Source organism: Streptomyces sp. NPDC006235, from assembly GCF_040613735.1.
In the GTDB taxonomy this organism is placed as follows: Bacteria; Actinomycetota; Actinomycetes; order Streptomycetales; family Streptomycetaceae; genus Streptomyces.
The window spans coordinates 1-57,671 of sequence record NZ_JBEXSR010000026.1 but is presented as its reverse complement, the minus strand read 5'-3'; the positions used below and the strand labels follow the sequence as shown (position 1 = coordinate 57,671).

The following is a 57,671-nucleotide window of genomic DNA, read 5'->3' as shown; positions in this document are numbered from 1 at the left end:
CCACCACTGCACGCTGGCGCTCAACCCCAAGGAGGCGAACGACCCCCGCTGTGTGCCCGTCCTCGACGCACTGCCCCGGTATCTCGTCAAGGACAACGTCGTGGCCGTCGGGGAGATCGGCTACGACTCCATGACCCCCGCCGAGGACACCGCCCTCGCCGCCCAGCTCCAGCTCGCCGCCGACCACGGGCTGCCCGCCCTCGTGCACACCCCGCACCGCGACAAGCTCGCCGGTCTGCGCCGCACCCTCGACGTCGTCCGGGAGTCCGCGCTGTCCCCGGAACGCGTCCTGGTCGACCACCTCAACGAGACCACCGTCAAGGAGGCCAAGGACAGCGGCTGCTGGCTGGGCTTCTCCGTCTATCCCGACACCAAGATGGACGAGGAGCGGATGATCGCGATCCTGCGCGCCTACGGTACCGAGCAGGTCCTGGTCAACTCCGCCGCCGACTGGGGAAAGAGCGACCCTCTGAAGACCCGCAAGGTCGGCGACCTGATGCTGGCCGAGGGCTTCGGCGAGGACGACGTCGACCAGGTGCTGTGGCGCAACCCCGTCGCCTTCTACGGGATCAGCGGCCGCCTGACCCTCGACGTCACCGGCACGGAGGCCACCCACGAGGGCAACTCCATCCTCCGCGGCGTACCGAAGGAGCCGGAGGAGCCGGACCTCGGGCCGGGAGACGGCGGCGAGCCGGTCCGCGTCCCCGCCGCGGGGGCGTGAACCATGCGCTTCCGCCACCCCGACGGCTCCACCGTCCACCTCGCCTACTGCACCAACGTCCACCCCGCCGAGACCCTCGACGGCGTCCTCGCCCAGCTCCGCGACCACTGCGAACCCGTCCGCCGCCGCCTGGGCCGCGACCGGCTCGGCATCGGGCTGTGGCTCGCCAGGGACGCCGCCCGCGCCCTCGACACCGACCCGTCCGCACTGCGCGGCCTGCGCACCGAGCTCGACCGGCGCGGCCTGGAGGTCGTCACCCTCAACGGCTTCCCCTATGAGGGCTTCGGCGCCGAAGAGGTCAAGTACCGCGTCTACAAGCCGGACTGGGCCGACCCCGAACGCCTCGACCACACCACCGCCCTGGCCCGCGTCCTCGCCGGGCTCCTCCCCGACGACGTCCGCGACGGCACCATCTCCACCCTGCCCCTGGCCTGGCGCACCGCGTACGACGACGAGCGCGCACAGACCGCCCGCACCGCCCTGCGCACCCTCGCCGAACGCCTCGACGCCATCGAGGAACTGACCGGCCGCTCCATCCGCGTCGGGCTGGAACCGGAACCCGGCTGCGTCGTCGAGACCACCCACGACGCCATCGCCCCGCTCACCGCGATCGCCCACGACCGCATCGGCATCTGCGTCGACACCTGCCACCTCGCCACCTCCTTCGAAGACCCGCACACCGCCCTGGACGCCCTCACCGAGGCCCGCGTCCCCGTCGTCAAATCCCAGCTCTCCGCCGCCCTGCACGCCGAACACCCCCATCTGCCCGAGGTCCGCGAGGCCCTCGCCGCCTTCGCCGAACCCCGCTTCCTGCACCAGACCCGCACGGCCACCGCCGCCGGTCTGCGCGCCACCGACGACCTCGACGAGGCCGTCGCCGGCCACGCCCTGCCCGACGGCGCACCCTGGCGCGCCCACTTCCACGTCCCTCTGCACGCGGCCCCCGCCGCACCCCTCACCTCCACACTCCCGGTCCTGAAGACCGCGCTCACCCGGCTCGTCGGCGGCCCTGTCCCGCTCACCCGCCACCTGGAGGTCGAGACCTACACCTGGCAGGCCCTCCCACCCGAGCTGCGCCCCCGCAGCCGCAGTCAGCTCGCCGAGGGCATCGCCGCCGAACTCACCCTCGCCCGCGACCTGTTGACGGACCTCGGCCTGAAGGAGCTGCCATGAGCACCGGTGAGCACCCGGCCCCGGCCGCCGCGGACCGCCCCACACCGCTCCTCGTCCTCGACGTCGTCGGCCTCACCCCCCGTCTCCTCGACCACATGCCCCACCTCAAATCACTCGGCCGGTCAGGCTCCCGCGCCGCGCTGGGCACCGTCCTGCCCGCTGTCACCTGCGCCGCACAGTCCACGTTCCTCACCGGCACCATGCCCTCGGAGCACGGCATCGTCGGCAACGGCTGGTACTTCCGCGAACTCGGCGACGTCCTCCTGTGGCGCCAGCACAACGGCCTCGTGGCCGGTGACAAACTCTGGGACGCCGCCCGCCGCGCCCACCCCGGCTACACCGTCGCCAACATCTGCTGGTGGTACGCCATGGGCGCCGACACCGACATCACCGTCACCCCCCGTCCGGTCTACTACGCCGACGGCCGCAAGGAACCCGACTGCTACACCAGGCCGGCCGCGCTGCACGACGAACTCACCGACAAACTCGGTACGTTCCCCCTCTTCCACTTCTGGGGCCCCGGAGCGGACCTCGTCTCCAGCCGGTGGATCATCGACGCGACCCGCCACATCATCCGCACCCGGCACCCCGACCTGACGCTCTGCTACCTCCCTCACCTCGACTACGACCTGCAGCGCTTCGGCCCCGACGACCCGCGCTCCCTGAAGGCGGCCGCCGATCTGGACGCCGCCCTGGCACCGCTCCTGGACGACGCCCGCGCCGAGGGCCGCACGGTCGTCGCACTGTCCGAGTACGGCATCACCCGGGTGGACCGGCCCGTCGACATCAACCGCGCCCTGCGCCGCGCCGGCCTGCTGGAGGTGCACACGCAGGACGGCATGGAGTACCTCGACCCGATGGCGTCCCGTGCCTTCGCGGTCGCCGACCACCAGATCGCCCACGTCTATGTGCGCCGCCCCGAGGACCTCGACGCCACCCGGGCCGCCCTCGACGGCCTGCCCGGCCTCGAGCAACTCCTCGACGACGAGGGCAAGAAGGCCCACCACCTCGACCATCCGCGCGCCGGCGAACTCGTCGCCGTGGCGGAACCCGACGCCTGGTTCACGTACTACTACTGGCTCGACGACGCCCGCGCGCCCGACTTCGCGCAGCTCGTCGAGATCCACCGCAAACCCGGCTATGACCCGGTCGAGCTCTTCATGGATCCCCTCGACCCCTACGTCAAGGTCAAGGCGGCCACCGCGCTGGCGCGCAAGAAACTCGGCATGCGCTACCGCATGGCGGTCGTGCCCTTGGACCCTTCACCTATTCGCGGCAGCCACGGCCGCCTTCCGGCGAGCAACGACGACGGTCCGCTCCTCATCTGCTCCACCCCCCGCGCTGTCGGCGACCGCGTCGCGGCCACCGATGTGAAGTCACTGCTGCTCCGACTCGCCGGTCTCGACTGAGAGGTCGTAGCCCTCAGTCCCGACTGGTCACAAGTGAAGCACTCACCACTGACAACGCCCCGCGATCACGAGGAGTTCCACGCATGAGCCGCTTCTCCCAGCCCGACCCCGAGCTCACCCACCGCCTCAGCAGACGCGGCATGCTCGGCGTGGCCGCAGGCGCCACCGCCGCCGCCCTGCTCGGTGCCGCCGCCCCCGCGACCGCCGCCACCGGCAACACGTCGGGAGCCACCGGCACGGCCTCCGGCGCCAAGGGCCGCGGCCGTCCCGTCCTGCCGCCCGGCCGCCTCGGCATCCAGCTCTACAGCCTCCGCGACAAGGTCTCCACCCTCGGCTTCGGCCCCGTCTTCGCCGAACTGGAGAAGTACGGCTACGACGAAGTCGAGTTCGCCGGCTACACCCAGGGCTCGGCCGGCCCCATCACACTCGCCCAGCTCAAGCGGCTGGCCCGCAACCACGGCCTGAACCCCATCGGCAGCCACGTCGGCTACTACTCCAGCGACCCGAACGCCTACACCTTCGCCCAGAACCTCACCAAGGTCCTCGACGACGCCCAGGCCCTCGGCCTCAAGCACATCGGCACGGCCGCCGGCCCGTTCCGCTACGGCTCGACCGTCGACGCCTGGAAGCGCGCCGCCGAGGACTTCAACACCTACGGCGCCGCGGCGAAGGCCCGGGGCATGAAGTTCTACCAGCACAACCACTCCGAGGAGTTCAGCTTCGCCACGGACAACCCGAAGGTCCGCCTCTACGACGTCCTGCTCAAGGAGACCGACCCGGACCTCGTCTACCTGGAGATGGACATCTACTGGGCGTACGTCGGCCAGTTCCGCTTCTCCAAGCGGCCCGACGGCACGCCCGCCCCGTTCGAACCGCTCAACTACGTCCTCAGGCAGCCCGACCGCTACCCGCTCTTCCACGTGAAGGACGGCGAGAGCGACCCGTCGAACCCGTACGGCTACCGCATGACCGACGTCGGCGACGGCGACATCGACTATCAGCGGTTCATCTCCGCTGTGACCCGGCTGCGCGGCCACCGCATGGCCCACCACTGGCAGGCCGAGCACGACAACCCGGCCGAGTCCTTCACGTTCGCGCGGCGCTCCAGCGCGCACCTGCACTCGCTGCGGGAGAAGTGCTGACGCCGCAGGAACATGAGGAGGCCCCTCCCCCGGCCGGGGAGGGGCCTCCTCATGTGTGGGACGGGTCAACCGTCGATTTCGCGGAGGGGACGGTGTGCGGCGCCGGACGGTGCGTGCGGGCTGCTTGCCGGGGACGGCTCCGGGGGCATGTCAGGTCGTGTCCTCGCCGAGCGGTTGCGGGTTGGGAACGACGCGGCGCTTTTCCTTGTCGCGTCCCGGCGGGGTGAGGAACAGTGCCACGCAGCCGGCGAAGAGGGAGATGGAGCCGGCCAGGATGAACGCACCGGAGTGTCCCCAGGCGCCGACGACCACGGCACCCATGCCCGCTCCCAGGCCGGAGACGAGCTTGGCGCTGTAGACCATGCCGTAGTTGGACGCGTTGTTGTTCTCACCGAAGTAGTCGGCGGTCAGTGCGGCGAACATCGGGAAGATGGCTCCGCCGCCGAAGCCGGAGATCGAGGAGAAGACCAGGAACAGCGGCAGGTTCTCGGCGTTCGCCGACCAGAGGATGCCGTACTGCGACAGGCCCAGGATGACGCACACCACGAGCAGGCACCGCTTGCGGCCGTAGAGGTCGGAGAGCCAGCCGATGACACCGCGGCCGGTGCCGTTGACGATGGCCTTCAGGGACATGGCCGTGGCGACGATCCCGCCGGCGAATCCGGCCTCCTCGCCGATCTCCACCTGGAAGGCGATGCCGAAGATGTTCACACCGGACGTACAGGCGAGGCAGAACCACATCAGGGCCACCCGGCCGGTCTTCCACGCCTCCTTGGGGGAGTACTGGCGCACCGCCGGCGGGTTCATGCGCAGCGAGCGGGCCGCACGCGGGTCCTTCGGCGGGTTGAGCGGGTCGATGTCGGAGGGCCACCAGTTCTTCGGCGGGTCCTTGAAGAAGTAGCCGGAGCACGCCACGATCCCGGCCAGGAACACACCGACCGAGACCAGCACCCAGCGGAAGTTGGTGAGGTCCATGTAGCCGTTGAAGAGGAAGACGAAGGGCACCGAGCCGTAGGCGAAACCGCCGTTGACGAAGCCGGTCTTGCCGCCCTTGCGCTCCGGATACCACTTGCCGACCATGTTGACGCAGGTGGCGTACACCATGCCCGCGCCCATACCGCTGAACATGCTGAAGCCGATGTAGGCGAAGACGACGTGCGGTGCGAAGGCCAGTGACAGGTAGCCCAGCAGCGTGCCCGCCGCGCCGCACATCATCGCCCAGCGGGCCGGGAGTTTGCCGCTCTCCCGCAGCTTGCCCGCGGGGAAGGCCACCGCGGCCTGGAAGAAGACCCACACGGTCATCATCCAGAAGATGTGCATGCTGTCCCACGCGTGTGCCGTGTGCAGGGTCTCCTCCGCGGACGCGAACGCGTACTCGGCGGAGGAGATGCCCATCATGCCGATCCAGGGCAGGATCACCATCCACTTGCGCTTGCGCCCCATGATGTCGATGTCGGTCTCACCGAGGCGGTAGACGCGGCCGTTCGCGTCGGTGACCTCCCGGTAGGGAACCGTGGTGGGCAGATCGGTCGTTGTCATGTCGTGTCGCACCCCTTGCGTCGAAAGATCTGGCCAGCGCCCCCTGTCCCATGCCTTTCGTGCGCGTGCGGGTCCCGGGGCCGGCCGACGCGCACCGTCGGCCGGCCCCCCGCTGCCTCACCTCATGTACCGCCCCCCAGCAGCCCCGCCTCCCGCGCCCAGCGGTACTTCGCGCCGAGCACGGCCACCGGCTTCTCGGTCGTGTACGGGTACGCCACGACCCCGCGCTCGAAGAGGTACTGGCAGGCCTCCTCGACCTCCACGTCCCCGGCGAGCGACGCCACGACCGGCTTCTCGATCCCCCGTTCCCGGAACTCGGCCACCACGCGCGCGGTGAGCTCCGCGAAGACCATGGGAGGAGTGACGATGGTGTGCCAGTAGCCCAGGACGAGCGCGTGGACGCGCGGATCCTCCAGACCCAGCCGGATCGTCGCCTCGTACGTCGAGGGCGGCTCGCCCCCGGTGATGTCCACCGGGTTGCCCGCGGCCCCGAAGGGCGGGATGAACCTGCGGAACGCCTCGTCCAGGTCCGGCGGGATCTCCATCAGCGACAGGCCGTTGTCCGTGACCGCGTCCGAGAGCAGCACACCGCTGCCGCCGGCACCCGTGATGATCACGACGTTGTCGCCCTTGGGGGCTGGCAGCACCGGCAACGCGCGCGCGTACTCGAGCATGTCGTTCAGCCCCGGCGCCCGGATCACCCCGGCCTGCCGCAGGATGTCGTCGTACACGGCGTCGTCGCCCGCCAGCGCGCCGGTGTGGGAACCTGCCGCCTTCGCACCCGCCGCCGTACGCCCGGCCTTCAGCACGACCACCGGCTTCTTCGGGACGGTGGCCCGCGCGGCCTCCACGAAGGCGCGCCCGTCCTTGAGGTCCTCCAGGTGCATCGCGATGCACTCGGTGTGCGGATCCTCCCCGAACCAGGTCAGCAGGTCGTCCTCGTCCAGGTCCGACTTGTTGCCGAGCCCGACGATCGCCGACACGCCCGTCTTGGTGGTGCGGGCGAAGCCGAGGATGGCCATCCCGATGCCGCCGGACTGCGAGGTCAGCGCCACCCCGCCCTTGACGTCGTACGGCGTGCAGAACGTGGCGCACAGGTCGTGCCAGGTGGAGTAGTAGCCGTAGATGTTCGGCCCCAGCAGCCGCACTCCGTGCCGCTCGGCGATCGCCACGATTTCCGCCTGGAGTTCGTGTTCACCGGTCTCGGCGAACCCGGAGGGGATCAGTACGGCGTTCGGGATGCCCTTGCGTCCCACCTCCTCCAAGGCCGAGGCCACGAACTTGGCGGGGATCGCGAAGACCGCCACATCCACCTCACCGGGAACGTCCGTGACACTCTTGTACGCCTTGCGGCCCAGAATGTCATCGGCCTTGGGATTCACCGGATGGATGTCCCCGGCGAAACCACCGTCGACGAGATTGCGCATCACGGAATTGCCGATCTTGCCCTGCTCGTTCGAGGCACCGATGACGGCGACCGAACCCGGCTGCATCAGGCGGCGCATCGACGTGAGGATCTCGTCCCGCGTGTACGTGCGGCGCTGGGCGGGCTGCGACTCGGCGAGGATGATCCGGATGTCGGCCGCCACCGCCCCCTGAGCGGTGGCGATCACCGGATTGAGGTCGACCTCCGCGATCTCCGGGAAGTCCGCGACGAGTTCCGACACCCGGCGGATCTGCTCGGCGATGGCCCACCGGTCCACGCCCGCCTGACCGCGCACCCCGCGCAGGATCTCCGCCGACCGGATCGAGTCCAGCATCGACAGCGCCTCGTCCGCGTCCACCGGAGCGAGCCGGAAGGTGACGTCCTTCAGCACCTCGACCAGCACCCCGCCGAGCCCGAACGCGACCACCTTCCCGAACGTCGGGTCCGTGACCGCCCCGACGATGACCTCCTGCCCCTTGGGCAGCAGCTCCTGCACCTGCACACCCGAGATGCGCGCCTTCGGGTCGTACGCACGGGCGTTGTCGATGATGGTGTGGAACGCGGCCCGTACGTCCGCCGCGCCCTCGACCCCGACGATCACCCCGCCGGCGTCGGTCTTGTGCAGGATGTCCGGCGAGACGATCTTCATCACGACGGGCCCGACGAAGCGCGCCGCGAACGCCACGGCTTCGTCCACGTCGGTCGCCAGCTCCTCGCCGGGTACGGCGATCCCGTACGCGTCGGCGATCACCTTGCCCTCGGGCGCGGTCAGCGCGGTCCGCCCCTCGGCCCGTACGGAGTCCAGGACGCCCCGCACCCGCAGGACCCGGTCTTCGGCCATCACGTCAGATCACTCCGTTCGACTTGAGCAGGCGCACTTCCTCGTCGCCGAGGCCGAGTTCGCCGACGTAGACCTCTTCGTTGTGCTCGCCGAGGAGAGGTGAACTGGTCACCTCGACGGGGGAGTCGGAGAGCTTGAGCGGGCTGCCGACGGTGACGAACTCGCCGCGCTCGGGGTGCGGGACGGTGACGACCATCTCGTTGGCGGCCAGCGACCGGTCCTCGATGATCTCCTTGGTGGACAGGATCGGCCCGCACGGGATGTTGTGCGCGTTGAGCCGCTCCAGCACCTCCCACTTGGGCAGCGTCGAGGACCACTCCTCGATCAGCTGGAACATCTTGTTCAGCTTGGGGAGCCGCGCCTCGGGCGTCGCCCACTCGGGGTCGTCGGCCAGTTCCGGCCGGCCGATGAGTTCGCTCATCGGGCGCCAGCCCACGGGCTGCACGATGACGTACACGTAGTCGTTCGGGCCGCCCGGCGCGCACTTGACCGCCCAGCCGGGCTGGCCGCCGCCGGACGCGTTCCCGGACCTGGGAACCTCGTCGCCGAAGTCCTCGTTGGGATATTCAGCGAGCGGCCCGTGTGCCAGGCGTTGCTGGTCCCGCAGCTTCACCCGGCACAGGTTCAGTACAGCGTGCTGCATGGCCACGTTGACCCGCTGCCCGCGCCCGGTGCGCTCCCGTTGGTAGAGCGCGGCGAGGATGCCCGCCACGGCGTGCACGCCCGTCCCCGAGTCCCCGATCTGGGCCCCCGTCGCCAGCGGCGGCCCGTCCTCGAAACCGGTGGTCGACATCGACCCGCCCATGGCCTGCGCGACGACCTCGTACGCCTTGAAGTTGGTGTACGGGCCTTCGCCGAACCCCTTGATGGAGGCATAGACGATCCGTGGATTGATCTCCTGGATGCGGTCCCAGGTGAAGCCCATCCGGTCGACCGCGCCCGGGCCGAAGTTCTCGACCATGACGTCCGAGCGCCGGATCAGCTCGGTGAGGATCTCCTTGCCGCGTTCGGTCTTGGTGTTGAGGGTGATGCTCCGCTTGTTGCAGTTGAGCATCGTGAAGTAGAGGGAGTCGACGTCCGGCAGGTCCCGCAGCTGCTTGCGCGTGATGTCGCCGGTCGGCGCCTCCAGTTTGACGACGTCCGCGCCGAGCCAGGCGAGCAGCTGGGTCGCGGAGGGCCCGGACTGGACGTGGGTCATGTCCAGGACGCGGATGCCTTCGAGGGCCTTGGTGGACGGAGCAGTCATCGGGGGCACCTCACTTGTACATGGTCTGGTTCATGGTTCCGGGGGCGTACGCGTCGGGGTCGACCCAGACGTTGATCAGGGAGGGCTTGCCGGACTCGCGGGCGCGCCGGAGGGCCGGGCCGATGTCGGCAGGGTCGCGGACCTCCTCGCCGTAACCGCCCAGCATCTGGGCGAACTTGTCGTAGTGGACGTCGCCGAGGGTGTTGCCGACCCGCTCGCGGTCCTTGCCGTATTTGGCGGCCTGGCCGTAGCGGATCTGGTTCATGGAGGAGTTGTTGCCGACGATGCCGACGAAGGGGAGGTCGTAGCGGACGAGCGTTTCGAAGTCCCAGCCGGTGAGGGAGAACGCGCCGTCGCCGAAGAGGGCCACCACTTCCTTGTCGGGCCGCGCCTGCTTGGCGGCGAGCACGAAGGGGACGCCGACGCCGAGCGTGCCCAGGGGACCCGGGTCCATCCAGTGCCCGGGCGACTTGGGCTGGACGACCTGCCCGGAGAAGGTGACGATGTCGCCGCCGTCGCCGATGTAGATCGAGTCCTCGGTGAGGAAGTCGTTGATCTCGCTGACCAGCCGGTACGGGTGGATGGGCGAGGCATCCGACCTCAGGCTCGGCAGCCGCTTCTCCAGAGCGGTCTGCTCGGCCGCGCGCAGCTCGTCCAGCCACTCCTTGCGCCTGGACGCCCCGCCGTTGACGCGTCCGGAGGCCGCCTCGCTGACCGACTTCAGCACCAGCCCCGCGTCGCCCACGATGCCGAGGTCGATGTCGCGGTTCTTGCCGACCGTGCGGTAGTCGAGGTCGATCTGGACGACGGTCGCGTCCGGTGACAGCCGCTTGCCGTAGCCCATGCGGAAGTCGAAGGGCGTACCGACGATGACGATGACGTCGGCGTTGGAGAAGGCGTACCGGCGCGACAGCTGGAAGTGGTGCGGGTCGCCGGGCGGGAGGGTGCCACGGCCGGCGCCGTTCATGTACGCCGGGATGTTCAGCGTGCGCACCAGTTCGATGGCCGCCTCGGTGCCCCGGGTCGTCCACACCTGGCTGCCGAGCAGGATGGCCGGCTTCTCGGCGTGCACCAGCAGGTCGGCGAGCTTCTCGATCGCCTCCGGGTCGCCGGCCGAGCGGGTCGACGCGCGGTAGGCGCCGGCCTGGGGCACGCGTGCCTTGGCAGCCGGCACCTTGGCGTCCAGCACGTCGCGCGGGATCTCCAGGAAGGAGGGGCCCGGCGCGCCGTGGAAGCACTCCCGGAACGCCATGGAGACCATGTCGGCCGCGCGCGCCGTGTCGGGCACGGTCGCCGCGAACTTGGTGATGGGGTTCATCATGTCGACGTGCGGCAGGTCCTGGAGGGACCCCATCTTGTGCTGGGTGAGGGCGCCCTGGCCGCCGATCAGCAGCATCGGGGACTCCGCGCGGAAGGCGTTGGCGACACCGGTGACGGCGTCGGTCGTCCCCGGTCCCGCGGTGACCACCGCGCAGCCTGGCTTGCCGGTGATGCGCGCGTAACCGTCGGCGGCGTGGGCGGCGACCTGCTCGTGACGGACGTCGACGACCTCGATGCCCTCGTCGACGCAGCCGTCGTAGATGTCGATGATGTGGCCGCCGCACAGGGTGTAGATGCGCTCGACCCCCTCGGCCTTCAGAGCCTTGGCTACGAGATGACCACCGGAAATGACGTCCTGGGTGTCGTCGGGCATGGCGAAGTCCTGTCCCTTCCTAGGGGGTTGGAACGTCTCGCGGTACATTGCATACAGTCGACGAATACTGTATGAAACTTGTTATCCCGCATCCGATGGGGTGGTGTCCAGGGGGCGTGCAGCACTTTCAGACAGGAGCCCGGAATGGACCTGTACGAACATCAGGCAAGGGAACTCTTCGAAGAACACGGCATCTTGGTGCCGCGGGCCGAGGTGACGGACTCGCCCAAGGAGGCCCGTGAGATCGCACGCCGGCTCGGTGGCCGAGTCGTGGTGAAAGCCCAGGTGAAGACCGGTGGCCGGGGCAAGGCAGGAGGGGTGAAGCTCGCCGCGGACCCGGCCGCCGCCGAGCTCACCGCCCGTCAGATCCTCGGTATGGACATCAAGGGCCACCGGGTCGGCACGGTGATGCTGGCCCAGCCCGTGGACATCGAGACCGAGTTCTACGTGTCCTACGTACTCGACCGTGCGGCGGGCCGCTTCCTCGCGATCGCCTCGGCCGAAGGCGGCATGGAGATCGAGGAGGTCGCCGCCACCCGTCCCGACGCCGTGGCCCGCGTCCCCGTCGACCCCGCCGAAGGCGTCACCTCCGCTAAGGCGGGCGAGATCGTCGAGGCGGCCGGACTGCCGCCGCAGACCGTCGACGTCCTCGTACGGCTCTGGGAGGTCCTGGTCCGCGAGGACGCCCTCCTCGTCGAGGTGAATCCGCTCGTCCGCACCCGCCAGGGGCAGATCCTCGCCCTCGACGGCAAGGTCACCCTCGACGACAACGCCCGCTTCCGGCAGGCACGGTGGGGCGCGGACCACACGGCACACGGCGACCCGCTGGAGGCGGCGGCCGCCGCCAAGGGCCTCAACTACGTCAAGCTCGACGGCGAGGTCGGCATCATCGGCAACGGCGCCGGGCTCGTCATGTCGACACTGGACGTGGTAGCGGGCTGCGGCGCCCGGCCCGCCAACTTCCTCGACATCGGCGGCGGAGCGAGCGCCCGGGTCATGGCGGACGGACTGTCGGTCATCCTCTCCGACCCGGACGTGAAGTCCGTCTTCGTCAACGTCTTCGGAGGGATCACCGCGTGCGACGCGGTCGCCGACGGCATCGTCCAGGCGCTGGACACCGTCCGCCTCACCAAGCCGCTCGTCGTGCGCCTCGACGGCAACAACGCGCCCCGGGGCCGCGCCATTCTCGACGAGCACGCGCATCCGCTGGTCCAGCAGGTCACCACCATGGACGGCGCCGCCCGCCGTGCCGCCGAACTCGCCACCACAGCCTGAGGGGACGTCATGGCCATCTACCTCACCAAGGAGAGCAAGGTCCTCGTCCAGGGCATGACCGGCAGCGAGGGCATGAAGCACACCCGGCGCATGCTGGCGGCCGGCACGAACGTCGTCGGCGGCGTCAACCCGCGCAAGGCGGGCCGCACCGTCGACTTCGACGACCGGGCCGTTCCCGTCTTCGGCACCGTCGCCGACGGGATGCGCGCGACCGGGGCGGACGTCACCGTCGTCTTCGTGCCGCCGGCCTTCGCCAAGGCGGCCGTCCTCGAAGCCGCCGACGCCGGCATCGGCCTCGCGGTCGTCATCACCGAGGGCATCCCCGTCCACGACTCCGTCGCCTTCACCGCGTACGCGAGGGAGAAGGGCACACGGGTCGTCGGACCCAACTGCCCGGGCCTCATCACCCCCGGCCAGGCCAACGCGGGCATCATCCCGGCCGACATCACCAAACCGGGCCGCATCGGCCTGGTCTCCAAGTCGGGCACGCTGACGTATCAGCTGATGTACGAGCTCCGCGACATCGGCTTCTCGACCTGCGTCGGCATCGGCGGCGACCCGGTCGTCGGCACCACGCACATCGACTGCCTCGCCGCATTCCAGGACGACCCCGACACCGAACTCATCGTCCTCATCGGCGAGATCGGCGGTGACGCGGAGGAACGGGCGGCGGCCTACGTCCGCGAGCACGTCACCAAGCCGGTCGTCGGCTACATCGCCGGGTTCACCGCACCCGAGGGCAAGACCATGGGGCATGCGGGCGCCATCGTCTCCGGCTCCTCCGGCACGGCGCAGGCCAAGAAGGAGGCGCTGGAGGCGGCTGGGGTGAGCGTGGGCAGCACCCCGAGCGAGACCGCCAACCTCGTGCTCGCGCGCCTCGGAGAACAACGGCAGTGAGCCAGGTCCCGCCCCCGACCGTGCACCGAGAGCGGAGCAACCCGATGGCACCCACCCTCACCCTCAAATCCGGCACGACCTGGCCCGACGCGTGGCAGCGCTGCCTCGCCGCCGCGCCCGAGGCCTTCCGCGACGAGCGGGTCCTCAACCTCTGGAACGCCGCCTGGCAGGCGGACGGCCGGGTCCTGCCCGCCGTCAGCCCTGTCGACGGCAGCCCGATCGCGGGCCCGCCGCGCCTGGACGGGGCCACCGCCCGCCGGGCCGTGCGCGCCGCCCTCGACGAGCACCGAGCCTGGCGTCACGTCCCCCTGCCGGAGCGCCGGGCCCGCGTCGCCGCCACCCTCGACGCCCTCGCCGAACACCGCCGACTGCTCGCCCTCCTGCTCGTGTGGGAGATCGGCAAGCCCTGGCGGCTCGCCCTGGCCGACGTCGACCGCGCCATCGACGGGGTCCGCTGGTACCTCGACGGCATCGAGGAGATGGTCGCCGGCCGGGCACCGCTGGACGGGCCGGTGTCCAACATCGCCAGCTGGAACTACCCGATGAGCGTGCTCGTTCACGCAGTGCTGGTCCAGGCACTGGCAGGCAACGCGGTCATCGCCAAGACCCCGACCGACGGCGGTGTCGCCTGCCTGACCCTGGCCTGCGCCCTCGCCGCCCGCGAGGGGATCCCCGTGACCCTCGTCAGCGGCAGCGGAGCCGAGCTGTCCCAGGCGCTGGTGCGGGCGCCCGAGATCGGCTGCGTCTCCTTCGTCGGCGGCCGCGACACCGGCGCCGCGGTGGCCACGGCCGTCGCCGACCTCGGCAAACGACACGTACTCGAACAGGAGGGACTCAACACCTGGGGCATCTGGAACTACTCGGACTGGGACGCGCTCACGGCGGTCGTCCCCAAGCTCTTCGACTACGGCAAGCAGCGCTGCACGGCGTACCCGCGCTTCGTCGTCCAGCGGCACCTGTTCGACGCGTTCCTGGCGGCGTACCTCCCGGCCGTCCGCACGCTCAGGGTCGGGCACCCGCTCGCCGTGGAGCAGCCGGGCGACCCCTACCCGGAGCTGGACTTCGGGCCGGTCATCAACGCGGCCAAGGCGAAGGAACTCCAGGACCAGGTCGCCGAGGCGATCGAGCGCGGCGCGGTACCGCTGCACCGCGGCAGTCCGTCGGACGCCCGTTTCCTGCCCGGCCAGGACACCTCGGCCTACATCCAGCCGGTCACGCTCCTCAACCCGCCCCCGTCCTCTCCGCTGCACCACGCGGAGCCGTTCGGCCCGGTCGACACGATCGTCCTGGTCGACACGGAGGCGGAGCTGCTGGCCGCGATGAACGCCTCCAACGGCGCGCTGGTGGCCACGCTGTCCACGGACGACCGGGCGACCTACGAGCGGCTCGCCCCGCAGATCCGCGCGTTCAAGACCGGCCACGGCCGGCCCCGTTCCCGCGGCGACCGTGACGAGCTGTTCGGCGGGCTCGGCGCGTCCTGGCACGGCGCGTTCGTCGGCGGCGAGTTGCTGGTGCGCGCGGTGACACGGGGACCGGCAGGGGAGCGGCTGCCGGGCAACTTCCCGGAGTACCAGTTGCTGCCGTGAGGGCAGGCCGCCCGGGGGCCCAGTGCGACCGACGCCGCCCCCCCCCCGCGGACGCCCGCGCGGGGCTCCGGTGTCGGTCGCCGCGGGGTGGTGAAGCCGGCGCGTCTTTGAACCACCGGCGTTGAACGCCGTTGGGGCGTTGGGGCGTTGGGGCGTTGGGCCACCGGGCCACCGGGCCACCGGGCCACCGGGGCGCCGGGGCGCCGGGGCGCTGCGACGCTGGGGCGCCGGGCCGCAGGCCACCGGGCCGCCGGCCCGCCAAGGCGCCCGGCCGGCAGGTCGCCGGGCTAGCGGTCAGCCGATGCCCTGCCGGTCCGGGCGCAGGGCGAACGCGCGGTCCGCGGGGGCCGGCCCGGGCCGGCCCACCGTCTGTCGGAGCAGCTCGCGATGGCGGAGCAGCGGCTCCCGCCGCTCCGGCGGCACGAGCAGGAGCAGGTCGTCCAGCCCCGCCAGCATGCGCCGCGACACCTGCGGGCTCCCGATGGCGCACCCCCGTACCTCGGTGAATCCGAGATCCACCAGCTCGGTCCACCCCGGCACGGGCTGCACCAGCCGCACGGCCCCGCCCCGGTCCCGGTGCAGGGCGGCGTCGAGCGGCCGTCGGCTGAGCGCGGCCAGGAACTGGACGATCCGGTCCAGCGCCTGGACGGCGGTCGTCGGATCGTTGATCGCGGACGACAGGGCGCGCAGCGCGATGTCGGACAACTGGCGCAGTCCGAAGCCGAGATCCTGGTGGTAGGTCCGCTCCACCCCCACCGAGATCGCGTAACGCAGCGCCCGGCGCGGCGGGACCGGCCCGCCGTGGACCGCCAGGACGGGCATCCCCGGCACCACGAAGTCCCCGATCCGCGGGATCAGCCGCAACACGACCCCGTGTTTGCGCGCCACCCGCACCAGCCGCGTGATGTGCACGTCCCGCAGCACCCCCGCCCGGCCCTCGTGCGGGACCCACGCGGTCGCGGAACCGAGGCGGGCGGCCTCGTCCTGCCCGCCCGTCGGCACGGGCATCGAGGCGGCCACCCGGAAGGACTCCGTGGCGATCCGCGCGATCACATGGCTGATCCGCATCAGCCGCAGGGTGGTGTTCACGTACAGGACGAAGAGCAGCAGGCTCAGCGCGACCATGCAGAGGGTGAGGACCGACTGCACCAGCGGCACGGTCGTGACCGTACGCGGGTCGCCGGCACTGTCGAAGGAGGTCAGGACCAGCAGGGTCAGCACGAAGGTCGCCAGGAAGACGGCGAAGGTCGCCTTGGTGATCCGGCTCCGGACGAAGAGTCGCACCACGCGCGGGGTGAACTGCCCGCTCGCCATCTGCACGGCCACCAGCGAGATGCTGAAGACCACGCCGATGAAGGTCATCATCGCCGAGCCGACCGCGCTCACCACGGCCCTGGCGTCCTCCGCGAACCGCAGCAGCTCATTGAGCGTGTCGTAGTCGCGGTCGTCCTGGAGCGCTTCCACGATGGCCGCGTCCAGCGCCTCGGCCCCCACCCAGACCACGAAGACCCCCACCATCGCCGCGATGGGGGCGAACCAGAACGTGTCCCGCAGATGTTCCCGGAGCGGCGACAGCGCACGGGGGCGACGGCCCGGCGTGGAGCTCTGCGTAACCATCCAGTCACTCATGGTGTGACCCTAGGTGCATCGGGGCGCGAGGTCCCGGACCCCCGCCCTGGGGAAGGAAACGCAGGTGAAAGGCACTGCGAAACCTTGGTATGGTTGTCCATGTCGCCGCCGGGCAGAGCCCTGGCAAGGCGGCAGACACCTGGTCCGGGTGGCGGAATGGCAGACGCGCTAGCTTGAGGTGCTAGTGCCCTTTATCGGGCGTGGGGGTTCAAGTCCCCCCTCGGACACTCGCTTCGGCGTACGAGAGGTGCCGACCGGTTCTGGTCGGCACCTTTTCTGTGTCCGGCGACGCGGGCAGGGCGTCGCGGAACCGCGCCCTCAGACGCGGTAGCCCCGCAGTTTGCGGTACAGCGTCGCCCGCCCGATCCCCAGCGCCGCCGCCGCGCGTGCCTTGTTGCCGCCGTGCAGGCGCAGGGCCTCCAGGATCGCGGCGCGCTCGGCGTGCTCCATCGGGCTGAGGGGCCGCGCGGACGGGCCTTCCCGCACGGCGTCCGGCAGTTCCGCCCGGCGGACCGGCCCCGACATCCGGCGGTGCTCCGCGAGGGCCCGGACGACGTGGGCCAGCTCGGTGACGTTCCCGGGCCACGGGTAGCGCTCCAGCGCGCGCAGGGCGTCCAGCGTCCAGGTCAGCGGCGGCTGCCCGGCGGCCGGCCGTGGCGCCAGGGCGGGCAGCAGCTCCCGTATGTCCTCGGTGCGTTCCCGCAGCGGGGGCAGGGTCACCGAGCGGGCGGACAGTTTGTCCAGCAGACGCTGGAGGCAGGGGCCGGCCGGCGCGCCCGGCGTGTAGGTGACCAGGAGCCGGATGGCCGGGTGGGCGTCGAGCAGGGAGTTGACCGCGGCCACGCCGGGCTGGGCGAGGCGCTCGGCGTGCCGGAGCAGCAGGGGGCGATCGGCCGGCCACGTGGACAGGGCTCTTTCGAGCCCGGAGTCCAGCGCCGCGTCGGCGATCTCGACGACCGTCCGGGCCTCCGTGCCGAGCAGGTCCAGAGCCAGCGCGGACTTGCCGGTTCCGCGTTCACCGGTCAGCAGCAACGGCTCTGGCGAGCGGGCCAGTTCGACGGCACGGCTGACGGCGTGCCGCCAGGGCACCGACGAACCGGTGAGCGAGCAGGGCGGGTGCGGCCCGGCCGGCACAGATGCCGGCTGCGACGGCGCGGGACCGGCGAGCGGCTCCAGGACGGCGACGATCCCGACGACCACGCCGTCCAGCCGTACGGGGTCGACCCGTGCGACGCATCCAGAGCCGTCCGGCAGCTCGACCGGGCCCGTTTCCCCATCATCGGGCAGCTCGGCCGGACCCGTTCCCCCGGACCGCCCTGCCTCACCCCCGGCATCCGCGTGCCGCGCGCTCACCGCCGTCCGCTCCAGCGCTCCGAGCACCTCGGGCGTCAGCAACCGCTGCGCGGAGTCGCTGATCAGGCGGTGACGACCGTCCAGAACGACCACGGCACCATCCGGGCCGTCCGCGAACCGGCCCGGTTCGCCCACCGCCCGCACATACGCGTCCAACAGCACCCGCTCTGCCCGCCCCGCCCGCGCCCGCAGCTCCGTCTCCACCGCCGCGGCGGCGGCCTCGGCGAGTGCCGCGTGCGGGTGGGGCGAACGTGCGGTACCCAGCCGTGACGCGAGCGACGCGACGGTCAGCGTGCCGACGACCCGGCCGCCCTCCGGGGCGAGCAGCGGGACGCTCACGGCGGACACGTCCTGCCACCGGTCGAGGAAGTGCTCCGGCCCGTGCACCTCGGCCCGCCGCCGGGTGCGCAGTGCGGCAGCCGCACTGTTGTTGCCGACCTCCTGCTCCGACAGGACGGGCCACGGGTCGAGCCCGGGCACGCTCCCCGCGCTCCACAGCACGCGCAGCCGCTCGTCGGTCAGGAGGAGCAGGGACCGGTCCGTCTCCAGGGCCGGGGCGATCCGGTCGAGCACCGGCCGGGCGGCACCGAGCAGCGCCGAGTCCACCGGCCGGGGCGGGGCGACGGCCGGTTCCTTCAAGTCGTGGGGGACACCGAAGAACCGTGCCCGCCGCCATGCCGCGACGACCTCCTCCGGAACACCGCGGGGCAGCGGGCCGCCCGACAGGAACCGCTCGCGGGCGAGACGCAGCGAGGGGCGGGCGGTGGCTGCTGGGGAAGGCTGGGTCGTGGTCACGGCATGCAACACCGTAGCGGGTTCGGTTGAACGAGCAACAACGGGCAACAACGGGCAACAACGGGCCGCGCCGGGCAGCAGTAACCGCGGTGCCCGGCCGCCCCCTCGCGGACCCGCCGGGTGTCTCGTAATGAGACACCCGCTCCCGGCCGAACCGCCCCATGATCATGGACCGCCCCGTCCGCCTCCCCGACCTCGCAGGAGCGCCCGTGTCCACCACCGTCGAGACCGACGTCCTGATCGTGGGCAGCGGCCCCGCCGGTGCCTCCGCCGCGCTCGCCCTGAGCACCTACGGCGTGCCCAACACCGTGGTGACCCGCTACGCGAGCCTCGCCGACACGCCCCGCGCGCACATCACCAACCAGCGCACCATGGAGGTGCTGCGCGACCTCGGCGTGGAACAGGACGTCGTCGCGCAGGCCACCCCGCAGCACCTGATGGGCAACACGACGTTCTGCACCAGCCTGGCGGGCGAGGAACTGGGCCGGGTGCGCTCCTGGGGCAACGACCCGCTCGTGCAGGCGGAACACGAACTCGCCAGCCCCACCCGCATGTGCGACATGCCGCAGCACCTCATGGAGCCGGTCCTCGTGAACGCGGCCGTCGCCCGCGGCACCCGGCTCCGCTTCCAGAACGAGTACCTCTCCCACACCCAGGACGCCGACGGCGTCACCGCCACCGTCCGCGACCGGCTGCGCGGGGACACGTACGAGATCCGTGCCAAGTACCTGATCGGCGCCGACGGCGGACGGTCGAAGGTCGCTGAGGACGCAGGGCTGCCGATGGGCGGCCAGATGGGCGTCGCCGGCAGCATCAACATCGTCTTCGAGGCGGACCTGACGCGCTACACCGCCCACCGCCCGTCCACGCTCTACTGGGTCCTCGCGCCCGGCGCGACGGTCGGCGGCATCGGCGCGGGCCTGGTGCGCTGTGTCCGCCCCTGGACCGAGTGGCTGATCGTGTGGGGTTACGACGTCACCGCGGGCGCCCTGGACCTGACCACCGAGTACGCCGAATCCGTCGTGCGCACGCTCGTCGGCGACGACGACATCCCCGTGACGATCAGGTCGTCCTCCGCCTGGACCGTCAACGAGATGTACGCGGAGAACTACGCGAACGGCCGCGTCTTCTGCGCCGGCGACGCCGTGCACCGGCACCCCCCGTCCAACGGCCTCGGCTCCAACACCTCCATCCAGGACGCCTACAACCTGGCCTGGAAGCTCAAGCTCGTCCTCGACGGCGCCGCCCACCCCAGGCTGCTCGACAGCTACACCGCCGAGCGCGCGCCCATCGGCCGGCAGATCGTCACCCGCGCCAACCGCTCCATCCGCGAGACCGCCCCGATCTTCGAAGCCCTCGACGGGCTCTCCCCGCAGACCCCCGAGCAGCTGTGGGCCAACATCGCCGCGCGCAAGGACAGCACCGAGGCCGCCGCGAAACAGCGCGCCGAGCTGCGGGAGGCGATCGCCTTCAAGGCGTACGAGTTCAACGCGCACGGCGTCGACCTCAACCAGCGCTATCCCGCCGAAAGCTCAGCCGCGATCGTCCCGGACGGCACGCCCGACCCGGGCTTCGCCCGCGACCCCGAGCTGCACCACCAGCCCTCCTCCCGCCCCGGCGCCCGGCTCCCGCACGCCTGGATCACCTCCGGCTCCCGCACGCTCTCCACCCTCGACACGGTCGGCCGGGGCCGCTTCACCCTGCTGACCGGCATCGGGGGAGAGGACTGGGTGCGGGCCGCCTCGGCTCAGGACATCCCGGTCGCCACCGTGGTGATCGGCCCCGGGCAGGAGTACGAGGACCCGTACGGCGACTGGGCGCGCCTGAGCGAGATCTCCGACGCAGGCGCCCTGCTCGTGCGCCCCGACGGGTTCGTCGCCTTCCGGCACGCCTCCGCCGCACCGGACGCCGGCGAACTGCTCACGGACGCGGTGCGGACCATCCTCGGACACGCCTGAGCGAGCCATCACGGAGGCACCGCAGCGCGCAATCATGGAAGCAAGGGCAGCAGCGACCTTCGACGACGAGGAGCCGGGATGACCACCGACGCGACCGGGACCGGCGTCACCGAGCAGGCCGTCGCCAGCCTCCGGGGAACCGCCGACCCGCGGCTGCGCGAGCTGCTCACCGGCCTCGTCCGCCATCTGCACGACTTCGCGCGCGAGACCCGGCTGTCCCAGGAGGAGTGGGAGCGGGCGATCGCCTTTCTGACGGCGACCGGGCAGGCCTGTACCGACACCCGGCAGGAGTTCATCCTGCTGTCGGACGTGCTCGGGCTGTCCATGCTCGTGGAGACCGTCAACGGCCACCGCGCGCCCGGCGCCACCGAGTCGACCGTGCTCGGCCCCTTCCACATGACCGAGTCGCCCGTGCGCGCCCTCGGCGACGACATCGACCTCGTGGGCGGCGGGGAACCGTGCGTGGTCAGCGGCCGGGTACGGTCCGAGGACGGCACACCGCTGCCCGGCGCCGTCGTCGACGTGTGGCAGGCCGACGACAAGGGCTTCTACGACGTCCAGCAGCCCGGTGTCCAGCCCGCCGGCAACGGACGCGGGCTGTTCACCGCCGACACCGAGGGCCGCTTCTGGTTCCGCACCTGCGTCCCGGCGCCGTACCCGATCCCCACCGACGGCCCGGTCGGCGGGCTGCTGCGCGCGACCGGGCGGCACCCCTACCGCCCCGCGCACATCCACTTCATCGCCACGGCCGAGGGGCACACGCCCGTCACCACGCACATCTTCGTCTCCGGCGGCGACTACCTCGACTCGGACGCGGTGTTCGCCGTGAAGGAGAGCCTGGTCCAGGACTTCGCCGAGACCGACGATCCCTCCCTGGCCAGGGAGTTCGGCGTGCCGAACCCCTTCCGGCACGCCCGCTTCGACCTCGTCCTGGAGCGTGCCGCATGACGTTCCCGAGCTTCCAGAGCTTCGAAAGCTCCCCGAGCTTCCAGAGCGATTTCTCGTACGAGACCCGGCCCGTGCGGGTCGTCTTCCGGCCCGGCGCGGCCGTCACCGCGACCCCGGGCGAGGCCGCGCGACTGGGCCTGCGGCGGCTCCTCGTGGTCTGCGGCAGCCGGGGCGAAGTCGTCGCCCGGACCGTCGCGGACGCGCTCGGCGACACGTGCGTCGGGGTCCACGCCGAGGCCCGGATGCACGTCCCCGTCGAGGACGCCGACCGGGCCGTGGCAGCGGTACGGGCGGCCGGGGCGGACGGCTGCGTCGCGGTCGGAGGCGGCTCCGCGATCGGCCTCGGCAAGGCGATCGCCCTGCGCACCGGTCTGCCGCTGATCGCCGTGCCCTCGACCTACTCCGGCTCGGAGATGACGCCCGTGTGGGGCCTGACCGAGCACGGCACCAAGCGCACCGGCCGCGACCCGGTCGTGCAGCCCCGCAGCGTCGTCTACGACCCCCGGCTCACCCTCTCCCTGCCCGTACCGCTGACCGTGACCAGCGGCGTCAACGCCCTCGCGCACGCCGTCGAGGCGCTGTACGCCCCGGACACCTCGCCGCTGGTCACGGTCATGGCCGAGGAGGGCGTCCGGGCCATGGCCGAGGCACTGCCACGCCTGGCCGCCAACCCGGAGGACCTGGACGCGCGCAGCCGGGCGCTGTACGCGGCATGGCTGTGCGGCTCGTGCCTCGGCTCGACCACGATGGGGCTGCACCACAAGCTGTGCCACATCCTCGGCGGCACGTACGGCCTGCCCCACGCCGAGACCCACACCGTGGTCCTGCCCTACGCCCTCGCCCACAACGCCCCCGCCGCCCCGCAGGCGCTGGCCGTCCTGAGACGGGCCGTCGGCGCCGAGGACCCGCCCCGCGCCCTGTGGGAACTGGCCGGGCGCCTGGGCGCACCGCGCTCCCTCGCCGAACTCGGCCTCGGGGAGGCCGACCTGACACCGGCGGCGGCCCGGGCCGCGGGCGAGCCGTACGCCAACCCGCGCGAGGTGACGGCGGAGGGGGTGCGGGGCGTACTGCTCGCGGCGTTCGAAGGGGGCCCGCCGGACTCCGGCTTGCGGACAGAAGGTGACCGCAAGCCTTCCTAGGGTCGGGGCATGACTCAGAAGCAGAGGATTCTTGTCACCGGCGCCACCGGAACCGTGGGCCGTCAGGTCGTCGCCGAACTGCTCGACCGGGGGCACGATGTGCGTGCCCTGACGCGCGACGCGTCGAAGGCCGCCTTCCCGGCCGGCGTCGAGGTCGTCGAGGGCGACCTGACCGCACCCGACGGCCTGGCCCCGGCGCTGGAGGGCGTCACCGGCCTCCAGCTGATCACCTTCGGCGGTGCCGCCTTCAGCCCGCTGGAGACCGGCCCCCGGATCCTGGAACTCGCCCGCTCCGCCGGGGTCCGCCGCGTCACCGTGCTGCACGGCGGCGGGCCCACCCCGCTGGAGGACGCGGTGCGTGCCGACGACGGCGTCGACTGGACCGTGCTCATGCCGGTCGAGTTCATGGCCAACGCCCTGGAGTGGGCGGACGGGATCGTGGCGTCGGGCGAGGTGCGGGAGCCGTTCGTGGAGCGGCTGAGTGCCATGGTCCACGAGGGCGACATCGGCGCCGTCGCCGCGGTCGCGCTCACGGAGGAGGGCCACGCAGGCCAGGAATACGTGATCACGGGCCCCGACGTGCTCACCGTCGGCGACAAGGTGGAGACGATCGCCGCCGCCGTCGGCCGGGAGATCACCCTGGTCGAACTGACCGAGGAGCAGGCCATCGCGCAGTGGCGGGCGGCCGGTCTTGCGGAGGACGTCATCGGCTTCCTGCTCATGGCGTACGGGGACACCCCCGAGGTGGGCCGTACCGTCTCCGGCACCGTCGAGAAGGTCACCGGCCGCCCGGCCCGCACCTTCGCCCAGTGGGCGGCGGAACACGCGGGCGCTTTCAGGGGGTAGTCCTGACTGTCTCGTATTGAGACACCCGGACCGGAGCCCGGCCCGTCAAGATCGACAAGGGGGTGTGACCGCAGCAAGGTGCGGCCGTCGGCATGCGCTGAATCGCTGACCGTGCGGCCGCACACCCGAAGAAAGGTGACCACCATGGCCCTCGCACTGCTCCGGCGCCGGTGGCTCAAGAACACCTCCGCCGCAGCGGCGGGCCTCGCCCTCCCCCTCCCCGCAGGCGCGGGCGCCGTGGCCCGCGAGGTCGTCGACCCGATGGGCACGCCCCTGGCGGCCGCGGACGTCACCGTCACCGCCCTGGACACCCACCGCGTCGCGGCCCGCGGCACGACCGACCCGTACGGCTACTTCCTCGCGGCGCTGCCGCCCGGGCGGTACAGCCTGCTCATCTCGGCGCAGGGCCTGCGTCCGCACCGCGAGACGATCGAGACGGGCCCGGGCGCCCCGACGGCCACCGAGCGCGTCTGGCTGCAGCCCGCCGAGGCACTCCAGCTGCCGACGCCCGGCACCTGGCTCTTCGACCCGCCGCACACCGCGATCCGCTTCATCGCCAAGCACGTCGGCATGGCCCATGTCCACGGCCGCTTCGAACGCTTCGAGGGCGGCATCCGGATCGCGCCGGACATGACCGACTCCCAGGTGCACGTCCGCATCGACGCCTCCAGCATCACCACCGGCAACACCACCCGCGACAACCACCTGCGGTCCGCCGACTTCCTGGACGTCGAGCGCTTCCCGTACGTCGACTTCACGAGCACCCGCTTCGCCTACCGGGGCGGCAGCAAGTGGACGCTGCAGGGCTCCCTCACGATGCACGGCGTCAGCCGCTCGGTGGCCCTGGACACGACATACCTCGGCACCGTGAACGGCGGCTACGGGCAGGAGTTGCGCTGCGCGGCCCTGGCGACGGCGGAACTGCACCGCGAGGACTACACGCTCAACTGGCGTTCCATGCTGGCCCGGGGCATCGCCGTGGTCGGTCCGACGGTCCAGCTGGAGCTGGACGTCCAGGCGATGTACCGGACCCACGACACTCCTACTCCCCCGGAATAGGAGGGGGAGTCGGGCGCGCGTCGTCGTCCTCAGCCGGTGATGCGGCCGGTGAACTCCGGAACTCGACGTCGAAGTTCTCGGGCCGGCTCCTTGCCGGAGCTCTGCAGCTTCAACGTGACTCGGAAGTCCGTGCTGCCGGGCTCCGGCGACTCCGGCAGATCCTCGTCGAAGTGCCGCCGCATGCGGTCAGGAGCCTCCTGGCCCGCCGGAAAATTCGCTGGCCCCGTAAGCCCCGGGCTCCCTACACTCACGCACGTACCCGCGCCGCCCACTACCTGGCGCCGGGCACCGCCGCGACGAAGGAGGGGAGAGGGACATGCGTGATCGCACCGCTGTCGCCGTCTCCCTGCCTCGCTACGAGGTGATCCTCGTGTCTTCGTCGCCCCGGTGCCCGCTGCGCGGCGGCACCGGCTGACCGGACGAACGCCCGGGCCCCAGATGCTGACGTGACGTCAGGTCCAGGTCTGTGTGCCCGCTGCTCGTTTCGGCCCGGTAATCGCGCTGCCCCTTTCCTGAACCTTTCGAAAGGCCCTGGGCCGTGCGCACCAACCGCAACCCGCTCGCCGTCGTCCGCAACCTCGGCATCCTCGCCCACGTCGACGCCGGCAAGACCACCGTCACCGAACGGATCCTGTTCGCCACCGGAACCACGCACAAGCGCGGCGAGGTCCACGACGGCACGACCGTCACCGACTTCGACCCGCAGGAGCGGGACCGGGGCATCACCATCTTCGCCGCGGCGGTGAGCTGCGCCTGGGACGGTCACCGGATCAACCTGATCGACACCCCGGGGCACGTCGACTTCGCCGACGAGGTGGAGCGTGCCCTGCGCGTGCTCGACGGTGCCGTGGCCGTGTTCGACGCGGTGGCCGGGGTGGAACCGCAGAGCGAGTCGGTGTGGCGGCAGGCCGATCGGCACGGCGTGCCGAGGATCGCGTTCGTCAACAAGATGGACCGCGCCGGTGCCGACCTCGACGCGGCCGTCGCGTCGATCCGGGAGCGGCTGCACCCGGCCCCGCTGGTCGTGCAGTTGCCCATCGGCTCGGAGGACGCCTTCACCGGCGTCGTCGACCTCGTACGCCTGCGCGCCCTGCGGTGGGCCGACGGTGACGTCGTCGAGGAGACGCCGGTGCCGGACGACCTGGCGGACGAGGCCCTCGCGCGCCGCCGGGCGCTGGAAGAGGCCGTGGCGGAACTCCATCCGGGCGCCCTGGAGGAGTTCTGCAACACGGGCACGCTCGGCGCGCGGACCCTCTCCTCGGCGCTGCGGGACCTGACCCGGGACGGCGACGGCGTGGTCGTGCTGTGCGGATCCGCGTACCGCAACCGGGGTGTGGAGCCGCTGCTCGACGCGGTGGTGGACTATCTGCCGTCCCCCCTGGACGTGCCGCCGGTCCGCGGCACCCACGAGGGCGAGGAGCGGGAGCGGCCCGCCGACCCGGCGGCTCCGCCGGCCGCCCTCGCGTTCAAGGTGCAGGCCACCCCGACGGGACGGCTGACCTACCTGCGGATCTACTCCGGGACGGTCGAGAAGGGAGACACCCTGTGGGACGCGAGCGCGCGGCGCAGCGAGCGCATCGGCCGCATCCTGCGCGTCCGGGCGGACCGGCACGCGCCGCTGGACCGGGCGGTCGCCGGGGACATCGTCGCCGTCGTGGGGCTCAAGTCGGCTCGCGCCGGCTCGACCCTGTGCGCGCCGGACGCCCCGCTCGTGCTGGAACCGCCGGGCGTGCCCGAGCCGGTGGTGTCGGTGGCGGTCGAGTCCCGCAGGGCCGGCGACACCGACCGGCTGGCGTCCGGGCTGGCCCGGCTGACCGAGGAGGATCCCTCGCTGGTGGTGCGGACCGACCCGGAGACCGGGCAGACCGTGCTGTCGGGCATGGGTGAACTGCACCTGGAGGTGGCGGTGGAGAAGCTCCGGCGCGAGCTGGGGCTGGAGGTCAACGTCGGCCGCCCCCGGGTCAGTTACCGCGAGACCGTCGCCCGGGGCGTGTCCGGTCTGGTCTACCGGCACGTCAAACAGGACGGCGGGGCGGGGCAGTTCGCCCATGTCGTCCTCGACGTGGAGCCGTACGAGGAGTGCGGGTTCGCGTTCCGCTCGGCCGTCGTCGGCGGACGCGTGCCGCAGGAGTACGTCCGGGCGGTCGAGGTCGGCTGCCGGGACGCCCTCACCGAGGGGCCGCTGGGCGGGCATCCGGTGACCGGCCTGCGCGTCACGCTCACCGACGGGGCGACCCATGTGAAGGACTCCTCGGACACGGCGTTCCGCACGGCCGGCCGGCTCGGCCTCCGCGAGGCCCTGCGCACCTGCGCGATGGCCTTGCTGGAGCCGGTCGTCGAGGTCACGGTGGCCGTGCCCGAGGACGCGGTGGGCGGCGTGCTCGGCGACCTCGCCGCCCGGCGCGGCCGGGTGACCGGCTCGGTCACCCGCGCGGGCGCGGCGGTCGTCACGGCCACCGTGCCGCTGGCCGAACTCTTCGGCTACGCGACCCGGTTGCGCAGCCGCACCCAGGGCCGCGGCACCTTCACGGCCCGGCCCACCGGCTACGCGCCGGCGCCGGTCGCGACGCCGGCGCGGTAGCACCGAGGGCGGCAGCCCCTGCCCTGGAACGGAAGGGGAGGGGCCCGTCCCTCACGGGTACGACACCACCGTCGACGGCACGGGGGACGTCCCCGAGCGGCAGGACTGCCGCTGCCCGGGCCCTCCGACCGGGTGCGGGCGGAGCAGAAGGGCTGCCCATCCCGGCCCGGATATCCGGTTGCCCCGGCCGCCGCCTCCTGTCAGCCTCACGCCCATGCCCACCTTCACCGCTCCCGACGGCACCACCCTCGTCCACCACGTGACGGGGGACGGACCGCCCCTGGTCTGTCTCCCCGGTGGCCCGATGCAGGACTCGGTCTACCTCGGGGACCTGGGCGGTCTGACCGCCCACCGCAGTCTGCTCCGGCTGGACCTCCGGGGCACCGGCAGTTCGGCGGTGCCGGGGGACACGGCGTCGTACCGGTGTGACCGGCAGGTCGACGACGTCGAGGCGCTGCGCGAGGAGCTGGGGCTGGAGCGGCTGGATCTGCTCGCGCACTGCGCCGGTGCGAATCTCGCCGCGCTGTACACGGCCCGCCATCCGGACAGGGTGGGCCGGCTCGCCCTGATCACGCCCAGCGTCTTCGCCGTCGGCCTCGGCATCACCGCCGAGGACCGCCTGGAGACGGCACGCCTGCGCCGGGACGAACCGTGGTTCGCCCCCGCGTACGCGTCCCTGGAAGCCATCACGGGTGGCCGGGCGACGGCCGGCGACTGGGACGCCGTCGCCCCGTTCTGGTACGGCCGGTGGGACGACGAGACCCGGGCCTTCCGCGCGGCGGAGCAGCGACAGCGCAACGACGAAGCCGCCGCACGCTACGCCTCCGAGGGTGCCTTCGACCCCGATGCCACCCGGAACGCCCTTGCCGCGTTCGCCTCACCGGTGCTCGTCCTCGCCGGGGAGTACGACGTGGCCGCGCCCACGCGCGTGATGAAGGAGTACGCGGGGCTGTTCCCGAGGGCCGAACTGGTCGTGCAGAGCGGGGCCGGTCACTTTCCGTGGCTGGATGAGCGGGGGCGGTTCGTGACGGCCGTGGCGTCCTTCCTGGGCGATGGGGATGGCGATGGCGGTGGCGATGACGAGGGGAGTGCTGTCAGCGGTCCCTGAACTCCGGTGACCGGTTCAGGATCTGCGGACGGGCGGCTGCTGCGGCGATGAGGGAGTGGGCCCGGTGCCCGGGACGTAGTCCGGGTCGACCTGGGCGGCCAGGTCCTCGCCCGTGCGGGCGTCCGCCCACGCCCGGGCGTTGCGCAGGTGGAACTCGACGGCGTGGCGGTGGAGCCGGTCCCAGTCGCGGGGGTGGGAGTCGACGGCCTCGCGGAGGATCGTGAGGGCGTGGCGGTTGTGGGGTTCGAGGGAGTCGAGCGCGTCCGGGCCGGCCTCGACGTGGCCCTGTTCGGCCGCGCGGACCCAGGGGGAGTGCACCAGGTGGGTCAGGAGGTCGTCCCCTACCTGTTCCTTGAGGAAGAGGAGGTCGTCCTCACCGGTCACCTTGTTGCCGATGACCGCGACGCGGATGCCGAACTGTTCCGCGTGGTCGCGGTACTGGCGGTAGACGGAGACGCCCTTGCGGGTGGGTTCGGCCACCAGGAAGGTGATGTCGAAGCGGGTGAACAGGCCCGAGGCGAAGGCGTCCGCGCCCGCCGTCATGTCGACCACGACGTATTCGCCGGGCCCGTCGGCCAGGTGGCCGAGGTACAGCTCGACCGCGCCCAGCTTGGAGTGGTAGCAGGCCACACCCAGGTCGGACTCGTCGAACTCGCCCGTGACCATCAGCGGCACGCCGCCCGCCCGGCCGACGTGCCGCGCGTGCAGTTCGTCGTCGCCGAGTGGGCGCAGGAGGCGCGAGCCGCGTCCCGGGGGAGTCGTTTTGATCATCGCCTTGCGGGAGGTGATGCGTGGGTTCGTGCCGCGCAGGAAGTCCTTGATCTCGGCCAGGTGCTCGCCCAGGGGCGGGGCGGACGTCTCCTCCTCGCCGAGCGCCTCGGCCAGGTGCTGGTTGATGTCGCCGTCGATGGCGAGGACCGGGGCGCCGGAGCGTGCCAGGTGGCGGGAGAAGAGCGCCGACAGCGTGGTCTTGCCGCTGCCGCCCTTGCCGACGAACGCGACCCTCACGACCGCTCGTCCTTTTTGAAAATGGATGTCATGTGATTGAGTTTTAGAGAGTGATCGTCGGCGCTGTCAAATCGCTCCGTTTCCCGCGGAACCATCGTGTGGGTCAGAAGGCGTCGACGTACACGTACAGCCGGTCGAAGCGCAGGGCGGCCAGGTCGGCGCGGCGGATCACCCAGTGGAAGAGTCCCGCCTCCAGCTCCTCGCAATCGTCATCACCGCGCCAGGTGGCCAGCAGCGTCCACTCGTCGCCGTCCCCGGCGGGCAGCGGCACTTCGTCCCGGGCCACTTCGACCGGATCCCAGTTGAACAGGACCGGCTCACCGCCGAGCTGGAAGCGCCAGCGAGGGCGCCAGCCGACCACGTGAGACCAGGCGGACTCCAGCTCGGCGGCCCGCTGCGACTCCTCGTCGTCGTCCTCGTCGTGCCACGGCCACGACCACTGGTGGAAGCAGAAGTCCAGGCGCGCCCGGCGGTAGGCGCCCGGCCCCTCCTCCGGGGCGAGCGGTTGCTCCGGCCACAGGGTCCCGGCCGGTACGTAGCGCACGGCGTCGGCGATCACCGCCCCGCTGCCCGGATCGGGTTCGGCGAAGAACAGCAGCAGGCCCTCGGCAGGCAGCGGCAGATCCGTCGCCCCGGGCGGCAGGGCCGCGCAGTCGACGGCCGCGACGAACGAAGCCGCCGGCGCCGGGGTTCCCGCCGCCGGCGGCGGGTTCCCGCCGGTCAGCGCCACCACTGGGCCGGGGCCGTCCTCTGCGAGATAGATCGCCGGGCGGGCGGTGCGTATGTACGCCTCCACCTCGGCGGCCGGAATTCCCCGCGCGGCTGCCTCCGCGCGGAAGCGGGCAGCCCTCGCCGCGGGGGTGTCGTCAACGATCTCCGTGTCGGTCATGGGCCGACCCTACGGCCCGTCACTCGGCCCGCTCCATGGGGGAGCACCCTCTACCGCGTGGCCTGCCGTGGAGCGAACTCATAAGCAAGGAAACATTTCTGATGTCGGGTCAGGTGACTGTCGCTCCGACATGTTCCTCCGCCTCCGCCAGGTACCGCGCCACCGGGCCCAGGGTCAGCATTCCGCTGGCGGCGCCGGCGTGTTCCGCGCGGGCGCAGCGCAGGGCGGTCGCGGCGCGTGCGGCGATACCCCCCTCGCCGAGGCGTACGGCGGCGTGGGCGGTCAGGCACCACATGGCTTCCTGCATGTGGTCACGCGCCGGCTCCGGCACCGCGGTCAGGGCGGTACGGGCCTCCTCGCCCCGGTCCTGAGCGAGGAGCACGAGCGGTCGCGCCCACGGCAGGTACGGACCCCAGTCGAGGCGCGGGTCGGTGGGCGCGGGCCGGTCGTGCAGCAGGCGCAGCCCCAGCAGGGCCAGCGGGAACAGCCCACGGTGCAACCCTGGCATGCCGGCTGTCCGCAGGGCGTCCTCGGCAGCTCGGTAGTGCGCTGCTGCCGTGGCGGCGGCCGGTCCGCCGGGTTCGGTGCTGCGGTCGGCAGTGGCCCGGGCCCGGAACCAGGCGGTGAGCACGGGGACGAGTGGCGCCTCGGTGGCCGCGGCGAGCCGTTCGGCCGCGTGGGCGTGCGAGGCCGCGGCGTCGAGGTCGCCGAGCGCTGAGGCTGACTGCAGACGGACGAGTCGGCCGAGCACGGTGAAGTTCGGCAGGTCGTGCCGGGTGGCCAGGTCGAGAATCTCGGCCCCGACGCTGTCCCGCACCGTGGCGAGCCCGGGCCGGGAGAAGGACTGCAGGAACACCCCGTTGAGGGCGAAGGCCAGGAGAGCGGGGTCGGCCAGCTCCCGTGCCAGCGCCTCGCTCCTCCGTGCCGCCTGGTGCGCGTGCTCCAGATCGGTCCCGGACAGATCGGCGCTGCGGCTCTCGACGGCGACCGTGGCCAGGAGGCGGGCGGTCAGGTCGGCGGGGCTGTCGGGGCCGAGCGCCGCGAGCGTGCGCTCGGCGGCCGCGACGACGGCCCGTGACTGCTCCGGGTCGTCGGCCCGGCTCCAGACCGCGGGCACGTCATAAGCGCCGATGACCCGGGCGGTCAGAAGGAGGTCTCCTGTGCGTTGTGCGGCCTGGACGGCCGCGAGGCGGTCGCGCCGCGAGTGGACGAGGGCGTCGCCACCCGCCAGTGCGAGGGTGCGGGCCAGGTCCACGGTGGTGCGCGGGCCGAGCCGGACACCCGGGCCGGGCCACGCCGTCCGTGCGCCTTCGAGGGGCATGGAACCGTTGAGAATCTCCGTCTCCAGGCTCTGCAGGGCGGGGCCGGGATCGAGCCCGAGGTGGCCGACGAGCATCGCGCGGGCGCGGCGGAGGGTGGCAAGGGCGTCGGCCCGCCGGCCCGCGCGGTCGAGCGCGCGGGCAAGCAACTCCCAGGCCGGCTCGCGCCACGGATGCTCGGCGACGTGGGCACCGAGCTCGGCGACGAGACCCGAACCCTCCCCGGAGTCGAGGAGGATGCGGGCGCGCAGTTCCACTCCCTCCAGCCGCAGCTCCTCGAGCCGGGTCCGCTCGCGCTGCGCCCACACGGAGTCGGCCACATCGGCGTAGGCGGGTCCGCGCCAGGCCGCGAGTGCCGCTGCGAGGTCGGTCACCGCATCAGGGGCGCGGCGGGCGCGGGACAGAGTGTCCTCGAACCGATGCACGTCCACGTCCTCGCGAGGCAGCAGCAGCGCGTAACCGGGACCTTCGGTGACGATGACCCGTGGCGGAGTGCGCGGCGGCCGGTCGGGTTCGAGAGCGCGGCGCAGTGCGGCGACGAAGGTACGCAGAGCCCCCACGGCACGGACCGGCGGATCGGACCACAGGTCGTCGACGAGGGTGTCGGTGGTGACCATCCGTCCCTCGGCGGCGACGAGCCGGGCGAGTACCTCGCGATGGCGGGGCCCGCCCAGGTCGACGGGACTGCCGTCGTCACGCAGGGCCCGCACGGCCCCGAGCACGTCGATGCGCATGCCCCCATCCTGCGTGCCAGGAGTCGCCGGCGCCCAACCGCAGTGATCCGCTGCTGATCGCCCGCCGTGACCGAGCGTACTGATCCGCTGCCGATTGCCGACCGAGACCGAGCGTACTGATCGGCTGCTGATCGCCGTCGCGCAGGCTGATCCGGTCGGTTCCCGGCCCGAAAGGACGGCCTTCCATGGCGCTCACCATTCCCGGCTTCGATCACATCCGCGTGCCCGGCACGGACGGTGTGGAGTTGGCTGCCGCTGTCGGCGGCAGCGGCAGCCCGGTGGTGCTGCTGCACGGTTTCCCGCAGACCCACCTGATGTGGCGACACGTCGCCGGGCGGCTCGTCGACGAGCACACGGTGATCTGTCCTGATCTGCGCGGCTACGGCGCCAGCGACAAGCCCGAGGCCACCGGTCCGGACGTGTACGCCAAGCGCACCATGGCCGCCGACGTCGTGACCCTGGCGGCGTCGCTCGGCCATGAGCGCTTCGCCCTCGTCGGCCACGACCGGGGTGCCCTGGTCGCCTTCCGGGCGGGCTTGGACCACCCTGACACCATCACGCATCTCGGCATCCTCGACATCGTGCCGACGCTCGACATGTGGAACGTCCTCAAGGGCGCCCCGGCGGCGGTCGGCTACCACCTCTTCCTCATGGCGCAGCCGCCGGGCCTGCCGGAGACGATGATCACCAACAGTGCGGACGCGTTCTTCGGCTCGTTCCTCGATGCCTGGGCCGACGATCCGACCGTCGTGCCGGAGGACGTGCGCGCCGAGTACCTGCGGGCGAGCGCCGCGGCAGTGACGTCGATCGTCGCGGACTACCGGGCCTCGGCGAGTATCGACATCGTGCACGACCAAGCGGACCTGGACGCCGGATCGCAGTTGGCCATGCCCGTGACGGTCATCCAGCAGGACTGGGGCACGCGCCTGGGGTATGACGCTGCCGGGGTGTGGAGGGCGTGGGCGCCGGACCTGGACCACCGGCTGACCCGAGCGGGGCACTTCATGGCCGAGGAAGCGCCCGACGAGATCGCCGCGGCGATCCAGGACCTCCTGGCCCGCTGAACCTCTGGGTGTAGGGGACTTGGGCGCATCCCTGCCCTCGGGCACCCGGCCGACCGGAGTGCCGGGCTTGATGCATATGCTGTGCAAGTGCGTCACCTGAGCATCAAGAACGGCCTCCGGTTCCTCACCGTCCTCGTCCTCGTCCCGGGCCTGGCCGGCTGCTTCGTCTCCCCGCCGGGGGAGTCGTCGTCGGACGGCGGACAGCCGGGCTCGCGGCTGCGCGTCGCCCTCGCCTTCCCGCCCGCCGAGAACTTCTCGCCGTACGGAGCCGACGCCACGCTCCTCAGCCGGCTCGGCGTCACCGAGGGCCTGACCGCCCTGGACGCCAACGGTGCCGCGACCCCGGCGCTCGCCGAGTCCTGGCGCCGCGAGGACGGCCGCACCTGGCGGTTCACCCTGCGCGAGGCCACCTTCCAGGACGGCACGGACGTCACCCCCTCCGCCGTGGCCGACGCGCTCACCCGCGCCACGAAGGCCAAGCCCCTGCCCGCCGCCCTCGCCGGTGTCACCCTCGACGCCGAGGCCGACGGCAGCCGGGGCATCCGGGTCACCACCGGCGCGGCCGACCCGGTCCTGCCCATGCGCCTGTCCAGCCCGAGCCTGGCGATCCTCTCCCCGAAGGCGTACGCGAGGAAGGGCGCGCCCACGCCCGTCGGCACCGCCACCGGGCCCTTCGAGATCACCAAGGTCAACAGCGGCGGCTCGGCCACCCTCGGCCGCTTCGACGACTACTGGGGCGGCCGCGCCCACGCCTCCGGCATCGACGCACGCTTCGTCAAGGACGGCACCGCGCGCGCCAACGCGGTGCGCACCGGCGACGTCGACATCGCCGAGGCCATCCCCGTCGCTCAGGCCGCCACCCTCGACGAGGAAACCCTGAAGGAAGCCGGCACCACCCGGACGACCAGCCTTCACCTCAACACCAGGAGCGGTCCCTTCAAGGACCCGGAGCTGCGTGCCGCCGCGCGTACGGCGGTCGACTCCTCCGTCATCGTCAAGGGTGTCTTCGAGGGGTACGCCGACCCGGGCGCGGGCGTGTACGGACCCGCCGTCACCTGGGCCGAGAGCAAGCGGGTGAAGCCGACGGGGCGCTCGGACGCCGCCCGGCCCGACGGCACGCGGATCACCCTCGCCACCTACGACAACCGGCCCGAACTCCCCGAGGTCGCCCAGGTCGTACAACAGCAGCTCGAAAAGGCCGGCTTCACGGTCGAGCTGGAAGTCCGCGAGTACTCACGGCTGGAGAGCGACGCCCTGGCCGGGAAGTTCGACGCGTTCATCGGCGCCCGCAACAGTCTGCTCGACACCGGCGACCCTGTCGGCATCCTCGCCAGTGACTACACCTGCGGCGGCGGCTACAACCTGGCCCTGCTGTGCGACAAGGACGTCGACCGGGCCGTGCGGAAGGCCGACGGGACCGACGGCACGGGCGAGCGGCAGGACGCGGCCATGGCCGCCGAGGCCGCGGTCCTCGGCACGGACGCGGTCGTGCCGCTGGCCCATCAGCGGGTCATCGCCGGCGTCGCCCCCGAGGTCCGGGGCGTCGTCCTCGACCCGTACGAGCGGGCCCTGGTGGGCGCCGGGACGCGTCGCTGACCGTCTCCCGCCGAGGGCCCGCCCCGCAACTCACGCGGGCAGCTTCGTGTCGATCACGCAGCTGATCTCCACCGCCTGCCCGGGGAAGGTGAGTTCGGTGACACCCAGGGCCGTGCTGACCGGGCGGTGGGTGCCGAAGTACGCCCGGTTGCCCTCCGCCACGGCGTCGGCGTTCTTCACCAGGTCCACCACGTACAGCGTCTGGGAGACGATCTGGTTGCGCGTGACGCCGTAGTGGGCCAGCACCTTGTCGATGTTGGCGTAGGTCCCCGCCAGTTGAGTGGCGACGTCGTCCTCGGGGCGGAAGCCGCCCGCCTCGTCGAACGAGAGCTGTCCGGAGACGTGGATCAGATCGCCGGACCTGATCGCCTGCGCGTACCCGAAGTGGCTCTCCGCCGGGATGGCGTGGTCGTAGACATCGATCGTGGTCATGGTTCCCGTCCTTGCGTGACTTCGTCGAGCGCGAACACACGCTCTCTTGCGGTTACTCGGAAACCGTAGGAGAGTCTGTGCCGACCTGGAAGAACGCACTTTTCAGTGACTGGGGAACCAGATGGTGACCAAGCAGTTGAGGGACCTGCCGGAGAACGCGGACCTGCGGCGGGCCGACTCCCTGGCACGGGAGATCTTCTCGGACGTGGCCAACAAGTGGGCGCTGCTGATCATCGAGGCCCTCGGTGAAGGCACCCTGCGCTTCAGCGAGTTGCGCAAGGAGGTCGAGGGCGTCAGCCACAAGATGCTCACGCAGAACCTGCGGATGCTGGAGCGCAACGGCCTGGTCGACCGGAAGGTGCACCCCACCGTGCCGCCGAAGGTCGAGTACACGCTCACCGAACCGGGCCGGGCCCTGCGCGCCACCGTCGACCTGATCTGCGGCTGGACCCATGAGTACCTCGGGCACATCGAGTCGGCGCGCGACCGGTTCGACGCCTGACCGGCCGGGGCGTCAGATCGCGATCAACCCGCGACCAGTTCCCGCACCTGCCGCCGGGCCGGGGCCTTCTCGACCCGCGAGGTCCGGTACAGCCACAGCACATCCCGTCCGAACGACCACACCAGCAGGCCCAGGGCCAGGGCCGCGACCCCGAAGTTGACCGCGTACGGCAGCAGATCGGCGCCCGCCAGCAGCAGCAGCACGCCCTGGAGCGCGGCGACGGTCTTGCGGGCGGTGCTCGGCGGGAGCGCGGCGGTCAGCCAGGGCCAGACCCGCGCGGCGGCGACGAAGACGTACCGCATCCCGCCGATCAGCAGCACCCACGGGCCCAGCTGCATCGACACGTACACGCTCAGCACCAGGATCAGGAACGCGTCGACCTCCATGTCGAAGCGCGCGCCCAGCGGGGTCGAGGTGCCGGTGCGGCGGGCCACCTTGCCGTCGACACCGTCGAGGATCAGCGCCACCGCCGTCAGACCGACGAGCAGCGACACGGGCGGCGAGCTCTGGAAGGAGTCCGCGACCAGCGCGGTGACACCGCCGACGAGGGTGGCCCGGCCGAGGGTGACGCGGTTCGCCGCGCCGAACGAACGTAGCCGGGAGCGGTGCAGGGCCCGCGAGAGCACCGCCCAGGTGGCGATCGCGAACGCGAGGCCCGTCAGCCAGCCCGCCGGCCCCATCCCGATCGCCGTACCGATCAGGGCCAGCAGCAGGATCTGCACTCCCGCCCCCAGGGCGGTCTCCTGCTGGAGCCTCGCGTCGTAAGTGTTGTTCAGGGCCACCGAACACCCTCCGGCCGTGTGACAGAGTCGATCAACGCCGCTACCTTGTGCGCGGCCTGTGCACCCCTCGGTACGCAAGCAGCTTCCCGATCGTTCAGGAGGACTTCGATGAAGCACACCGGAAGCGCGTTCTGGATCGACTCGCCTGGGCGAGGCGGCATCCGGGACGTCAGTCTGCCGGAGCCCGGCGAGGGCGAGGTGCTGGTCCGCGCCCTGTACTCCGGCGTGAGCCGCGGCACGGAGACGCTGGTCTTCCGCGGCGGCGTGCCGGAAAGCCAGCACACGGCCATGCGGGCGCCGTTCCAGGAGGGCGACTTCCCGGGCCCGGTGAAGTACGGCTACCTCAACGTCGGCGTGGTGGAGCAGGGGCCCGACGCCCTCGTCGGCCGTACGGTGTTCTGCCTCTACCCGCACCAGACCCGGTACGTCGTCCCGGCGAGCGCCGTCACACCCGTACCGGACACCGTGCCGGCCGAACGAGCCGTGCTCGCGGGGACCGTGGAGACCGCCGTCAACGCCCTGTGGGACGCCGCGCCCCTGGTCGGAGACCGGATCGCCGTGATCGGCGGGGGCATGGTCGGCTGCTCGGTGGCCGCCCTGCTCGCCCGGTTCCCCGGCGTGCGCGTCCAGTTGGTCGACGCCGACCCGGGCCGAGCGGACATCGCCAAGGCCCTGGGTGTGGGCTTCGCCTCTCCCGAGGAGGCCCTCGGCGAGTGCGACCTGGTCGTCCACGCCAGCGCCACCGAGCAAGGGCTCGCCCGGTCCCTGGAACTCCTCACCGCCGAAGGGACCGTGCTCGAACTGAGCTGGTACGGCGACCGGCGGGTGAGCCTGCCGCTCGGCGAGGCCTTCCACTCCCGGCGGCTCGTCATCCGCTCCAGCCAGGTCGGCACGGTCTCCCCGGCCCGGCCGAACCGCACCTACGCCGACCGGCTCGCCCTCGCCCTCGACCTGCTCGCCGACCCGGCCCTCGACGCCCTCGTCACCGGCGAATCCGCCTTCGAGGACCTGCCGGACGTGCTGCCGAAGCTCGCCTCCGGCGAGATCCCCGCCCTGTGCCACCGCGTCCGCTACGACGAGAGCGCCTGACCTGAGAGAAAGGCGAGAGCGCCTGACCTGAGAAAAGACGTAGCGGAGGCTGAACAGGGGAAGGGAAGCAGCCGTAATACACGGCATCCCCGGCAGCTGGAGCGGGGGAGCAGACGCGCCGCACCTGGAGGGTCGTCCGTTGTTCAGCATCACCGTCCGCGATCACATCATGATCGCCCACAGCTTCCGTGGCGAGGTCTTCGGACCGGCGCAGCGCCTGCACGGGGCCACGTTCCTCGTGGACGCCACATTCCGGCGCGAACAGCTGGACGAGGACAACATCGTCGTCGACATCGGCCTGGCGACCCAGGAACTGGGGGCGGTGGTCAGCGAGCTGAACTACCGCAACCTCGACAACGAGCCCGACTTCGCCGGTGTCAACACCTCCACGGAGTTCCTCGCCAAGGTCATCGCCGACCGGCTCGCCGAGCGCATCCACAAAGGCGCGCTGGGCGAGGGCGCCAAGGGCATCGCGGGCCTGACCGTCACCCTGCACGAGTCGCACATCGCGTGGGCGAGTTACGAGCGTGCGCTGTGACCGACACGACGATCGAACGGCCCGGGCAGAGCGGCCCGGCGCCCGCGCGGCTGAATTATGTTCCCGTGCAGCACGCCACCCTGAAGAACGCCGAGATCATCCCCATGTCCCTGCGCACCGTGCACTTCGTGCTGCCGGGCGGCGTCGACGACCCGGCAACGCCGAGCGGCGGCAACGCCTACGACCGGCGCGTGTGCCTGGACCTGCCCGGTTTCGGCTGGCAGGTCACCAAGCACGCCGTGGCCGGTGACTGGCCCCGGCCGGGGGCGGCGGCCCGTACGGAACTCGCCCATACCCTGAGCGGCCTGCCCGACGGTGCCGTCGTCCTGCTCGACGGGCTGGTCGCCTGCGGCGTCCCGGAGATCGTCGTGCCGGAGGCGGAACGGTTGCGCATGGTCGTCCTCGTCCACCTCCCGCTCGGCGACGAGACCGGGCTCGACCCGGCCGTGGCCGCGGAACTCGACGCCAAGGAGCGGGCGGTGCTGCGGGCGGTGCCGGCGGTGGTCGCCACCAGCGACTGGGCGGTCCGCCGTCTGGTCGCCCACCACGGCCTTCCCCCCGAGCGGGTGCACGTCGCCGCCCCCGGCGCCGACATCGCGCCGCTCGCGCCCGGCACCGACGGTGTCTCACGGCTGCTGTGCGTGGCCGCCGTGACCCCGCGCAAGGGACAGCACCGGCTGGTCGAGGCGCTGGCCGCGGTGGCCGACCTGCCGTGGAGCTGTGTCTGCGTCGGCAGTCTCACCCAGGACCCGGAGTACGTCGCCCATCTGCGGTCCCTCATCGCCGAGCACGGTCTTCAGGACCGGCTGGAGCTGGCGGGAGCGCAGACGGGCGCCGCACTCGACGCCAGTTACGCCACCGCCGACCTGATGGTCCTCGCCTCCTACGCCGAGACGTACGGCATGGCCGTGACCGAGGCACTGGCGCGCGGCATCCCGGTCATGGCCACGGACGTCGGCGGACTCCCCGAGGCGGTCGGCCGCGCCCCCGACGGCGGCGTGCCCGGCATCCTCGTCCCGCCGGAGAACCCGGCCGCCATCGCCGCGGAGCTGCGCTGCTGGTTCGGCGAGGCGGACGTACGCCGTCGCCTCAAGGGCGCCGCCCGCAGCCGCCGCGCCGCCCTCGGCGGCTGGGCGACGACCGCACAGAGCCTGGCGGCGGTACTGCGCCGGCTCCCGACCGACCCCCGGAGGGCCGCATGACGAACCCGGTGACGACCCAGCAGAACGGGACGATCCCGGCCCAGCCCGGACCGAGGGAGGCTGCCGAGGCGATGAGTGGCGTGGTTGCGGGCGCGGGCCCGAACGGGAAGCCCGGGCCTGACCCGTCGGCCCGGCCGACGGACGCCGTTGCTCCGGGCGTGGGCCTCGGCGGGCCGTCCGCCTGGTCGGCGGGCTCGGTGGTGTCGGGTGCGGGCTCCGGTGGGCAGTCGGCCCGGACGGCGGGCACGGTGGTGCCGGACGTGGGCCCTGGCGCGCAGGACGTCCGGCCGGCGGACGCCGTGGCTCGGGGCGTGGGCTCCGGCGGGCAGTCCGCCGATGCGGCGGATGCCGTGGTCGCCGGCTCGGCCCGCAGTGGCCGGCCCGGGCCGGGGCAGGCCGCGGACGTGGTCATCCCGGGTGCCGGGCCCAGTGGGAATCCCGGTGCGCGGCCCACCGTGAAGCTGCGTGAGGCCGATCCGGACGATCCGCCCCGTTACGCGCCCGAGTGGCTGGAGTTGCGGGAGCCGGCCGATGCGGCGGCGCGGGCGCACGATCTGCTCGACCCCTTGCGGATCCGGCTCGCCAACCTGCCGGGCAAGTCCGGCGGGGTCGTCATCCACGACCTCGGGTGCGGTACCGGCTCGATGGGCCGCTGGCTCGCGCCCTGCCTGGACGGCGCGCAGCACTGGATCCTGCACGACCGCGACCCCTATCTGCTGCACTTCGCCGCCGTCGCCTCCCCGCGCTCCGCGGCCGACGGCAGCCGGGTCACCGTGGAGACGCGGCGCGGTGACGTCGCCCGCCTCACCGCGGACGCCCTGCACGGCGCGTCCCTGGTGACGGCGTCCGCACTGCTGGACGTCCTCACCCGCGAGGAGATCGACGCCCTCGCCGCCGCCTGCGCGGGAGCCGGCTGCCCCGCCCTGCTCACGCTGTCCGTCGCCGGCCGTGTGGAACTGACGCCGTCCCACCCGCTGGACTCGGAGATCGCCCAGGCGTTCAACGACCACCAGCGTCGTGACGGTCTGCTCGGTCCCGACGCGGTGACGGCGGCGACCGAGGCGTTCTCCGAGCACGGCGCGACGGTGCGGCTGCATCCGAGCCCCTGGCGGCTCGGCCCCGAGCAGGCCGCGCTCACCGAGCAGTGGCTGCGCGGCTGGGTCGGCGCCGCCGTCGAGCAGCACCCCGACCTGCGCGCGCACGCCGACGCCTACCTGGCCGAGCGCCTGGCCGCCTGCGCCGCCGGCCAGTTGCGCGTCACCGTCCACCACACCGACCTCCTGGCCCTGAACCGCCCGGCGGGCGGAGCGTCATGAGCCCGCAGGCGACGGGAACGGCGCAGGTGCCGCAGGGCGCGCTGACGGCCGTGTGCGAGCGGCCGGCGCCCGTCGACGCGGAGTGGCTGCCGGAAACCGGCGGTGACCCGGCTCCGTCGACTGAGTCAGCCACCCCCTGCGGCAACGCGGCCGACGCCGCCTCGTCGCCCCGTCGCCCGATCCGTACCGCCCTGGCGCGCCTCGGCTCCCCCAAGGTCCGTACGCATCTGGGCACCCTCGCCGGGGTCGTCATCCTCGGCGTACTGCTCTGGCGGCTCGGCACGGGTGTCTTCCTGGACGGGCTGGCCCGGATCGACACTGTGTCGGTGCTGCTGGCGCTCGGGATCGGGCTCGTCACCACCGTGTTCAGCGCCTGGCGCTGGGCGCTCGTCGCCCGCAGCCTCAGGATCCGGCTGCCGTTCGGGCCGGCCGTCGCCGACTACTACCGGGCGCTGTTCCTGAACGCGGCGCTGCCCGGCGGTGTGCTCGGCGACGTGCACCGGGCGGTGCGGCACGGCCAGAGCGAGGGGGACGTGCGGCGGGGCGTGAAGGCCGTCGTCCTCGAACGGGCCGCCGGACAGATCGCGTTGTTCGCCCTCGGGGCCGTGGTCCTGCTGACCATGCCGTCCCCGGTGCTGGACCGGGCACGGCACATCGCCCCGCTCGCGATCCTGGCCGCATTCGGCGCGGTCGCCGTCGTCCTCGCCCTGCGCATGAACCGCCCGGCGCCCTCCCGACGGGGCCGGGCGCTGCGCGCCATGCTCACCGAGGCCCGCGAAGGGCTGCTGTCCCGCCGCAACGGGCCCGGAGTCGTCGTCTCCTCGGTGGTCGTCCTGGCAGGTTACGTCGCCATGTTCGTCCTCGCCGCCCGCGTCGCCGGAGCCGGCGCCTCCGTGGCCGTACTGGTGCCGCTCGCGGTCCTCGCGCTGCTGGCCATGGGCCTGCCGCTGAACGTCGGCGGCTGGGGACCGCGGGAGGGCGTCACCGCCTGGGCGTTCGGCGCCGCGGGCCTGGGCGCCGGCCGGGGACTCGCCGTCGCGGTCGTCTACGGGGTGCTCAGCCTCGTGGCGAGCCTGCCCGGTCTGATCGTGCTGGTCGCCCGCTGGTACGCGGGCCTGCGGGCCGGATCCCGGTCCGCCGCACCGGCCCCCGGACCCGGTCCCGTGTCCGACTACCCGTCGGAGGTCAGCAGCGAGAAATACGCCCCGAAGGAATCCGCCAGGCTCGCCAGGAGTTCCTTCCCCTTTTCCGCCGAACCCAGCGAAGGACGGCCGATGACACCGGAATCGGTATAACCGGACATGCCGAGGGTGAGCAGATGACGCCGGTCGTCAGCGACGAAATCGGAAGTCTCATAACCGGGTCGGAGCATTTCGGGATGAGCGTGCAGAAGGATGGAGGTCTCTATTTCCCCCGCGTGCATGTCGGTGAGCAGCGAGGTGACCACACCCGCCCGCTCCCGCGCCGCCTCCCAGTCCTCCGGAGCCGGGAACAGCGCCATCCGCTCGCCGCGGGCGGAGGATTCCTGAACGACGTTGCCCAGTACGTAGTTTCCGCCGTGCCCGTTGACCACCACCAGGGCGTCGACACCGGACCGGCGGAGCGAAGCCGCTATGTCCCGTACCACCGCATGAAGGGTCACCGAGGAGATGCTCACGGTCCCCGGCCAGGCCGCGTGCTCGTGCGAGCACGAGATCGTCACCGGAGGAAGGAGGTGCACCGGGTACGCGCCGGCTATCTCCCGCGCGACGGCACAGGCGACGAGCGTGTCGGTCGCCAGCGGAAGATACGCACCGTGCTGCTCGAAGCTGCCCACGGGAAGCACCGCGACCTGCCGTGAGACACCGGAGCCCCGCGTCCGTACGTCTTCCGTGGTGTCCGCCGGCACCAAGTCACTCATAACGTCACGGCCTTTCGTCTCTGCTTAGGAACTCGAGAATCATGACAGAAAAAATTGGCGTACTCGGCAAGAAGTCACCGCAGCGGACCGGCGTGGAACGCGTCGTGAATGCGCCCTTGCCCACCGTGTACGGGAAATTCCAGGCGGTCGGCTACCTGGACCACGACCGCGGTGACGAACAGGTGGCACTGGTCTACGGCGACCTCGGCACCGACGACGTGCTCATCCGGCTGCACTCGGAGTGCCTGACCGGCGACGCCTTCGGCTCCCAGCACTGCGAGTGCGGCGACCAGCTCGACGCCGCCCTGCGCGCGGTCGTCGCCGAGGGCGCCGGTGTCGTGGTCTACCTCAGAGGGCATGAAGGCCGCGGCATCGGCCTGCTCGCCAAGCTGCGCGCGATGGCCCTCCAGGCGGAGGGCCTGGACACCGTCGAGGCCAACCTCGCCCTCGGTCTGCCGGTGGACGCCCGTGACTACGGTGTGGCCGCCCGCATCCTCGACGACCTGGGCGTGAAGTCCGTGCGCCTGATGTCCAACAACCCGCGCAAGCGCGAGGCGCTGGTGAACCACGGCATCGAGGTCGCCGAGCAGGTGCCCCTGCTGATCCCGCCGTGCGAGAACAACATCACCTATCTGCGGACCAAGCGGGAGCGCCTCGACCACCACCTGCCCCACCTCGACGCGGTGGTCAGCTCCTCCTGAGGCGCCGGGGCGGATCCGGAGCCTCTCGACGTGACCCGGGCGCATTCGTGCGCGACCCGCGGGCGGGCCGCGTACGCTGCGGGGACGTCCGCCCCTTGAGCGCCGGCCCTAGGGGGTGTCCGCCTGGGCCGGCGCCTCACGTCACGGAGGCCCACCTGGTATGACCGAGCTCCATCTGTGGCTGCGCCACGAGGCCCGAACGACCGAGCGGCGCACGCCGGTCGTGCCCGACGACGCCCGGCGGCTCGCCGAGCACGGAGTGGCACTGACCGTCGAGGACTCCCCGCAGCGGGTCTTCCCGATCGAGGAGTACGAGGCGGCCGGCTGCCGTGTCGCGCCCGCCGGCTCCTGGGTGTCGGCCCCGCCGGACGCCGTCGTGCTCGGCCTGAAGGAACTGCCCGAGGCACCGGCCGAGCTGACGCACCGGCACATCTTCTTCGGCCACGCCTACAAGGGACAGCCCGGGGCGGCCGGCCTGCTGCGCCGGTTCGCCGCCGGGGGCGGGGCGCTGTTCGACCTGGAGTACCTGGTCGACGACACCGGGCGGCGCCTCGCCGCCTTCGGGTTCTGGGCCGGCTACCTGGGCGCGGCCCTCGCCGTGCTCCAGCACCGCGGCCGGCTGCGGGCACCGCTGACGCCCACGACGAAGCCGGCCCTGGACGAGACGCTGAAGCCCGCCGCGGACGACGACGAGTTCACCGGCCTGGTCATCGGCGCCCTGGGACGCAGCGGCCGCGGCGCCCGGATGGCCTTCGCCGCCGCCGGTGCGGACCCGACCTGCTGGGACCTCGCCGAGACCCGCGACCTGGACCGCCGCGCCCTGCTGGAGCACGACGTCATGGTGAACGCGGTGCTCGCCACCAGCCCGGTCCCGCCCTTCCTCCGCGAGCAGGACCTCGACACGCCGGGCCGCCGCCTGCGCACCCTGTGCGACGTCACGTGCGATGTCGGCTCCCCGCTCAACGTCCTTCCGGTGTACGACGAGACCACCGACTGGGAGGAGCCCGTCCGCCGGCTGCGCGAGGACCCGCCGCTCGACCTGATCGCCATCGACAACCTGCCCTCCCTGCTGCCGCTGGAGTCCAGCGCCGACTTCTCCGCCGCCCTCCTGCCCCACCTGCTCGACTTCGGCGTCACCGGGCCCTGGGGACGCTGCCTGGACCGGTTCCGTCAGGCATGCCGCGAACACGGCCTCGACCAGGGAGAGACCCTTGACCACTGACCCGGTCCCCGCGAGCGGCACCGTCCACTGGATCGGCGCCGGCCTGTCCACGGGCAGCGGTCTGGCCGCCCTGTGCGACACCGCCGAGCGCGTACGGCTCTGGCACCGCACCGAGGGCCGCGCGGCCGACGCCCTCGCCCGGCTGGGCCTCGCCGGTCGGGCCGAGCCCCGCGCGTACACGCTGCCCGCCCTCGCCGCCGAACTGGCGCCCGGCGACGCCGTGGTGTCCATGCTGCCCGCGCCGGAGCACGCGCCGCTGCTCGCCGAGTGCGTCCGGCTCGGCGCGCACTTCGCCTGCTCCAGCTATGTGTCCCAGGCGGTCCTCGACCAGGTGCCCGCCGCGGAGAAGGCCGGGGTCGTCGTCCTGACCGAGGCGGGGCTCGACCCGGGCATCGACCATCTCTTCGCCCAAGCCCTCGTCGCCCGCGCGCGGGAGGCCATCGGGGACGAGACGCCCGCCTCGTACAGCCTCACCTCGTACTGCGGTGGCGTCCCGGCCGTCCCGAACGACTTCACGTACCGGTTCAGCTGGGCACCGGCGGGGGTCCTCAACGCCCTGCGTTCCCCGGCCCGTTACATCGAGGGCGGCGCCGAGACGGTGGCCGGCCGCCCCTGGGAGGCGACCCGGCGGCACGTCGTCGACGGGGAGACCTTCGAGGTCTACCCCAACCGCGACAGCGTCCCCTTCGTCGCGCAGTACGGACTGCCGGACGCCTGGACACCGCGCACGTTCGTCCGCGGCACCCTGCGTCTGGAGGGCTGGCTGCGCGCCTGGGACGGTGTCTTCGAGGAGCTGAAGCGGGGCGACGACGCGCGGATCGCCGCCCTGGCCCAGGAGTTGGCCGCCGCGTACCCCACCACGGACGACGACCGCGACCGGGTCGTCCTCGCCGTGTCGCTGGAGGTGCGGGCCGGGACCGGGCGGGCCTGGACGGGCGGCTACCTCCTGGACCTGGTGGGCGACGCGCGGGAGAGCGCGATGGCCCGCTGCGTCTCGCGCACCCTCGCCCTGGGCGTTCGCCACGTCCTGGACGGCTCCCTCCCACCGGGCCTGAACCGGGCCGCCGGGACGGCGGCACGGTCCGCACAGTGGCTGAGCGAACTCGCCCGGGACGGCGTCGAGTTCGCACTCCGCGTCGACCAGTAGCGGGGGTCAGCCCGACACGGCCTCGTGGACGAACTTCTTGAGGTCCCGGAAGACCGTGTGCGAGGTCCTGGGCCGCACTTGCGTCATGAACTGCACCGTCAGGTCGCGGCCCGGGTCGACCCAGAAGGTCGTGGTGGCCACGCCGCTCCAGCCGTAGGCGCCGAGACCGGAGGGTGCCTGGGTGCGGGACGGGTCGATCACCACGGAGACGTTGAGCCCGAAGCCGACCCCCTCGTTGCCGGGCTCGTCGTGGGCCGGGCGGCTGCCGAAGGCACGCAGATCGGCGTTGCCGGGCAGGTGGTTGCGGGTCATCAGCTCCACCGTCTCAGGGGCGAGCAGCCGGACGCCGTCGAGTTCGCCCCGGCGGCGCAGCAACTCCATGAAGCGGTGGTAGTCGTGGGCGGAGGCCACCATGCCGCCGCTTCCGGACAGGAACCGCGGCCGGCCGCCGCGCAGCGGCAGCCCGGCGATCCGCTCGATGCCGCCGCCCTCCTTCTCCCCGTACATCTCGGACAGCCGGGGAGCCTGCTCGTCCGTGACGTGGAACCCCGCGTCCGTCATGCCGAGTGGCCCGAAGATCCGCTCGGCGCAGAACACGTCGAGCGGCTGCCCCGACACGACCTCGACGACCCGGCCCAGGACGTTGCTCGCCACCGAGTAGTTCCACTGCGTGCCCGGCTCGAACTGCAACGGCAGACTCGCGTACAGCTCGATCGTCTCGGCCAGGTCCGCGCCCGGCCGCACCGAAGACTCCAGGCCGGCCTCGCGGTACAGGGCGTCCACCGGGTGGGTGTGGTAGAAGCCGAAGGTCAGGCCCGAGGTGTGGGTCATCAGGTGCCGGACGAGTATGGGGCCGGTGGCCGGGCGGGTTCTGACCTCGGCCCCGGAGCCCTCGACGTAGACCCGGGGGTTCGCGAAGGCCGGCAGGTGGTCGGTGACCGGGTCGTCCAGGGACAGCCGGCCCTCCTCCAGCAGCAGCAGAGCGGCGACCGCGGTGACCGGTTTCGTCATGGAGTAGACCCGCCACAGTGTGTCCGACTCGACGGGGAGCCCGGCCGCGACGTCGCGCAGACCGTGCGTCGTGAGGTGGGCGACGCGTCCGCCGCGGGCGACGGACACGAGGAAGCCCGGCAGCCGGCCGTCCTCGACGAGACCGGCGAAGTGCCGGTCCAGGCGGCTCAGCGCCTTTGGATCCAGCCCGGCCTCACCCGGATCGACCTCTTGCCGCAGCTGTGCCATCGCTCATCCTCCGTCGCGCTCGTCGAGGTGAGATCCGGCATACCCCGACTGGACCGCCTCAGACCCCATCCTCGTGCAGGAAGCATTCATGATCATGCAGGAACGGCAACATCGCGTAGGAACGGCAACATCACGCAGGAGCGGCAGCCTGATCCGGCTCGTGCACGCCAAGGCCTAGGTTCAGGGGCGCAGGACCGATGGCCGATGTCATGCGGCGGCCGGCTTCCTAGGCTGCGAGGCGGGTCGCCGCCGCAGCAGACCTGGACGCCACGACAAGAAGAGGACGCCATGCCCGTGAACGGTCGCAGTCACATCCGGATCGCCCGTCCCTCCCGCGACCTCGCGGCGGCCGAGCGGTTCTGGCGCGACGGGCTCGGGCTCAGTGTCGTGTGGCGGTCCGAGGGCGGATCCGCACCGGGCCACCACGACCTGCTGATGCTCGGCTGGCCCGACGCCGACTGGCATCTGGAACTCGTGCACGAGCCGGCCCGGCCGGTGGAGCCCCGCCCCACCGAGGAGGATCTGCTGGTCGTCTACGCCGACGACCCGGTCCCGGAGGAACTGATCGCCCGCTTGGAGCGGCACGGCGGCAAGCGGGTCACATCCCCCAACCCCTACTGGAACGAGTGGGGCGTCACCCTCGAGGACCCCGACGGCTATCGCCTGGTGCTGTGCCGCCGGGCCTGGTCCAACAGTTGACGAGACCCGCCGGGCCCGCGAGGACCCGGCGGGGAGTGGCCCGGGATCAGGCCGTCACCTTCTCCGGCTCCGTGGTCGCCCGGGCCGGGCGTACGCCCAGAGCCTCCGTCGGAACCCGGTGCGTCTCGCGGGCCGACAGCGCGGCGATGACCGGCGGCACGCACAGGGCCGCCGTGAACAGGGCCACCGCCGACCAGTCGTCGCCGCCCGGCCCCGCGATCCGCGCGGCGAACGTCACCGCGAAGCCGGCCGCCGCGAAGCCGATCTGCGTGCCGATGGCCACGCCGGACAGCCGGACCCGGGTCGTGAACATCTCGCCGTAGAAGGCGGGCCACACGCCGTTCGCGGCGCTGTAGACCACGCCGAAGCAGAGGATGCCCAGCAGGAACGTCAGCGGGTACGAGCCCGTGGAGACGGCCCACAGGTACAGGAACATCGTCACCGCGCTGCCGGCCGCGCCGATCAGGTACACCGGGCGGCGGCCGATCCGGTCGGACAGGGTGGCCCACAGTGGGATCGCGGCGAGTGCGACGAGGTTGGCCAGGGCGCCCACCCACAGCATGGCGGTGCGTGACATGCCGACCGCGTCGCTCGTGGCGTACGCCAGCGCCCACACCGTGAAGATGGTGCTGACCGAGGCGATGAGCGCGCCCCCGATCACCCGCAGTACGTCCGCCCAGTGCTCGCGCAGCAGCACCACCAGCGGCATCTTGACGACGCCCTGCTCGGCGGCCTGTTGGGCGAAGGCCGGGGTCTCGTCCAGCTTGCGGCGGATGACGTAGCCGACGACGGCGACCGCGACGCTCAGCCAGAACGGCACCCGCCAGCCCCAGGACAGCAACTGGTCCTCGGGCATCGCGGCGACCGGGATGAAGACCAGCGTGGCGAGCAGCTGGCCGCCCTGCGTGCCGCTGAGGGTGAAGCTGGTGAAGAAGCCGCGCCGGCCCGGCGGCGCGTGTTCCAGCGTCATGGAGTTGGCGCTGGCCTGCTCACCCGCCGCCGAGATGCCCTGGAGCACCCGGCACAGCACCAGCAGGGCCGGGGCGAGCGTGCCGACCTGGTCCCGGGTCGGCAGACAGCCGATGAGGAACGTCGACAGGCCCATCAGCATCAGCGTGAAGACCATGATCTTCTTGCGGCCGAGCTTGTCGCCGAAGTGCCCGAGCACCAGGGCGCCGACCGGGCGGGCGGCGTACGCGACGCCGAACGTGGCCAGCGACAGCAAGGTCGCGGTGGCCGGGTCGGACTCGTCGAAGAACACCTCGGGGAAGATCAGCGCGGCGGCGCTGCCGTAGATGAAGAAGTCGTAGTACTCCAACGCGCTGCCGATCCAGGCGGCGGTCGCGGCTTTCCTGGGCTGACCGGGCGGGGCGGCGGCCCCTGGGGGCGTGGCGGGGACGGACACGGCGGCTCCTTTGGCGGCTCCACCCTAGGCGGAGTGAACAGAAGGACGAGCGAAGGACGAGCGAAGGACGAGCGAAGGACGAGCGAGGGGGGAAGTGCCGGATCGCGGCTCTAATTAACCCACTGGATAGTTAGTAGGCGGTGGCTAGGGATGCTGCGCCGGTGTGCCGCCGGTGTCAAGGGGTCGCGCGGCGGTCCTTCGGTGCCGGACGGTCAGTCCGTCGCGCGCTCGGCCGTCAGATAGGCGATCACCATGTCGCCCAGCATGGTGCGGTAGTGCGCGCGCTGCGCCGGGTCGACCAGGTCGCGGCCGAACAGCGCGCCGAAGGTGTGCCGGTTGGAGACCCGGAAGAAGCAGAAGGACGAGATCATCGCGTGCAGGTCGACGGCGTCGACCTCCGCCGTGAACAGTCCTGACCTGCGGCCTTCCTCCAGGATGCGGCGGATCACGTCCAGGGCGGGGGAGCCGATCCTGCCCAGCTTCTCGGAGGCGGCGATGTGCTGCGCCTCGTGGATGTTCTCGATGCTGACCAGGCGGATGAAGTCCGGGTGCTGCTCGTGGTGGTCGAAGGTCACCTCGGCCAGCCGCCGGATGGCCGCCACCGGGTCCAGGTGCTCGACGTCGAGCTGCTGCTCGGCCTCCCGGATCACGCCGTAGGCCCGTTCCAGCACGGCCGTGAACAGCTGTTCCTTGCCACCGAAGTAGTAGTAGATCATCCGCTTCGTGGTGCGGGTGCGGGCGGCGATCTCGTCCACGCGGGCCCCGTCGTAGCCGGCCCGGGCGAACTCCTGCGTGGCGACGTCGAGGATCTCGGCCTGGGTGCGGGCGGCGTCACGGACGCGCTCGCGCTCGCCAGGACGGGCCGGTTCTTCGACGCTGGTCATCGGGTTCCTTCGGGCGGAGGGGCCGGTGCCGGTGATTCTAGGAGCAGGGGCCGGATCCCGCCGGGGCCTTCCCGTGGTCGAGCTCGGCTGATATAGCTAACGTACTAGTTCGTACATTAGTGAGCCGCTCGGGAGGCCCGTGTGCCCAAGGACTCGTATCTCGTCGGACTGATCGGTTCCGGTATCGGCCCGTCGCTCAGCCCGGCACTCCACGAGCGGGAGGGCGACCGGCAGGGCCTGCGCCTGCTGTACCGGCTGATCGACATCGACCCGCTCGGGATGCCGCCCGAGGCGGTGGGCGATCTCGTGCGGGCCGCCCGCGACCTCGGGTTCGACGGGCTCAACATCACGCACCCCTGCAAGCAGCTCGTCATCGAGCACCTGGACGCGCTCGCCCCGCAGGCCGAGGCGCTGGGCGCGGTCAACACCGTCGTCTTCGAGGACGGCCGGGCCGTCGGCCACAACACGGACGTCACCGGCTTCGCCGCGTCCTTCGCGCGCGGGCTGCCCGACGCGCCGCTGGAGCGGGTCGTGCAGCTGGGCGCCGGTGGCGCGGGCGCGGCCGTCGCGCACGCCCTGCTCACCCTCGGCGCCGAGCGGGTGACCGTCGTCGACGCCCTGCCCGAACGGGCCGCCGCCCTGGCCGACGCCCTGAACCGCGCCTTCGGCCAGGACCGTGCCGCCGCCGCGCCCCCGGACCGGCAGGCGCGGCTGCTCGCGCAGGCCGACGGCATCGTCCACGCCACGCCCACCGGCATGGCGGCCCACCCCGGCCTGCCGCTGCCCGCCGAACTGCTCCACCCCCGGCTGTGGGTCGCCGAGGTCGTCTACCGCCCGCTGGAGACCGAACTGCTGCGCACCGCCCGCGCGCTGGGCTGCGCCACCCTCGACGGCGGCGGCATGGCAGCCTTCCAGGCCGCCGACGCGTTCCGCCTGTTCACCGGGCGGGAACCCGACGCCGCGCGGATGCTGGCGGACCTGACCGAACTGGCCGCAGCCGTAGGGGCATCGAACTGAAGAGAGGTACCGACGTGCGTACGTCCATCGCCACCGTCTCCCTCAGCGGATCCCTCACCGAGAAGCTCACGGCCGCCGCCCGGGCCGGCTTCGACGGGGTGGAGATCTTCGAGAACGACCTGCTGGCCAGCCCCCTCACCCCCGAGGAGATCCGCGCCCGCTGCGCCGACCTCGGCCTGACCATCGACCTGTACCAGCCGATGCGGGACATCGAGGCAGTCCCCGAGGAAGAGTTCGCCCGGAACCTGCGGCGGGCCCGCCACAAGTTCGAGCTGATGCGCAGGCTCGGCGCCGACACCGTCCTCGTCTGCTCCAGCGTCTCCCCGCGGGCGGTGGACGACGACGCCCTCGCCGCCGAACAGCTGAGCCGGCTCGCCGACCTCGCCCGGGACTCCGGAATCCGGGTGGCCTACGAGGCGCTCGCCTGGGGTCGGCACGTCAGCACGTACGACCACGCCTGGCGCATCGTCGAGTCGGCCGGGCATCCCGCCCTCGGCACCTGTCTGGACAGCTTCCACATCCTCTCGCGCGGGTCGGACCCCAAGGGCATCGAGGACATCCCCGGCGAGAAGATCTTCTTCCTCCAGCTCGCCGACGCCCCGCTGCTCGCCATGGACGTCCTCCAGTGGAGCCGCCACTACCGCTGCTTCCCCGGCCAGGGCGGCTTCGACGTCGCCGGCCTGGTGCGGCACGTGCTGCGCACCGGCTACGACGGACCGCTCTCCCTGGAGGTCTTCAACGACGTCTTCCGGCAGGCCGAGTCCGGCCCGACCGCCGTCGACGCCCGGCGCTCCCTGCTGCTCCTTCAGGAGGCGGTCGGCAGGGCGCCCCTGCCCGACCCGGTCGTCCCCACCGGTGTCGCCTTCGCCGAGTTGGTCACGCCCGACGCCGAACCCCTCACCACCCTGCTCGGCGCCCTCGGCTTCACCCGCACCGCCCGCCATCGCGGCAAGCCCGTCACCCTGTGGGAGCAGGGGGACGCCCGGATCCTCGTCAACACCGGGCCGGCCGTCCGCCGCGACGGCACCCAGCTCGCCGCCATCGGGCTGGAGTCACCGGACCCGGCCGCGGCGGCCCGGCGTGCCGAGGCGCTGCTGGCTCCCGTCCTGCCGCGCCGCCGGGCACCTGAGGACGCCCCGCTCGACGCGGTCGCCGCCCCCGACGGCACGGAACTCTTCTTCTGCGCCACCGGCCGTCCGAGCCTGCCCGACTGGCGGGCCGACTTCGAGGACACGGATACGGCACCCGCGCCCGCGACCGTCCGCCGCATCGACCATCTCGCCCTCGTCCAGCCCTGGCACCACTTCGACGAGGCGGCCCTCTTCCACCGGGGCGTGCTCGGCCTGCACGCCCAGGAGAGCGTGGACGTCGCCGACCCCTATGGCCTGCTGCGCAGCCGTGCCGTCACCAACGCCGACGGCAGCGTCCGGATCGCCCTCACCGTCGGCCCCGCGCCCACGGACGACCCCGTCCACGCCCAGCACATCGCCCTGGCCACCGACGACGTGGTCACCTCGGCCCGCCGCTTCCGGGAGGCAGGCGGCGCTCTGCTGCCCGTCCCGGCGAACCACTACGACGATCTCGCCGCCCGCTTCGAGTTCGCCGACGGTGAGCTGGAGACCTACCGCGACCTCGGCATCCTCTACGACCGCGACGCCCACGGCGTCTTCCGCCACTGCTACACCCGCACCGTCGGCCGCGTCTTCTTCGAACTGGTCCAGCGCGACGACGGCTACCGGGGTTACGGCGCCCCGAACGCCCCCGTCCGGCTGGCGGCACAGCACACGGCAGGGGCACTCACTGGCGGCTGACCGACCGGGTGATGCCGGTGACGACCGTCGTGGCCAGGATCCAGCCCGTGAGCACCAGGGTGTAGGAGAGCCACTGGTATCCGCCGGTGGGGGCGAACGCGCCCTCCTGCCCGAAGGAGATCACCGGCAGCAGCAGGTCGAGCGTGTAGAAGACCGGGTTGAACTGCGGTGCCTCGTCCGCCTTCAGCGGCTGGGGGTGGTGCAGCGCGTAGGTCAGGGAGCCGATCACCAGCAGCGACACCAGCCAGCCGGCCGCGCGCAGGGGCCGGAAGCCGTAGCCGACGGCCGCGTCCTGGACGTAGCCCCACAGCCGGCCGTACCAGGGCAGGGTGGCGCGGCGGCGGCGCTGTTTGGCGAGCTGGACGACGCGGGCGGCGTCGTCGTCGCCGATCCGGCGGTAGGCCGCGGTCAACTGCTCGTAGGCGTGCGGGACATAGCCCTCGCGGTCCCGCTCCAGCATCGCCAGACGCCGCTCGGCGGGTTCGTGCGGGGTGAGGGAGGTGTAGAGGAGGCTGTTGAGCAGGACTTCCCCGGGGACCACGTCCGGTTCGAGGAACAGGACGTCCAGCTGGGCGCGGCGCAGGTTGAGGGCGCCTGTCATGGGCGGGCTCCTGCGCAGCCAGAGTTCCCCGACGGTGCAGCTGCTGGCGCGCAGTGCCGTGTCACCGGGGTTCGCCAGCCGCGCGTGGGAGAGGTCGAGGCGGCCCGCGATCCGGGCGCCGCGCAGGCCGATCCAGCCGAGGACGTCCACGTCGCGCATCAGGACGTCGCCCTCCACGGTGAGCGTCTCCGCGTCGAGGGCGGCCTCACCGGCACCGGCCTCCAGCCGCGCCCGGTTGAGGTCGATCGTCCCGGCGACCGAGGCACCCGTCAGGCGCACCTCGCCGCGGGTGCGCAGGTCCCGCGCCGACAGGCCGTCGCCGATGGTCACGTGGTTGAGCTGCAGCGCGGGCTGATCGACGGGCCGCTCGTCGATCTCGGCCCTGTCCATGAACAGCGCGCCGGAGATCTGCGCCCCGCCGAGCCGGACGGGCCCCTCGAACAGGCAGTCCGACATGCGCAGCACGCCGTCCACGCGGAGGGTGGCGGCGTCCAGCCCGGGCAGGGCGGACTCCCGCAGGTTCAGCTGCCGCAACCGCGCCCCGTACAGGACGGGGGCGTCCTCGAAGGAGCAGCCGCTGAGGCGCACGGCGTGGTCGACCTCTCCGTACTTGAGGTCCAGCACGCCCGTGATCCGCGCGCCCGCCAGCCGGAGGGCGGCCGTCTCCCCGTCCTGCTGCGGGGCGCTCAGCAGCAGGGCCCGCACCACGGCCGCCCGTACGGTCCGTTCGGGTCCCCAGTCCGCGCCCCGCGCCGGGTCCTCGTCCGCCGGCCCGCGGAAGTCCACGTCATCCCCGCGCGGAAAGGCGCGCCACACCCGCTCCTCGGCGGGTGTCATGTCCTCGATCTCCATCAGCGGGGACTCTGACGGCCCCGGCCGGAGGCTGTCAACTCGCCTCCGGCCGGGGCACGTTACGCGGCGGTGTTCACGCCCTGGTGTTCCACTCCGCGATCACGGGCCGCCCGTGCTCGGTCGACAGCCGGCAGACCGTGCCCGTCTCCAGCCGGAACAGCCGGCCCTCCGACGGCGGCAGGCCCAGCCGGCGGGCCGTCAGGACGCGGAGGAAGTGGCCGTGCGCCACCAGCAGCACATCGCCCTCGGGCAGCGCGCCGGCCACCCGGGACAACACCCGGTCGGCGCGCTCGCCGACCTCCTCGGGGGACTCGCCCGGCTTGCCGTCGGGGCCGGGCGGGCCGCCGTCGGTCCACAGGTCCCAGTCGGGGCGGGTGCGGTGTATCTCCTCGGTGGTGACGCCCTCGTAGGCGCCGTAGAACCACTCGTGCAGGTCCGCGTCCCGCACGGTCCCCGTCACGCCCGCGAGTTCGGCGGTGCGCACCGCGCGGCCGAGCGGGCTGGTGAGGACCAGCGCGATGGAACGGCCCGCCAGGAGCGGAGCCAGCGACTTGGCCTGCTCCTCGCCCTTCGGGGTGAGGGGCAGGTCGGTGAAGCTGGTGTGCTGTCCGCTCCGGCTCCACTCCGTCTCGCCGTGGCGGACCAGCAGCAGATCTCCCACGTCCTACGCCTTCTTCGCGGACTCGACGGCGTGGCCGCCGAACTGGTTGCGCAGCGCCGCGATCATCTTCATCTGCGGCGAGTCGTCCTGCCGGGAGGCGAACCGGGAGAACAGGGAGGCGGTGATCGCGGGCAGCGGCACGGAGTTGTCGATCGCGGCCTCCACGGTCCAGCGTCCCTCGCCGGAGTCCTGGGCGTAGCCCCGCAGGCCCTCCAGGTGCTCGTCCTCGTCGAGCGCGTTGACCGCGAGGTCCAGCAGCCAGGAGCGGATGACGGTGCCGTCCTGCCAGGAGCGGAACACCTCGCGGACGTTGTCCACGGAGTCCACGGCCTCCAGCAGCTCCCAGCCCTCGGCGTAGGCCTGCATCATCGCGTACTCGATGCCGTTGTGGACCATCTTCGCGAAGTGTCCGGCACCCACGCTGCCCGCGTGGACGAAGCCGTACGGGCCCTCCGGCTTGAGCGCCTCGAAGATCGGCCGGAGCCGGTCGACGTACTCCTTCTCGCCGCCGACCATCAGGGCGTAGCCGTTCTTCAGGCCCCACACGCCGCCCGAGACGCCCGCGTCGACGAAGCCGATGCCGCGCTTGCCCAGCTCCTCGGCGTGCTTCTCGTCGTCCGTCCAGCGGGAGTTGCCGCCGTCGACCACCGTGTCGTACGGCTTGAGGAGGTCGGCCAGACGGTCGATGACGTGCTGGGTGGGGTCGCCGGCCGGGACCATGACCCAGACCGTGCGCGGCGCCTCCAGCTCGTTGACGAGGTCGGCCAGGCTGGCGACGTCGGACTTGTCCGGGTTGGTGTCGTAGCCGATGACGGTGTGGCCGGCGTTGCGCAGGCGCTCGCGCATGTTGCCGCCCATCTTGCCGAGACCCACAAGACCGATCTGCATGTCAGTTCACTTCCCGAAGATTGCGGTAGGCGGCCACCAGCGCGGCCGTGGACGGATCGAGACCGGGGACGTCAGCGCCCTCGGTCAGGGCGGGCTCGACGCGCTTGGCGAGGACCTTGCCGAGCTCGACGCCCCACTGGTCGAAGGAGTCGATGTTCCAGACCGCGCCCTGCACGAACACCTTGTGCTCGTAGAGGGCGACCAGCTGGCCGAGAACCGACGGGGTCAGTTCGGTGGCCAGGATCGTCGTGGTGGGGCGGTTTCCCTTGAAGGTGCGGTGCGGCACCTGCTCCTCGGGCACGCCCTCGGCCCGCACCTCCTCGGCGGTCTTGCCGAAGGCGAGCGCCTGTCCCTGTGCGAACAGGTTGGCCATCAGCAGGTCGTGCTGGGCCTTCAGTTCGTCGCCCAGCTCGGCGACGGGCCGCGCGAAGCCGATCAGGTCGGCCGGGATCAGCTTGGTGCCCTGGTGGATCAACTGGTAGTAGGCGTGCTGCCCGTTGGTACCGGGCGTGCCCCACACGACCGGCCCCGTCTGCCACTGCACGGGACGGCCGTCGCGGTCCACCGACTTGCCGTTGGACTCCATGTCGAGCTGCTGGAGGTAGGCGGTGAACTTCGACAGGTAGTGGCTGTACGGCAGGACCGCGTGCGACTGGGCGCCGTGGAAGTTGCCGTACCAGATGCCGAGCAGGCCCATGATGAGCGGCGCGTTGGCCTCGGCGGGGGCGTTGCGGAAGTGCTCGTCGACGATGCGGAAGCCGTCGAGCATCTCCCGGAAGCGGTCCGGGCCGATCGCGATCATCAAGGACAGGCCGATCGCCGAGTCGTACGAGTAGCGACCGCCGACCCAGTCCCAGAACTCGAACATGTTCTCGACGTCGATGCCGAAGTCCGCGACCTTCTCCGCGTTCGTGGACAGCGCCACGAAGTGCCTGGCCACCGCCTTCTCTCCCCCACTCTCGGCTTCGCTCGAGCGGGAGGTGCCCCCATCCCCGAGGCTCTCCAGCAGCCAGGAGCGCGCCGAGGTCGCGTTCGTGATGGTCTCGATCGTGGTGAAGGTCTTGGACGCGACGATGAACAGCGTCTCGGCCGGGTCCAGGTCGCGGGTGGCCTCGTGGAGGTCGGCGCCGTCCACGTTCGACACGAAGCGGAACGTCAGTTCCCGGGCGGTGAACGGCCGCAGCGCCTCGTAGGCCATCGCCGGGCCCAGGTCCGAGCCGCCGATGCCGATGTTGACGACGTTGCGGATCCGCCTGCCGGTGTGGCCGGTCCACTCGCCCGAGCGCACCCGGTCCGCGAAGGCGGCCATCTTGTCGAGCACGGCGTGCACACCTGGGACGACGTTCTCGCCGTCGACCTCGATGACCGCGTCCCGCGGGGCGCGCAGCGCGGTGTGCAGCACGGCCCGGTTCTCGGTGACGTTGATCTTCTCGCCGCTGAACATGGCGTCCCGCAGTCCGAACACGTCGGTGGCGGCGGCCAGCTCCTGGAGCAGGGCCAGCGTCTCGTCGGTGATCAGGTGCTTGGAGTAGTCGATGCGCAGGTCGCCCACGTGCACGACGTAGCGCTCGGCGCGCCCCGGGTCCGCCGCGAACAGCTCACGCAGGTCCGGCTGCGGCAGGGCGTCCTTGCGGTGGTCCTCCAGGGCGGTCCATTCGGGCCGCCGCGTGAGCTTGGGGGAGCCGGAGGGGGAGTCAGACATGAGCAGGGGTCTCCTCGGTTGCCTCGCCGTTCAGGGCGATGGCGTACATCTCGTCCGCGTCGAGGCGCCGCAGCTCCTCGGCGATGAGCTCGGAGGTGGCACGGACC

At 72.1% G+C, this 57,671-nt stretch carries 46 protein-coding genes, 1 tRNA gene and 2 pseudogenes (1 of these 49 running past the window's edge); 29 read left to right on the top strand and 20 right to left on the bottom strand.

From position 1 onward, the window contains the following. From ABZ192_RS26895 to ABZ192_RS26880, 4 genes are all read left to right on the top strand, one after another. Nucleotides 1-721: the 3' portion of a TatD family hydrolase gene (locus tag ABZ192_RS26895; RefSeq protein ID WP_356927027.1), read on the top strand. The gene continues 200 nt to the left of window position 1, outside the view; 721 of the gene's 921 nt are visible here — the last part of the coding sequence; its start codon lies beyond the left edge, outside the window; it ends in the stop codon at nt 719-721. Between the two features lie 3 nt (nt 722-724). Continuing rightward, on the top strand, nt 725-1,894 hold the full coding sequence (eboE, locus tag ABZ192_RS26890) for a metabolite traffic protein EboE (protein ID WP_356927026.1): 1,170 nt from the start codon (nt 725-727) through the stop codon (nt 1,892-1,894). After that, complete coding sequence (locus tag ABZ192_RS26885; RefSeq protein ID WP_356927025.1) at nt 1,891-3,303, top strand: nucleotide pyrophosphatase/phosphodiesterase family protein; 1,413 nt, start codon at nt 1,891-1,893, stop codon at nt 3,301-3,303. Before eboE ends, ABZ192_RS26885 begins: the two co-directional genes overlap by 4 nt. A gap of 83 nt (nt 3,304-3,386) precedes the next feature. Further along, complete coding sequence (locus ABZ192_RS26880) at nt 3,387-4,445, top strand: sugar phosphate isomerase/epimerase (protein WP_356927024.1); 1,059 nt, start codon at nt 3,387-3,389, stop codon at nt 4,443-4,445. 150 nt (nt 4,446-4,595) lie between these two features. Here the strand turns inward: ABZ192_RS26880 and ABZ192_RS26875 are convergent, their stop codons facing one another. The 4 genes from ABZ192_RS26875 to ABZ192_RS26860 all read right to left on the bottom strand — a co-directional run bounded on the left by ABZ192_RS26875 (nt 4,596) and on the right by ABZ192_RS26860 (nt 11,190). Then, complete coding sequence (locus tag ABZ192_RS26875) at nt 4,596-5,984, bottom strand: OFA family MFS transporter (RefSeq protein ID WP_356927023.1); 1,389 nt, start codon at nt 5,982-5,984, stop codon at nt 4,596-4,598. A gap of 122 nt (nt 5,985-6,106) precedes the next feature. Then, nucleotides 6,107-8,251: an acetate--CoA ligase family protein gene (locus ABZ192_RS26870; protein WP_356927078.1), complete on the bottom strand. Its 2,145-nt coding sequence runs from the start codon at nt 8,249-8,251 to the stop codon at nt 6,107-6,109. 4 nt (nt 8,252-8,255) lie between these two features. Next, complete coding sequence (frc, locus tag ABZ192_RS26865; protein ID WP_356927022.1) at nt 8,256-9,497, bottom strand: formyl-CoA transferase; 1,242 nt, start codon at nt 9,495-9,497, stop codon at nt 8,256-8,258. 10 nt (nt 9,498-9,507) lie between these two features. After that, on the bottom strand, nt 9,508-11,190 hold the full coding sequence (locus ABZ192_RS26860; protein WP_356927021.1) for a thiamine pyrophosphate-binding protein: 1,683 nt from the start codon (nt 11,188-11,190) through the stop codon (nt 9,508-9,510). A gap of 144 nt (nt 11,191-11,334) precedes the next feature. Between ABZ192_RS26860 and sucC the strand changes: the two genes are divergently transcribed. Genes sucC through ABZ192_RS26845 form a run of 3 tightly spaced genes read left to right on the top strand, consistent with a single transcriptional unit; the run spans nt 11,335 to nt 14,948 of the window. Continuing rightward, nucleotides 11,335-12,465: an ADP-forming succinate--CoA ligase subunit beta gene (sucC, locus tag ABZ192_RS26855; RefSeq protein ID WP_356927020.1), complete on the top strand. Its 1,131-nt coding sequence runs from the start codon at nt 11,335-11,337 to the stop codon at nt 12,463-12,465. Between the two features lie 9 nt (nt 12,466-12,474). Then, complete coding sequence (sucD, locus tag ABZ192_RS26850; protein WP_356927019.1) at nt 12,475-13,362, top strand: succinate--CoA ligase subunit alpha; 888 nt, start codon at nt 12,475-12,477, stop codon at nt 13,360-13,362. Nucleotides 13,363-13,406: 44 nt separating this feature from the next. Beyond that, nucleotides 13,407-14,948 (top strand): aldehyde dehydrogenase family protein, encoded by a 1,542-nt coding sequence (locus ABZ192_RS26845; protein ID WP_356927018.1) that lies wholly within the window; start codon nt 13,407-13,409, stop codon nt 14,946-14,948. 294 nt (nt 14,949-15,242) lie between these two features. Here the strand turns inward: ABZ192_RS26845 and ABZ192_RS26840 are convergent, their stop codons facing one another. After that, on the bottom strand, nt 15,243-16,577 hold the full coding sequence (locus tag ABZ192_RS26840; RefSeq protein WP_356927017.1) for a DUF2254 domain-containing protein: 1,335 nt from the start codon (nt 16,575-16,577) through the stop codon (nt 15,243-15,245). Nucleotides 16,578-16,719: 142 nt separating this feature from the next. Between ABZ192_RS26840 and ABZ192_RS26835 the strand changes: the two genes are divergently transcribed. Then, nucleotides 16,720-16,804, top strand: a tRNA-Leu gene (locus ABZ192_RS26835). A 91-nt stretch (nt 16,805-16,895) separates the two neighbouring features. Here ABZ192_RS26835 and ABZ192_RS26830 read toward each other — a convergent pair. Next, on the bottom strand, nt 16,896-18,725 hold the full coding sequence (locus tag ABZ192_RS26830; protein ID WP_356927016.1) for a helix-turn-helix domain-containing protein: 1,830 nt from the start codon (nt 18,723-18,725) through the stop codon (nt 16,896-16,898). Between the two features lie 167 nt (nt 18,726-18,892). Between ABZ192_RS26830 and ABZ192_RS26825 the strand changes: the two genes are divergently transcribed. The 7 genes from ABZ192_RS26825 to ABZ192_RS26795 all read left to right on the top strand — a co-directional run bounded on the left by ABZ192_RS26825 (nt 18,893) and on the right by ABZ192_RS26795 (nt 28,364). Next, on the top strand, nt 18,893-20,683 hold the full coding sequence (locus tag ABZ192_RS26825) for an FAD-dependent monooxygenase (RefSeq protein ID WP_356927077.1): 1,791 nt from the start codon (nt 18,893-18,895) through the stop codon (nt 20,681-20,683). Nucleotides 20,684-20,761: 78 nt separating this feature from the next. After that, complete coding sequence (locus tag ABZ192_RS26820) at nt 20,762-21,631, top strand: intradiol ring-cleavage dioxygenase (protein WP_356927015.1); 870 nt, start codon at nt 20,762-20,764, stop codon at nt 21,629-21,631. Further along, nucleotides 21,628-22,770, top strand: a complete 1,143-nt coding sequence (locus ABZ192_RS26815; protein ID WP_356927014.1) for a maleylacetate reductase — start codon at nt 21,628-21,630, stop codon at nt 22,768-22,770. Before ABZ192_RS26820 ends, ABZ192_RS26815 begins: the two co-directional genes overlap by 4 nt. 9 nt (nt 22,771-22,779) lie before the next feature. Further along, on the top strand, nt 22,780-23,616 hold the full coding sequence (locus tag ABZ192_RS26810) for an NAD(P)H-binding protein (protein ID WP_356927013.1): 837 nt from the start codon (nt 22,780-22,782) through the stop codon (nt 23,614-23,616). Between the two features lie 144 nt (nt 23,617-23,760). Further along, entirely contained in the window at nt 23,761-24,675 is a 915-nt protein-coding gene (locus ABZ192_RS26805; protein ID WP_356927012.1) for a YceI family protein, read from the top strand. Nucleotides 24,676-25,213: 538 nt separating this feature from the next. Further along, complete coding sequence (fusA, locus tag ABZ192_RS26800; RefSeq protein WP_356927011.1) at nt 25,214-27,256, top strand: elongation factor G; 2,043 nt, start codon at nt 25,214-25,216, stop codon at nt 27,254-27,256. 214 nt (nt 27,257-27,470) lie between these two features. Next, nucleotides 27,471-28,364, top strand: a complete 894-nt coding sequence (locus tag ABZ192_RS26795) for an alpha/beta hydrolase (protein ID WP_356927010.1) — start codon at nt 27,471-27,473, stop codon at nt 28,362-28,364. Nucleotides 28,365-28,379: 15 nt separating this feature from the next. On the opposite strand, the gene ABZ192_RS26790 is transcribed toward ABZ192_RS26795, so the two are convergent. From ABZ192_RS26790 to ABZ192_RS26780, 3 genes are all read right to left on the bottom strand, one after another. Then, nucleotides 28,380-29,372: an ATP-binding protein gene (locus tag ABZ192_RS26790; protein WP_356927009.1), complete on the bottom strand. Its 993-nt coding sequence runs from the start codon at nt 29,370-29,372 to the stop codon at nt 28,380-28,382. Nucleotides 29,373-29,475: 103 nt separating this feature from the next. Continuing rightward, entirely contained in the window at nt 29,476-30,261 is a 786-nt protein-coding gene (locus ABZ192_RS26785; RefSeq protein ID WP_356927008.1) for a DUF1963 domain-containing protein, read from the bottom strand. Between the two features lie 109 nt (nt 30,262-30,370). Beyond that, nucleotides 30,371-32,314, bottom strand: coding sequence for a BTAD domain-containing putative transcriptional regulator (locus tag ABZ192_RS26780; protein ID WP_356927007.1), 1,944 nt, complete (start codon nt 32,312-32,314; stop codon nt 30,371-30,373). A gap of 185 nt (nt 32,315-32,499) precedes the next feature. On the opposite strand from ABZ192_RS26780, the gene ABZ192_RS26775 reads away from it, so the two are divergent. Next, a complete protein-coding gene (locus tag ABZ192_RS26775; protein ID WP_356927006.1) occupies nt 32,500-33,378 on the top strand; it encodes an alpha/beta hydrolase in 879 nt (292 codons plus the stop codon). A gap of 81 nt (nt 33,379-33,459) precedes the next feature. Beyond that, a complete protein-coding gene (locus tag ABZ192_RS26770; RefSeq protein WP_356927005.1) occupies nt 33,460-34,974 on the top strand; it encodes an ABC transporter substrate-binding protein in 1,515 nt (504 codons plus the stop codon). Between the two features lie 30 nt (nt 34,975-35,004). Here ABZ192_RS26770 and ABZ192_RS26765 read toward each other — a convergent pair whose 3' ends face one another. Next, nucleotides 35,005-35,406, bottom strand: coding sequence for a RidA family protein (locus tag ABZ192_RS26765; RefSeq protein ID WP_356927004.1), 402 nt, complete (start codon nt 35,404-35,406; stop codon nt 35,005-35,007). Between the two features lie 121 nt (nt 35,407-35,527). Between ABZ192_RS26765 and ABZ192_RS26760 the strand changes: the two genes are divergently transcribed. Continuing rightward, nucleotides 35,528-35,908, top strand: a complete 381-nt coding sequence (locus ABZ192_RS26760) for a helix-turn-helix domain-containing protein (RefSeq protein WP_356927003.1) — start codon at nt 35,528-35,530, stop codon at nt 35,906-35,908. A 23-nt stretch (nt 35,909-35,931) separates the two neighbouring features. Here ABZ192_RS26760 and ABZ192_RS26755 read toward each other — a convergent pair whose 3' ends face one another. Further along, nucleotides 35,932-36,690 carry a CDP-alcohol phosphatidyltransferase family protein gene (locus tag ABZ192_RS26755; protein WP_356927002.1) on the bottom strand — a complete coding sequence of 253 codons (759 nt, stop codon included), beginning with the start codon at nt 36,688-36,690 and terminating at the stop codon, nt 35,932-35,934. 108 nt (nt 36,691-36,798) lie between these two features. On the opposite strand from ABZ192_RS26755, the gene ABZ192_RS26750 reads away from it, so the two are divergent. The 5 genes from ABZ192_RS26750 to ABZ192_RS26730 all read left to right on the top strand — a co-directional run bounded on the left by ABZ192_RS26750 (nt 36,799) and on the right by ABZ192_RS26730 (nt 42,130). Then, a complete protein-coding gene (locus ABZ192_RS26750; RefSeq protein ID WP_356927001.1) occupies nt 36,799-37,779 on the top strand; it encodes a zinc-binding alcohol dehydrogenase in 981 nt (326 codons plus the stop codon). A gap of 139 nt (nt 37,780-37,918) precedes the next feature. Continuing rightward, nucleotides 37,919-38,317: a 6-carboxytetrahydropterin synthase gene (locus ABZ192_RS26745; RefSeq protein WP_010043117.1), complete on the top strand. Its 399-nt coding sequence runs from the start codon at nt 37,919-37,921 to the stop codon at nt 38,315-38,317. Further along, nucleotides 38,314-39,519 carry a glycosyltransferase family 4 protein gene (locus ABZ192_RS26740; RefSeq protein WP_356927000.1) on the top strand — a complete coding sequence of 402 codons (1,206 nt, stop codon included), beginning with the start codon at nt 38,314-38,316 and terminating at the stop codon, nt 39,517-39,519. The genes ABZ192_RS26745 and ABZ192_RS26740 overlap by 4 nt, the downstream gene beginning before the upstream one ends. A gap of 350 nt (nt 39,520-39,869) precedes the next feature. Continuing rightward, entirely contained in the window at nt 39,870-40,835 is a 966-nt protein-coding gene (locus tag ABZ192_RS26735; RefSeq protein ID WP_356927076.1) for a class I SAM-dependent methyltransferase, read from the top strand. Next, nucleotides 40,832-42,130 (top strand): lysylphosphatidylglycerol synthase transmembrane domain-containing protein, encoded by a 1,299-nt coding sequence (locus ABZ192_RS26730; RefSeq protein ID WP_356926999.1) that lies wholly within the window; start codon nt 40,832-40,834, stop codon nt 42,128-42,130. The genes ABZ192_RS26735 and ABZ192_RS26730 overlap by 4 nt, the downstream gene beginning before the upstream one ends. Here the strand turns inward: ABZ192_RS26730 and ABZ192_RS26725 are convergent. Next, a pseudogene (locus tag ABZ192_RS26725) lies at nt 42,013-42,735 on the bottom strand (creatininase family protein); the annotation flags it as partial. The gene ABZ192_RS26730 and the pseudogene ABZ192_RS26725 overlap by 118 nt on opposite strands. Nucleotides 42,736-42,776: 41 nt before the next feature. Here ABZ192_RS26725 and ribA point away from each other — a divergent pair. The 3 genes from ribA to ABZ192_RS26710 all read left to right on the top strand — a co-directional run bounded on the left by ribA (nt 42,777) and on the right by ABZ192_RS26710 (nt 45,805). Further along, entirely contained in the window at nt 42,777-43,436 is a 660-nt protein-coding gene (ribA, locus tag ABZ192_RS26720) for a GTP cyclohydrolase II (RefSeq protein WP_059421618.1), read from the top strand. A gap of 160 nt (nt 43,437-43,596) precedes the next feature. Next, complete coding sequence (locus ABZ192_RS26715) at nt 43,597-44,658, top strand: saccharopine dehydrogenase (protein WP_356926998.1); 1,062 nt, start codon at nt 43,597-43,599, stop codon at nt 44,656-44,658. Further along, entirely contained in the window at nt 44,648-45,805 is a 1,158-nt protein-coding gene (locus ABZ192_RS26710) for a saccharopine dehydrogenase family protein (RefSeq protein WP_356926997.1), read from the top strand. The genes ABZ192_RS26715 and ABZ192_RS26710 overlap by 11 nt, the downstream gene beginning before the upstream one ends. Nucleotides 45,806-45,811: 6 nt before the next feature. Here the strand turns inward: ABZ192_RS26710 and ABZ192_RS26705 are convergent, their stop codons facing one another. Continuing rightward, on the bottom strand, nt 45,812-47,044 hold the full coding sequence (locus ABZ192_RS26705; protein WP_356926996.1) for a serine hydrolase domain-containing protein: 1,233 nt from the start codon (nt 47,042-47,044) through the stop codon (nt 45,812-45,814). Between the two features lie 288 nt (nt 47,045-47,332). Between ABZ192_RS26705 and ABZ192_RS26700 the strand changes: the two genes are divergently transcribed. Beyond that, a complete protein-coding gene (locus ABZ192_RS26700; protein WP_356926995.1) occupies nt 47,333-47,743 on the top strand; it encodes a VOC family protein in 411 nt (136 codons plus the stop codon). A gap of 46 nt (nt 47,744-47,789) precedes the next feature. On the opposite strand, the gene ABZ192_RS26695 is transcribed toward ABZ192_RS26700, so the two are convergent. Together ABZ192_RS26695 and ABZ192_RS26690 are read right to left on the bottom strand one after the other, a co-directional pair. Further along, complete coding sequence (locus ABZ192_RS26695) at nt 47,790-49,148, bottom strand: MFS transporter (RefSeq protein WP_356926994.1); 1,359 nt, start codon at nt 49,146-49,148, stop codon at nt 47,790-47,792. 212 nt (nt 49,149-49,360) lie between these two features. Further along, nucleotides 49,361-50,032, bottom strand: coding sequence for a TetR/AcrR family transcriptional regulator (locus tag ABZ192_RS26690; RefSeq protein WP_356926993.1), 672 nt, complete (start codon nt 50,030-50,032; stop codon nt 49,361-49,363). A gap of 141 nt (nt 50,033-50,173) precedes the next feature. Here ABZ192_RS26690 and ABZ192_RS26685 point away from each other — a divergent pair, with 141 nt between their 5' ends. After that, nucleotides 50,174-51,049: a shikimate dehydrogenase gene (locus ABZ192_RS26685; RefSeq protein ID WP_356926992.1), complete on the top strand. Its 876-nt coding sequence runs from the start codon at nt 50,174-50,176 to the stop codon at nt 51,047-51,049. 14 nt (nt 51,050-51,063) lie between these two features. Beyond that, complete coding sequence (locus ABZ192_RS26680) at nt 51,064-52,860, top strand: TIM barrel protein (RefSeq protein ID WP_356926991.1); 1,797 nt, start codon at nt 51,064-51,066, stop codon at nt 52,858-52,860. Here ABZ192_RS26680 and ABZ192_RS26675 read toward each other — a convergent pair. The 5 genes and pseudogenes from ABZ192_RS26675 to ABZ192_RS26655 form a co-directional block, all read right to left on the bottom strand. Beyond that, on the bottom strand, nt 52,847-54,313 hold the full coding sequence (locus ABZ192_RS26675) for a membrane-associated oxidoreductase (protein ID WP_356926990.1): 1,467 nt from the start codon (nt 54,311-54,313) through the stop codon (nt 52,847-52,849). The genes ABZ192_RS26680 and ABZ192_RS26675 overlap by 14 nt on opposite strands. 73 nt (nt 54,314-54,386) lie before the next feature. After that, a complete protein-coding gene (locus ABZ192_RS26670) occupies nt 54,387-54,974 on the bottom strand; it encodes a histidine phosphatase family protein (RefSeq protein ID WP_356926989.1) in 588 nt (195 codons plus the stop codon). Between the two features lie 3 nt (nt 54,975-54,977). Then, nucleotides 54,978-55,862 carry a phosphogluconate dehydrogenase (NAD(+)-dependent, decarboxylating) gene (gnd, locus tag ABZ192_RS26665; protein WP_356926988.1) on the bottom strand — a complete coding sequence of 295 codons (885 nt, stop codon included), beginning with the start codon at nt 55,860-55,862 and terminating at the stop codon, nt 54,978-54,980. 1 nt (nt 55,863) lies between these two features. Beyond that, a complete protein-coding gene (gene pgi, locus ABZ192_RS26660; RefSeq protein ID WP_356926987.1) occupies nt 55,864-57,564 on the bottom strand; it encodes a glucose-6-phosphate isomerase in 1,701 nt (566 codons plus the stop codon). Continuing rightward, nucleotides 57,557-57,671, bottom strand: a pseudogene (locus ABZ192_RS26655) (oxidoreductase); the annotation flags it as partial. The pseudogene ABZ192_RS26655 and the gene pgi, both read right to left, overlap by 8 nt.

Excerpts from the sequence above, each read along its gene's own strand:
- eboE (WP_356927026.1), top strand. The coding sequence starts at position 725 with ATGCGCTTCCGCCACCCCGACGGCTCCACCGTCCACCTCGCCTACTGC.
- ABZ192_RS26885 (WP_356927025.1), top strand. The coding sequence starts at position 1,891 with ATGAGCACCGGTGAGCACCCGGCCCCGGCCGCCGCGGACCGCCCCACA.
- ABZ192_RS26880 (WP_356927024.1), top strand. The coding sequence starts at position 3,387 with ATGAGCCGCTTCTCCCAGCCCGACCCCGAGCTCACCCACCGCCTCAGC.
- ABZ192_RS26875 (WP_356927023.1), bottom strand. The coding sequence starts at position 5,984 with ATGACAACGACCGATCTGCCCACCACGGTTCCCTACCGGGAGGTCACC.
- ABZ192_RS26870 (WP_356927078.1), bottom strand. The coding sequence starts at position 8,251 with ATGGCCGAAGACCGGGTCCTGCGGGTGCGGGGCGTCCTGGACTCCGTA.
- frc (WP_356927022.1), bottom strand. The coding sequence starts at position 9,497 with ATGACTGCTCCGTCCACCAAGGCCCTCGAAGGCATCCGCGTCCTGGAC.
- ABZ192_RS26860 (WP_356927021.1), bottom strand. The coding sequence starts at position 11,190 with ATGCCCGACGACACCCAGGACGTCATTTCCGGTGGTCATCTCGTAGCC.
- sucC (WP_356927020.1), top strand. The coding sequence starts at position 11,335 with ATGGACCTGTACGAACATCAGGCAAGGGAACTCTTCGAAGAACACGGC.
- sucD (WP_356927019.1), top strand. The coding sequence starts at position 12,475 with ATGGCCATCTACCTCACCAAGGAGAGCAAGGTCCTCGTCCAGGGCATG.
- ABZ192_RS26845 (WP_356927018.1), top strand. The coding sequence starts at position 13,407 with ATGGCACCCACCCTCACCCTCAAATCCGGCACGACCTGGCCCGACGCG.
- ABZ192_RS26840 (WP_356927017.1), bottom strand. The coding sequence starts at position 16,577 with ATGAGTGACTGGATGGTTACGCAGAGCTCCACGCCGGGCCGTCGCCCC.
- ABZ192_RS26825 (WP_356927077.1), top strand. The coding sequence starts at position 18,893 with ATGGACCGCCCCGTCCGCCTCCCCGACCTCGCAGGAGCGCCCGTGTCC.
- ABZ192_RS26820 (WP_356927015.1), top strand. The coding sequence starts at position 20,762 with ATGACCACCGACGCGACCGGGACCGGCGTCACCGAGCAGGCCGTCGCC.
- ABZ192_RS26815 (WP_356927014.1), top strand. The coding sequence starts at position 21,628 with ATGACGTTCCCGAGCTTCCAGAGCTTCGAAAGCTCCCCGAGCTTCCAG.
- ABZ192_RS26810 (WP_356927013.1), top strand. The coding sequence starts at position 22,780 with ATGACTCAGAAGCAGAGGATTCTTGTCACCGGCGCCACCGGAACCGTG.
- ABZ192_RS26805 (WP_356927012.1), top strand. The coding sequence starts at position 23,761 with ATGGCCCTCGCACTGCTCCGGCGCCGGTGGCTCAAGAACACCTCCGCC.
- ABZ192_RS26795 (WP_356927010.1), top strand. The coding sequence starts at position 27,471 with ATGCCCACCTTCACCGCTCCCGACGGCACCACCCTCGTCCACCACGTG.
- ABZ192_RS26785 (WP_356927008.1), bottom strand. The coding sequence starts at position 30,261 with ATGACCGACACGGAGATCGTTGACGACACCCCCGCGGCGAGGGCTGCC.
- ABZ192_RS26780 (WP_356927007.1), bottom strand. The coding sequence starts at position 32,314 with ATGCGCATCGACGTGCTCGGGGCCGTGCGGGCCCTGCGTGACGACGGC.
- ABZ192_RS26775 (WP_356927006.1), top strand. The coding sequence starts at position 32,500 with ATGGCGCTCACCATTCCCGGCTTCGATCACATCCGCGTGCCCGGCACG.
- ABZ192_RS26765 (WP_356927004.1), bottom strand. The coding sequence starts at position 35,406 with ATGACCACGATCGATGTCTACGACCACGCCATCCCGGCGGAGAGCCAC.
- ABZ192_RS26760 (WP_356927003.1), top strand. The coding sequence starts at position 35,528 with ATGGTGACCAAGCAGTTGAGGGACCTGCCGGAGAACGCGGACCTGCGG.
- ABZ192_RS26750 (WP_356927001.1), top strand. The coding sequence starts at position 36,799 with ATGAAGCACACCGGAAGCGCGTTCTGGATCGACTCGCCTGGGCGAGGC.
- ABZ192_RS26730 (WP_356926999.1), top strand. The coding sequence starts at position 40,832 with ATGAGCCCGCAGGCGACGGGAACGGCGCAGGTGCCGCAGGGCGCGCTG.
- ribA (WP_059421618.1), top strand. The coding sequence starts at position 42,777 with ATGACAGAAAAAATTGGCGTACTCGGCAAGAAGTCACCGCAGCGGACC.
- ABZ192_RS26715 (WP_356926998.1), top strand. The coding sequence starts at position 43,597 with ATGACCGAGCTCCATCTGTGGCTGCGCCACGAGGCCCGAACGACCGAG.
- ABZ192_RS26705 (WP_356926996.1), bottom strand. The coding sequence starts at position 47,044 with ATGGCACAGCTGCGGCAAGAGGTCGATCCGGGTGAGGCCGGGCTGGAT.
- ABZ192_RS26700 (WP_356926995.1), top strand. The coding sequence starts at position 47,333 with ATGCCCGTGAACGGTCGCAGTCACATCCGGATCGCCCGTCCCTCCCGC.
- ABZ192_RS26690 (WP_356926993.1), bottom strand. The coding sequence starts at position 50,032 with ATGACCAGCGTCGAAGAACCGGCCCGTCCTGGCGAGCGCGAGCGCGTC.
- ABZ192_RS26675 (WP_356926990.1), bottom strand. The coding sequence starts at position 54,313 with ATGGAGATCGAGGACATGACACCCGCCGAGGAGCGGGTGTGGCGCGCC.
- gnd (WP_356926988.1), bottom strand. The coding sequence starts at position 55,862 with ATGCAGATCGGTCTTGTGGGTCTCGGCAAGATGGGCGGCAACATGCGC.
- pgi (WP_356926987.1), bottom strand. The coding sequence starts at position 57,564 with ATGTCTGACTCCCCCTCCGGCTCCCCCAAGCTCACGCGGCGGCCCGAA.